The organism is Flavitalea sp. (assembly GCF_035489435.1).
In the GTDB taxonomy this organism is placed as follows: Bacteria; Bacteroidota; Bacteroidia; order Chitinophagales; family Chitinophagaceae; genus DATHKG01.
On sequence record NZ_DATHKG010000137.1, the window covers coordinates 1 to 48,011 of the forward strand.

Consider the following 48,011-nt stretch of genomic DNA (forward strand, 5'->3'; position numbering starts at 1 on the left):
GCTGCAACACATTTTCCGAACTCACCTTAAACTGCGCCATCGGCCCAAATCCGGTATTGATACCATAGATTAGCTTGTGATCAGAAAACCGACGCAAAAATGAATGGTTTTCTGAAACATTCTGTATAGCAGCTGCGTCCAGGGAAACACTTTTTTGATTGAAAAGGATATTGTCGAAATCGTTTAACGTAAGCTGTTTTCCGCCTATAATTACCATAGGGTTGAAAGAATTTATTTTGGTTAGACTTGTTTCGACCTGCTCTGTTAACAGACTCTGACAAAACATGCAAAAGTAATCGAAACAAATCAGATTAAACTAAGCAAGCGGAATGAACTGAGATATGTATCTGTTATTATGCGTGAATTACAACATCAATTGTGGACGGACTATTGAGGATACTGCCGCTTATCTATTATCGAGAAATCTGACAGCTTTGCGAACAGTTTCAGGTAATTGCATTTTCTGAATTTCTGTCGCCGTAATATAGGTAACATGAGGACTAACCCTTAAACGTGCCTGGAGATAAGCCCGGATCTTTCGATCCGTTTCTTCTGCCGCGTTAACCGGCAACACATGAATCAGCACTTCATCCATACCTATATCGTTCGAATATACTTCAACAACATAATCTATTATCTCTTCCATCTCATTAAGCAGATCAAACAATGCAGGTGGATACAGGGTGGTTCCCTTATACTTTATCATCTGTTTTTTTCTGCCCATCACCGAAGAGAGACGCATACCAGAACGACCGCACGCACAGGTATCATCAAAATACATACAAATATCACCCGTTTTGTAACGAACCAGGGGCATGCCCTCAATGCCAAGAGTCGTTACTGTTACTTCTCCCGGCTGACCAGCATCTACAGGTTCGTTATTCTCGTCAAGCAATTCTACTATCACAAGTTCGGGATGAAAATGTCCTCCCCTTCCATGGCCACATTCAGTAAAAGCTGTTTGCATTTCTGTAGATGCATAGGTAGAATAGAGACGGATGTTCCATTCATCTGTAATTCTCTTTCCAAGTATATTTAATGTAAAGTCGGTGTTGCGGATATTTTCCCCGATACAAACCGCTTTTTTTACAGAGGTCTGGTTGATGTCGATGTGGTGTTCTTTTGCGTATTGAATCAGCTTCACTATAAAAGAAGGTACGGCAACAATTGCAGTTGGCTTCAGACGCTGAATGGTTTCCCATTGCATAGAGGGGACCCCTGGACCGATCCGGATGATTCCAGCTCCCATTTTGCGTATACCTGAATAATAGGCGATACCGGCCATAAACTGCCGGTCCAGCGTAAGCATAAGTTGATAGATATCGCCCGGGGTACCGTCGGCACAAAGGAAAGACAGGTATTCATTGAACGATAAACGCTGCAGATCGGATTCAGTCAGTGCAACAGTAACTGGCTTACCAAGTGTACCGGAAGTAGAACTGAATTCAACAATTTTGCTTTTCGATACACAAAGAAAGTCATCATTGTATTGTTGCAGATCTTCCTTTGTGGTCGGAGGTATCAGGTTCAGATCTTCAATAGTCCTGATCTTTTCGGGATCAATGCCATTTTTTCTGAACAGATCCCTGTAAAAAGCTGACTGCTTGTTTACATAGTCAAGCAGTTCATGCAGTTTTTTTTCCTGCATCAGCCTGGTGGATTCTCTGGATTGATATGCGGCGCCTGGTGAATACATTTGAGATTATGTTTAGAACAACTATGTTATTCTACCACAACTACCGCTGAGGCGATTGATTTAAGATGTGATAAGGAAACATGAATCTTATTGATTCCCATTGACGCAAGTGTTTTTGCCGTTTCACCGAGCAGGTGAAGTTCCGGGCTACCCTCATCGTCATGCTGAATTTCAATTTCATTCAATGCTGTTCCATTTTTCCAGCCGGTGCCGATTGCTTTTAGAAAAGCTTCTTTGGCAGCAAATCTTGCGGCATAATGTTCGGCTTTGTTAGCTTTCGGCTCGCAATAGTTTATTTCTTTCTCTGAAAAAACCATCTCCCGAAATCCCGATTCTTTTCCAATTTTATTTGCAACTCTTGATACTTCGATCATGTCGATTCCAACCCCCTTCATGATTTGTAGTTTTGCTGTTGAATAGTAAGTCCCCGCTAGTTTTTTCTTTCAATATCGCGCAATTTAAATATAAACTATTGGAGTCCGATATTTTTTGGTTGAAAGAGCTTCTTTACTGAGACTAACGCCGGCATAGTTCTCAAATGGAAAGCTGGTGCAGCCTCAGTTTCTGTGGTCGCGATCCTCAATTTTTCTCAATTGTTCGTGAATATGATCTTCTTCCGCTTTTGTAGCAATCACTTTTGTGAGAGCAGTTTTATAATAAGCCCTCGCTTTTTCAAACTCGCCGTGAGCAAATGAGTAGTCCCCGGCAAGCACATAAGTATGATACAAATTAGGATTGCTTGCAACCAGGCTGTCAGTATTAACCAGGCCATCAGCTGCCACCAGTTGCCGAAGGTCCCGGTATTTTTCAAAGTCATGAAATGCACGGGTGGTTAAAAACGAATCAGCAGGGATAGTAAGATTGGCTTCCATGATTTCGTCATTGTTATTTTTCCCTTTCAATGCAAAAACCTTATTCAAATCATAGGCAATATATTGGCCAAGTTGCCAGGGAGAAGTACTCACCCAGACGATCAGTTTTTTCGGTTCAAAAACAATGGAATGATGAGCGATCAACTGGTTTATCGCTTTTTCGTTACCCATGCCGATATCAGCATTATTAATCCCCTTCCGATCCCTCAGGATATTAACCGTTTTCTCAACTGTATTTTTCCCATTGTTATCCAGGAGTTGCATCAGTCTTTTATAACGATATAGAGAAGCGCTTTCCTGTATTTGTTGTTCATTGGATTTAAGATGACCCAGCCCTTTGCTCTGGAAGTGATTGGCGCAGACAATATAATTTTTACCTGGATCGTATACATCCAGCGAGTCAGGTGTTTTTTCAATAACGACTGCTTTATTATCTGCAGCAGAGCCAACTAAAAATGATTCTGAAACAAACATTTTACGCTTGCGGGTGATGGCAATGGCCTCCTCAATGTTTTTGGCATATTGCAAAATTTCGCGGGCTACCAGTGAAACGGGTGTTGCAGAACCGGTTGGAAGATCTGTTTTTGCGGCATTGATAGTAATGGTTATACCCTTTTCGTTCATACCTGAAACAGCGCCAACAAATCCACCCCAGGTCACGGTCATCAGTTTATATCCATTTGCAGGATTATAAAACGCAACGATTTTGTCTTCTGCAAATTTATCACCCACATAAAAATCAAAGTTGCGGCCAATGATCATTGTGCTGTCTTCAGATTGATCGTTCCAGGTTCCGAACGAAGTACAACCAACCAGCGCCATGCTCTGCAAGGCATGACCAATATCATGGGCAGCATGATAATTCAGAATGCGCTGATATTTTGAACCTATATACTCATAGTTATCCGAAGCCGAGGCTGATACTCCATAGATCTCGTCTTTGTATTCTTCAGAAACATTTTTGTCAAGTTTACGATTGAACCAGCCAATAACATATTTAAGAAAATGCTGATAAAAATTGGAAGGAATCATTTTGTTGATCTGTTCAGTAAAATGATCTTCCTGCCGAACAACCAGCTCACGGGTAAGTTTGCCGTTGGTTACACCCATCTCATATGGGCTGCCTTCTACATAAAGCTCATAGAGACCTGTTTTGCTTTTCCTGAACCAGCTGTTGTTTAAAGTATATAAACCATCCCCGTGGTCCTTGCGTTTCAGGTCCAGGCTGCTCTGATCGGCAATCTTTGGAGGATCAACTTTAGAAATGACTACGAGATAGATAATACCTGTCAAAAGCAGGATTAATATTCCTCCCAAAAAGTACAATAATCCACGGAGGATCTTTCTACCTGCAGACCTGGGTTTCTTAATTTGCTTGTTGCTCAATGTTTGAATTTATGCATTTCTGATACGGTCGATAAGGCCCTCGGTACCTAAAATCGCATTGCAGGTTGAAACTGCACTCATTGCGGCTCCAAGGATCCCATGCATATTCAGATTCTGTCCTGTAAAATAAAAATTCGGCAATTTTGTTCGGGGAGAGATCATCGTTTTCAGCGGGTCCTGGAAATCTTTAACAATTCCGTACATAGTACCATCGGCATTTCCCATATAGTCCCGGTAACTGAGAGGAGTGGCGGTAAAATACTGATCTATACAAGCACGGAGAGTCGGGAATCTTTCAGTAGCAAGATCAATCAATCTTTCAGCACGATCCCTTTTAAAGGCTTCGTATTCCTGGCCGCGGCTTACTTCATCAGAAATAGTATTGAATGTGTCCGCCCATTGTGCAACCTCCTCATATTTCATATATGTAAGAAGACTCACCGCGCGTGCATAACGTATTTTTTTTGCTCCCGTTTCCAGGCCGGGTTCTGAAGAATGGCCGGACCTTTGATCTGAAAAACATGGCATAAAAAAGGCATAAACCAATGGCCATTCATCTCCGGAATAATTTGCCCCATCCCAGATCCTCCCTTCTTTTTGATAATAATAGTTACTGGCCAGTTCCGGGAAGCAGTCAGGCTTAAGTATAATATCAACCGAAAATGAAGATGCTGAATTTTTCAATAGCTTGACCCTGCTTCGAAAACTGTTCCTGATAACCGAAGATTCCATCATGTCCAGCGTTTGTGCCGGATGTGCATTTGAGATAAAAGAATCTGCCCAAAGTTTTGAACCATCTTTTAATTTCACATGGGTGACACGACCGTTTTCCTCGACAATTGATGATACCTCAGAATGAATTTTCACCATGCCCCCTAACTGATGGATATTTCTGCGTATAAGTTTTGAAATCTGCGAACCACCATCCATACATTTCCAGCTACTTTCAATATAACTATTAAGTATAAGCGCATGCACATAAAAAGGTGTCTTTTCCGGCTGGCCCGCGTAGAGCAAATTATTGCCCGCAAGTACGGCCTGGAGCTTTTTGTTATTTGTTATTGACTCAATATAAGTTTTGGCATCGAGACCCATTACCTCAGCTTTTTCTTCATAGGTTCCACCTGAGCGCAGGTTATATAAAGGGAACTTGTCGCAGATTTCTCTGAGCTTCTCACAATATGTTCTGATTGCTTTTTCCTCACCAGGGAAGTCAGCGCTCAGCACTTCAATAAATCTTTCATACCCCTGGGCCATTTTATATTCTTTCTCGTCACCACCAATGATGATGGCATCAAACACATCAGGCATCCTTTTAAGCTTGAGCTTTTCCAGGATACCGAGATACCTGAAAATCTGGTAGAGGTTCTGACCCTTGTCAAGACCGCCAAGATAGTGTACACCAGTATCAAATATCACCCGGTTCCGGACATAGACCTGCAAAGCACCACCAATCTGTTTGTTTTTTTCAAGAACACAGACTTTGTATCCTTCCATTACAAGAAGATTGGCAGCAATTAACCCACCGATCCCGGCGCCTATAATTATAACATCAAATTTTTCCATTTAGCACCAAAATCAGGTTAGCATATTATAATTCCTAAGATAAGAATTGTTTCAGACAATCATGTTTAGCTATGGTAGCCTTCCGAAGACAGTCTGTTTCCAGATAGTAATGTTTCTCATAGCTTCATTTATCGTTTTGTCAATACAAAAACAATATTTGAAGTGAGCTTTGTATTGTCGATTTCACGACAATCAAATCTATTGACTGATGCCATCTCCCTTATAAAGTCACCTGACAGAAAAGACAGTGCCTCGCCCGAAGTTTTATTAAACCCAATTAGTTTTGTAGAAAAAAATTCGCTCAGCTTTGTTCCTCTATGTCTGTCCTTAAGGTCCTTATTACCGTCGCGAATAATGATAATACCGCCCGGATTGGTATGAAGAAAACATTTTTCTATCAAGGCTTTTTGCTGCGCGGGTTGAAGATAATGTAACATATCCGCCAATATTATCGTATCATAATTTTGAAACGCGAAATCCATGGCATCAGTTGCATAAAATTGAAGCTTGTCTGTCCGCAGATAACAATTATTTGCCGTTGCAATCTTTTCTTCATCATAATCTATCCCCGTTATCACACGCGACGGCGATACAAAATGCAGCATATAGTCCATAAAGCCATAACCACAGCCAATATCAAGTATATTCCCCTGCCGCGGCACCAGTTCATCAAATAGCTCATAATTGTCCTCGAGTTTGGTTTTGATCCGCATATACCACTCCAGTACCGGGCCTTTATACAAGTAGTTATAGATTAATTGCTCCCTGAAATAAGCCGGTTTCTCTATTTCTGTCCTAAGCTCCTCATATTCATGGCGCATATATCTGCCAACCAGCTTTGCCTGCTCCACATAACCGTTCCCAAAAGATTTGTCACCAAATTTTATTCTCGGAAGATATTTTACTGTAGTAGGGGAATTTTTTAGCAACAGGTCCCTTTTTGTCAGTGTCATACTTGTTCCATGTAATAACACGGGCTGAATATCAAGGCCTAGCTTTTCGGCTAATAAAAATGCCCCTTTATGAAATCTCGTTATTACGCCATCGGGTCTTCGTGTTCCTTCAGGAAAAATAAAAATGGAATACCCCTCTTTGACCCTGTCTTTTAAAGTCTCCACACTTTCTTCACCACCTGATGAAACAGGATAATACCCGGCCATCCTCACCACCGGACCCATCAGCGGAGAATCAAATACGTCCTGTTTGATGAACATGATCAGTTTCGGATGAAGCATCGTTATTTCCAGTATATCCAGGAAAGACTGGTGATTGGCAATCAATACTGCCGGCGGAGTCAATCTCTCATTGCGTGGGTTTAAAATCCTTTTTTTGAAATTAAACATGATGTAAACAATCGACCTGTTGAACATCATTAATAATGAATGATAGAAGTAGCTGGACCGCCTCCCGGAAAATGGGTTTAATTTCAAAATAATAAATCCAGTTACCAGCACGATAAAACCGGCAACCATAAAATAAATAAAGGCAAAAACCGAGATCAGCAAAGACAATAAGGTCCAGGGTGCAAATCTTCGTTTAACTCTCCGCGTTATAAGGAAATCAAAAAGAAAGGGTATTAATACCTGCGAAATAACAGCTACCGAACTTATGCCTATGATCGAAACCAGGGCAATCGATCGCAGCGCGGGGTGCTTTGCAAATATCAGCACGCCAAGACCGGCGATCGTTGTTATAGCAGAAAGAACTATGGATGACTTAAATGAAGACAGGTTTTTCTTTCCCGTTTTATATTCCTGTACAAGCCCATCCATAATGAATAAACTATAGTCATCGCCAAGTCCAAAAATAAGTGCGGAGATAATTATGTTTATTATGTTGAAGTTAATACCTAGTAATGCCATCAGGCCAAGGATCCAGATCCAGGTGATCATCATCGGAATAAAAGAGACCAATGCCAGTTCAATACGGCCATAGGTAACCAGCAAAACCGAAAATACGAGCAGAGCACTCATCCAGGCGATCTTATTGAAATCGTCATTAATTATTCTTACAAAAGTGCCGGTAAGATGCTGCCGGTCAAGAACGGTTATTTCATCATTATTTTCAAAATGATTGTATAGCAGATTTTTTTTGCCGGGGTCCACCCTGGCGAGCGTAACAACTGTTACCTGGTTATTATTGACTGTTATAAAATCGTCCAGGAAATTTTGCCTGAAAGATCGCTGACTGGCAGTATCCAATGGCTGGAATTCCTGATTCAACATTAATCTGAACTGATCAAAAGCAGCTGGCCGGAACTTCTGCTTTGCACCTTCGGTTTCAAGAACTTTTAGCAACTGGCTCTTCCTGGCTGGTGTCCAGTAGTTGTTCCACCTGGAAATCCTTTCTGCCTGTGAAGAGTCGGAGAGTATCAACGATGAAACCCCGGCATACCGGGAGATGGTACCCGCATTTTTTAAACTTTCTATCTCTGTTGCCAGCCGCTCGTTTTTGCGCAAAGCTTCATCAAGGCTTTTAGCTTCCGTTACGAGATAAACAGATTGAAGCGCGTAAGCATTAACGTTATTTAATTTTTTTTCAGATTCCCTTAACTGATCAGACATGTAATTCATTTTGATCATGTCAGGTTCAAACTGAACATCCCCGGCGTAAATTGCAAAGATGATAGTGAGTACTGCTATCCCAATAATAACGGGCTTGTTTTTTTCGGGCCGGTAATCAGCGATCTTATCTATCCATGTTTGCTTATGTACAATCTTCTTTTTTTCGGTGACTATAAACTGTGGTAAAAAAAGCAAAGAACTGACTGAAGCGCCTATCAGGCTAAAAGCAGCAAAAAGGCCAAGATCTTTCAGCATTTCAGACTCAACAAATTGTAAGCATAAAAATCCGCCTATAGTTGTGAGACTTCCAATGGTGAGTGGCATAGCTAAATCTGCCAGCACCTTATTCATATCGGGGTTATGCCGGTAATGATTAAAGACATGGAGAGAATAGTTCACTGCTATGCCTAACACAATTGAACCGGTACCAAGAGCAATGACAGAAATCTTTCCCTGGATAAAAAAAATCATTGCCAGCGAGAAAGCCACCCCATAAATCACGGGTATCAAAATTATAAAGGGAGCAAGTTTTTTTCTAAAATAAAGCCCAAGGAAAACGACAATAAAAAGGATCGTGAATCCCTGTGTGTACAGCGAATCTTTTCTTAATTGAAGGGCATTACCAACCGATACCGCAGCTGCCCCGAAGTAGGTAGTTTCGAGGTTCTGATAAGAAGTTTTATGCAGGCTGTCAATTATACGATCAAGGCCCTCCAACATCTCAGCATTTTTGCCGGTGTTTGCCGGGAGAAATTTTGGAGTGATAAATAGTAACAGGTGGTGGTAGTCGCGGCTGACTACAAAGTTGTCATATAATTCGAAATTTTCATCGTACTGGAGCCCCTGCATTTTGGCCAGGCCAAGGGTATTGATTCCTACAGGGTCACGCGCGATCATGGTTTTTAGCGCCAGGCCCGCCGGTGAAGTTAATGTGCGGATATTTCTTTCAAGCGTTGTCCTGATCCGTCCTGGTGTAATAAGGCTATCGATGGTGCGATAGTCTTTCTCATCAAGGTAAAGCGGCAGGTGAGCGCTGACTGCATCTATTAACTGAAGCGTTTTCTCATCATCTACCTTATCCTGGAAACGACTGATATAGGGACTTAGTTTCCGCCTCACTTCGTCTGAGAACACCTGGGCAAATGCAACCATTGAATCAGGTGAGCCAACGTTATTGGTATCCTTTAGTGATATCGTTACAACAAGCCTGTCAGCAAATTTTGAATTGTTGAAGATCCTGGTGAGTTTCTCGGTTTTTTTATCTTTCGGCAGGATGCTGGATATGTCTTCTTCAAACCTGACCTTTGAAGCAAAAAAGCCGGATGTAGCCAACGAGCCAAGGAACAACAGGTAAAATATGACCGGGTTCTTCCTGAAATAATTATATATATAAGAAAAAATATGCTGCATTTAATTAAGCTATCAATGGCGACTTGAAAATCGTTTTAAGGGTCATTGTTTTTCCACCATTTGCCGGGATGGTGCCCGGCCCGCAATCTTCAATACAATCCAGGCAATCAGGCCCGTCAACAGTGCCGCAATAATAGCAAGAGTTATGCTTCCATAGATATATTGTTCAAGATTTGCCTTGATGGTTTCAAGGTTTATATTCCGGCTGAAAGACAAAGTCATAACCCTGTCGCCCATCCACCATGCGCCCATTTTATAGCTTAAAAATATAATGAGAGGAATCATTGGCGGGATACTGATATTAGCTGCTATAATAACCAGGGCTTTATTCAGCCTTAAAAGCATTGCCAAAAAAATCGCAGTCACCAGTTGAAACCCCCAGATCGGGATGATACCCATAAATACACCAAATGCTATTGAAAAAGCCTTGCGCGTATCCGACTGACCTGTATTAAAAAGCTGATTCCGAAGAACTTCTTTTAATTTTTTTTTTTGAAAAACCATTCGGAAAAAATCACGCGGTTTGATCCACAAAAAAGTGATAAAAACAAGGATTGTATTAAGTATACTTATACGTGTGAAATCCTTAAATGGCCTGAAATGTGACACACGTTCCTCTTTTGGGGCATAGTAAACTTTTACCGGAACAGAGCGGACTGGTATCCCATCCCATGACGAACGCACCATCACTTCTATTTCAAACTCATATTTCCGGGTGATCCATCTCATTTTACTCAAACGAAGAATGGGATACAAACGGTAGCCTGATTGAGTATCGCTCATCTTAATACCAGTTTCAACATGAAACCAGAAACTTGATATTTTATTTCCGGTGCTGCTTTTACCGGGAACCGAACCCTGGTCCATGTTCCTTGCCCCGATGATGATCGCATCTCCGTTGGTTTTAAGATCATTTATAAATAAAGTCAAATCTTCGGCATAATGTTGACCATCAGAATCAATGGTAATTGCATATTCATAACCTAAACTCAAAGCAAATTTAAACCCCTGTCTCACCGCCCAGCCTTTGCCACGGTTAGGAAAATAACTTAGCGACTTTACAAATTGAAAACCAGCTATTAATTCCGCAGTAGCATCAGTAGAACCGTCATTTACGATCAGGATACTCGTGGTATATCCGGATAAATCTTTAACAACCTGGCCAATGCTGCCTGCATTATTGTAGGTGGGTATAAGCACACAGATTTTGTACTTTTCAAAGTCTGCCTGCCAGGTAGCTGAATTACTCATTTCTTGGTTCCGATGTCCTTTTTAATTCCGCCTTTGTCCCGATTGAGAAACGGCAAGTGCAGAAGGACCCAAAGATAGCAACTCAACGCAGAAATTTGCCTTTAAGTGTTTTCACATAATCCCCAAGGATGATATGGAGTGAATCAGTTGCATTTTCGAAGAGGAAAACCCTGGTTCCATCTTCTCTGAACATGGGCATATTGAGTTTGCCTAGTTCGGTCACCTTTCCAAACTGTTTGAAGATGGGATTCTCCCGGGAATAATCATCGTCAACATAAAGCATGTGATCAAAATCAAGTTTTTCCGGTAGCCAAAGTAGAAATGAGGCATTAGTACTGTAGGCCTCGGGCAGACCTTGAGCGGGACCATAATAATTCAAAGCTCCGGCGAAAGCATAACTTGAACCAATCACTATAGTTCGCTGTTTTTTAGATTCCGGAATAGATGCATATGCCCGTGCTGTCATAGTTGTTAATTCTTTCCATCCGATCATATCTGCGAAATCCTGGGGCAAAGGATGCGCTTTAAGATCCTCCCATTTATAGTCGCCGGCTTTATATGAACCGATAGCTTCGTAATATTTCACCAGGTTATCGGGTTTGGCTACAGGCAGGAGTATAGGAATGGCAACCAGGCCTGTTGCTATAGCAAATACAAGCATGGCATACCGGGTCCATCGCCATGAAACAAGGGTTAGCTTTTCAAGCCAGGTAGCACCAAAAGCAAAAAGCAAAGGATAAATACCAAGTATATAATATCCTTTCCCTTTGAAGTAAATCATCAGGAACACAACAATAAAAAAGGCCCAACCATAAAACCGGAAAGGGCGTCCTTGTGGAGAAAAGATCAGGAAAATCAATCCTGCGAGCCAGACAAAAACAGCCGGTAAATTCATCATAAACTGGCTCGTAATGAACTCACTGTTTTGATTGTACTGTAGCTGGGTTTCTTTCAACTCGTTCATATGAGTGATCACCGGGAAGTTATGCTGGTATTGCCAGATAAAATTGGGCAGGAAGATGACCAGTGCAATTGCTGCTGCGCCATAGAAATGGGGGTTAAGAAACATTTTTCGCTGGCTTGTTAATAACAGGCCACCCAGCAATGAGATTGTATAAAAGGCGACGGTATACTTACTCATCATACCAAGACCCAGGCTGATTCCGAAAATATAAAGCCATTTGGTCTTTGATGTTGATATGAATCGAATCAGGCTATAACCTATTAGTGTCCAGAAAAAGATTTCAATAAAATTTGGCTGAAATAAATGAAACACGCGGAGATAAGCACCGAAAATGAATGGAAGAAAGCCCAGGAACAATGCAAATTTTTGTCCCTTGAAATCGAGAATGGTCTTCCCTACCAGCAGCCAGCAACATCCTCCGACCAGGTTTGGCCAGAACTTTATCCAGAACTCTCCTCCACCGGTTAAATGGATCAGCCAGGAAAAAACCGAAAGAACCGGCGGTACTTCCATATAACCCCAGTCGAGATGTTTCCCTTCGGCAAGATAGAGAAACTCATCACGATGTGGTTGGTAATAACTGTCCTGGATAAGAAAAGGCAGTATTATTTTGAGGACGAAAAAAAAGTAGAGAAGCGTTTTGTTAGAAATCAATGCCTTTGGGGAATCCGAACGATCACCAGCCGGCAGTGATCCTGTCGTGGAAAAGACCCCGGAGGCAGGAGTTATCAATGACATTGAGAATTATTAAATGGAATAATATTCAACAATTTAATAATTCATCCGTTCATTTTATTTTTTTTTAGCCAGGGGGCTTGTCCTTATTCGCTTATCAAACCAGTTCAAGTTTACTGATTTGCTTACCGATCAGGGTCATTTCATCTTCCGTCAACTTCAAATTAATTGCTTCAGCGTTCTGAACAGCTTGCGCCGCATCTCTTGCGCCGACCAGGGCTACCGTGATCCCAGGCTGCTCAATCGTCCAGCGGATAACGAGCTGTGATAATGTAACTTCCTTTTCAAGAGCAAGGGGTTCCAGCGTTTCAAGCAAATGATTGATAAGCTCAATATTTTCAGGTTTATAAAATTTTGTAGTCGGCCGATGATCCCCCGGCGCAAACTGGTGTCCGGGTTTTATTTTGCCTGTGAGAATCCCTCTTTGCAAAGGACTATAAGCTATAATCGACTTCTGGTTCTGTAAGCAATAAGGCAATAATTCATCTTCTATGCTTCTTTCAACCATACTGTAAGGAACCTGGTTCGAAGAGAGGTTGATGGTTTTTTCAGCCTCTTCCATCTGGGCTTTGCTGTAATTACAAACCCCAGCTGCACGAATTTTTCCATCCAGTAAAAGCTGGTTCAATGCTTCCATGGTTTCCGCGATTGGAGTAGTCGGATCCGCCCAATGTATCTGGTAAAGATCAATATAATCTGTACCAAGTCGTTTCAGGCTGGCCTCGCATTCATCGATAACACTTTGTTTACCCGAATAACGGTAAACCTCGATCGGCTTACCATTGTTGTCCTGGCTTTTGAATGCAAAGTCTCCTCGGGTATCATCCCACCGCATCCCAAACTTCGTCAGGATTTGAACCTTATCCCTTGGAATGCCCCTGATGGCTTCACCTACAAGTTCCTCGCTGTAACCCTGGCCATAAACCGGGGCAGTGTCGATAGTTGTAATACCTGCTTCATAAGATACCTTGATGGCTTCCAGGGCATCTTTTTTTACCGAACCACCCCACATCCATCCACCAATTGCCCAGGCACCAAATGTTATTGCCGATAGCTTTATTTCCGTCTGACCCAGTTGTCTGAATTCCATAATTGTTATCCCAGTGTTTTTGTAACCCCATGCCAGTATCCTACTGATTCTGCAATACCGGGGAATGGATCTTTCATATCCAATTCATATTCCAAACTGGCTTTTCCCTTGAAATTTATTTTTTTCAATGCCTTTATTACCGCAGGAATATCAATCACTCCTCTTCCCAGTTCGATACCTTTTGCATCTTTCGCATTACTGATAAGATCCTTGATATGAAGATCAAACAACCTAGGTGCATACTCAATCACCGCTTTAGCAGGATCAGTGCCGGCCCGCAGCGAATGGCCGATATCAAGGCAAAGCCCGATTCTTGAATCAAGCTTATTGATTTTTGAAAATGCATCAGCCGGGCTTGGGTATAATTTATCTTCTGGTCCATGATTGTGAACAGCAAGACGAATATTAAATTCTTTTACTTTCTGTTCAGTGTATGGCAATAATTCCACAGTTGGCACCCCAACAATTAAATCAACGCCAAGATGTTTCGCATAATTAAAAGCACGGTCCAGTTCCTCCTTTGTTTTAAAATAGATAACACCGGCAGCATAGATAGTTATACCTGCTGCATTAAATTTATCTTTAACCTCTTTGATTTTCTCAGGAGAGCTGTCAAGAGGAAGATGGAATTCTTTGATGGAAAGTTCTTTTACGCCTGTACGCTTCATCATTGCGATAGTCTGATCCACATCAAAATACCTGAATGTGTAACCCGCCATCCCCAGGCTGTAAGCGGTTTTAGTTTGATCAAATACAGGTGAAGCATTGGAAACAAATGAACTCAGACCAGTTGCGGTAACAGACATGGCTGTCATTTGTAAAAATTTTCTACGGGAAGACATGACTTGTAATTTTTTTTTATGAACAATCGATCAGAAACCAGGCGACCTGCTTTTATGGATACATAAATGTAAACATAACCGAAATAGCTCCCGTTTCAATAATAAACGCAAAATGAGAAAATTCATCGGTATTGCCATGGGAAACTCCTCAAACGTTACAGGAGATAATTACTGATGGCAACAAAACATAACATAAATTGGCGCATGCAGTATGCCATCTCACCAAAAATGAATAATATCAGGCATAATTAAAAAATGATTAATATCAGGCATAATTACTGAGATGTTTTTTGAATCAAAAACTTAATGATGAAAATACCCGTTCTTCTGTTCCTGATTTTTTCCGGTACAACTTCAATTGCCCAGGTCGTATCACTCGATTATTTTTTCAACAGGGAATTCAGGAAGGCGAAAACCGGTCAGGCTGAACGTTTTCACTATACCTGGGAAGACACAGCTCAGACAGGTTACTCGATATGGGGACATATATTCAGGCAACTTGGCGCTGATACCAAAAGCATGGATGCAGCACCCACAGCAACAAATCTTAAATCCACCGGTGTTTATATTATTGTTGATCCCGATACCGAAAAAGAAACAGGGCAACCAAATTATATAGGATCGAAACATATAAAAGTCATAACCAATTGGGTAAAAGATGGCGGAGTCCTGGTGCTTCTTGCAAACGACAGCGCGAATACTGAACTGAAACATCTTAATCAGCTCGCTAAAAAATTTGGTATCCGATTTAACAATGATCTGCGCAATAAGGTTAAGGGTGATGATTTTGATATGGCAGCGTTGATGGTACCGGAAGGAAATCCGATATTCAAGACAGCAAAAAAAATGTATATCAAAGATATCTGCTCACTAAGGCTGACCCGAAAAGCCAAATCAGCATTCACTGACAAGGGCGAAGTGATAATGGCAACAGTTAAGTTGGGTAAAGGTACTGTCTTCGCGGTGGGAGATCCGTGGTTTTACAATGAGTATTGTAATGGAAGGTTAACCCCGGGATTTGATAACGATAAGGCTGCGCGCGATCTTGCCGGTTGGTTACTAATGCAGGTTCCTAAATAAAGCGGGCCTGGATCTCAATCGATTCTCTTAATGGTTAAGCCATATCAACGGATTCCGGACCGGCAGGTTCCTGATTACCTCTTCATTTTGTGGCGAATGATCAAGCTTTTTCCAAACATTGAACCATTCTTCATTGTTGAATCTGACTGCCCCAAATACAAGGAAAGGCTGGGCAACAGGCCATTCTTCCCAATACATAACATCGGGTTTTAAGGGCCAGTCTTTTTTAGTTTTTATATAAGGGACCAGGTAAGAGATACCTTTTTTTACTGACCGACCTGCAGCCGTTTCATAAGCCCAGAGATCATCAGCGCCAGTAGAAAGAATCTGGCAGATCATGGCCATTGCATCCAGGTTAAAAATAGAATATCCATAGGGTTTTGTTCTTCTCAGCTCCTGCGGAAAACTCCCATCAACACCCATCTGACCAGGAAGCAATACTGATTTATATCTTTCACTGCAAAACTCCAGCATTTTAAGATTGCCTGTGAATTTTGAAAAGGCCGCAACCTGCATCACCCAGCAGGTCCCATGATTATTGGCTGCGTTCATTTCAGCTTTACCATAAGAATGCATTGTAAGCCAGTTGAGGTAAGCTTCAAACCATTGTTTACATCTTTCGATATCAGCTGTATTGGCAGCACGCGCTTTCTCAAACACGATTAAACCCTGGACCACCTCCATAAAATGTATTGTATCAATAATACCGATCCCGCGGCCGGTTGCCCTACCTTTTATTGCCTGTGCAAAAAGAAGGTTTGGATTCATGAGTGTCGCGGTATCGATAAACCAGGCGTGGCAGTGCAACATTGCATGGGTTGCATATTTCTTATCACCGGTAAGTATGTAGGCTGAGGCTAATGCCCCGACTACCCTACTAAACCTTATCATTGCCTTACGATGAGCCACAAAATTATCCGGGTTTGTAAGTCCATCCCGCTGTACATATGGACTGTCCGGATTGGCAGAATCCGGCCACCAATAATCACCCTCCGAAAAAAAATCATGTTTACCACCGGCACTCCTTGATGAAAAAGCAGGGGTGACTGTTTCTGGTTGCTGTGTAAGCGCCCATGCAGCTTCCTTCAGAATATGTTGCTTTAAAATCAGGGGAACACGATCAGCAATTCCTCGCTCAGATTGCTTAACCTGTGCACGGGATAAAACCGCAGGAAAGAGTAATATAGCGGTAATGAATAACCGAATTTTTGCAAACTGGATATTTTTTTTCATAACCTTGGTTTAGCTGATCGCTTACCTGATCCGAATTTTATAATGTTTTCCTTTTTGTGCCTGGAAGCTGATAGTGTAACGTTTCGGAACCACTGTAGAGGGAACGAAACCAGGTGCAACAACAAGTTCGGGTTTGGCGTCTTGTTTATAAGCTTCCATAGACAACTCCTGGAAATCCGAATTCAAAACCCTGATCGGTTGTTTATAACTCACAACACAAAGCCCATCTTGCGGGGATACAATCTCTGCCTCCTTTAACAGACTATCATTCCATTCGATATCCACAACAAAGTTCCCGCGGGCTTTTATTCCTTTGATAGAACCCTTTGGCCAGGCCGAAGGCAGTGCCGGCAATAAATCGATGTTACCTAAATGGCTCTGCATAAGCATTTCCGTCATTCCCGCCGTTGCGCCGAAATTCCCATCAATCTGGAAAGGGGGATGTGCGTCAAAAAGATTGGGATAAGTACCGCCCCCACTCATCGCAGGTTTTGTTTTATCCGGGTCGATAAATCGAAATGCATCTTTTAATATTTTATAAGCGTGGTTCCCATCGTATAACCTTGCCCACCAGTTTATCTTCCAGGCCATCGACCATCCTGTGCTTTCATCTCCCCTCTCAATTAAGGATTGTCTTGCTGCATCGCTAAGTTCGGGTGTTTGTATCGGATTGATCTGGTTGCCTGGAAAAAGTCCAAACAGATGAGAGATATGGCGGTGTTTATCGTTTTTATCATCCCAGTCTTTGAACCATTCCTGGATTTGCCCGCGTTTACCAATATGATAAGGATACAACTTCGAACTGGCCTTTATAAGCCTTGGACTGAAACCGTCATTTATTCCAAGGATCGAGTCAGCTTCAATTACTGCCTTAAATAATTCTTTAATTATAGACATATCCATAGTACTGGCCATACTAAGATCATATTCTTTACCATTGACTTTGACAGTATTTTCAGGTGAGGTGGATGGATTGGTTACCAGGTAGCCTGACTTCGGATCTTCGACAAGCCAGTTTAGCAAAAATGCAGCAGCCCCTTTCATCACCGGATAATATTGTTGCAGGAATTGACGGTCATTTGTAAACTGGTAATGTTCCCACAGATGTGAACTCAACCAGGCACCTGCCATTGGCCAGCAGCTCCAGCGTGGAGTTGAACGTGGGTCCCATTCAAAACCACCCGGGGGTGAAGTCTTTGCCCATAAGTCTGAATTATGATGTGCTGTCCAGCCCTCATTAATATTATAATTAACCCGCGCAGTCACCTGGCCATTGGCCGCGAGCTCCTTTAAAAAATTAAACAGGGGCTCATGGCACTCGCTGAGATTCGTATTTTCGGCCGGCCAGTAGTTCATCTCTGTGTTGATATTTGTCGTATAGTTGCTTCCCCATGGCGGCTGAATGTGATCGTTCCATATCCCCTGCAGGTTTGCAGGTCTTGAGCCCGGCCTTGAAGCTGCAATCATCAGGTATCGGCCGAACTGATAGTAAAGCACGGCCAACTGCTGATCGCCAGGTTTTGATGCAAACTGTTTCAGTCTTTGATCGGTAGGTAATTTCAATACCTCCGGCTCTGCCGGAAGCCCGAATTTTACCCGCCCGAACAGCTGATAGTAATCTTTTATATGCCGCTGTTTTAAAGCAGTATAGTTTTGTGAAACGGCTTTAGCCATATTATAGGAAGCTTCAACTGCGGGGTCTTTGCCGTCTTTACCAGGAGATTTATTAAAACCATTAAAGCTGGTTGCTTCTGTAAGATAAATGGTTGCCGATTTGCCGCCGTTTATTGTAATTGTTGAATCGTTTGTTGAAATCCGGCCTCCATCGGTTACTACTTTAACATGAACCTGGAAATTCATTCCTTCCCCGCCAGGATAATCTTCATATATGATCTGTGGCTTTTCAAAATCGCGGTTAGCTACATATTTCGGTGCCTTTCCCGAGAGTATTAAATAACCCCCAATGTTCTTCACTACTTTATATTTCAACTTACTATTGAGACGAAGACTGAAATTAAGACCTTCCCCAGCATCAGTCGTAAGCCTGGATACAAGTACCTGGTCAGGATGACTGATAAAAGTTTCACGCTGATACAACTTTCCGTTCTTACGGTATTGTACAACCGAAACTGCATTGTTCAGATCGAGCTCCCTTTTGTATGCAGTGACCATAGTATCACCCGGAAAATTAATCCTTAAGTCGGCCAATGGAAGATAGCGGGCAGAATAAGGTCCCTGCATCTTTTTCCAGATTTTTCCGGCCGAGTCAAAATCAGATTTAAAGATTTGCTCTCTTACGAGTGGAAGCAGGGCAGCTGCGCCGGGATTATTACCGGGTTCGGGATAACCGGACCAAAGGGTATTATCATTCAACTGATACCGTTCTTCTTTGACACCTCCAAAAATCATAGCACCTGTTTTGCCATTTCCAAGTGGTAAAGCTTCTTCCCAGGCAGAAGCAGGTGCCGAATACCACAGATTCAAATAACGATCAGGCCCAACCGACTGGCAATTGGCAGTTGTTGCAAATAATATTAAAACTGCCTGGAATAGTAGCTTGATAGAGTTCATTGGCAATACAATCTGCAAAGGGTAATAAATATGAGGAAAAAACCGTCCCGGACTTAGACAAAATCTGCACGCATGGGAGTGAAACAATCAATCAGCATCCCTGCTTCGAGACAAACACAGCTATGCAACACACCAGGAGGTACAAAAAAACCATCTCCTTTGCTGAGTATTTTTTTGTTGTTCCCTATTGTCAATTCGAATTGTCCTGATTCAACATAGGTAACCTGTGTATGTGGGTGTTGATGCATAGCGCCGATCCCACCTTTTTCGAATTTTACTTTGACCATCATTAGTTCGTCATTGTAGCCATAAACCTGACGCTCAATTTTTGGGTCAGCTTCCTGCCAGGGCAATTCTTGTTCTATTTGAAAATATCTCAAGAGAATTATGAATTATGAGTTATGAATTATGAAAACAGATGAAGAAATCATGAATTATGAGTTCTTATTGTGAAAGTTATAGGATTTTGGTTGGGATGAACCGGTCTGTGGGCAGATTTAAATAATTTAATCAGATTTCGGGGCTTGCGGTAAAGATTTTTTGAAAAATTATAGCTTAAGAGGAGTATAATCTAAGTTAAAAACAACTTAGGTGAGTACAACTTAAGCGATGACAACTTGAGAGATTGATGACTTAAGTGATAACAACTTAAGTGATTGATGACTTAAGAGATTGATGACTTAAAAGATTGATGACTTAAGTGATGACAACTTAAGTGATTGATGACTTAAGAGAATGATTACTTAAGAGAATGATTACTTAAGAGAATAGCAGGCAGTAGGAATGGCAATGGAAAGGGGTAATTTGGGAGTTAGGGTATCAGGAAAGGAGACGGACGGGGTGATGGGGAATTGGAAAGTCGTATGTAAGCAGGGAAATGAGAACTGGTAAGAAGTAAACTGGGGAATGAGCAACTGGGATCGGAGTTGAGTTCGATTTGAAAAATGTGAGATTAATTGGACTTGGGATCAGGCTAAAAAAAAAGAAGGGCCAGGATAGAAATCCAGCCCCGTTTTAAAATCCAATATCCTATGAAAAACCGTTATACTAACGGTATACTGTTATACTAATTGTTCAGACCCGGGAATATTTCTTTTTTTAGGGGGAATATCACATTTATTTAGAATGTTTGGGCCGGCTCCTTTAGAAACTTTGAGTCAGCTACTTTAGATTGTTTGAGTAACTATTTAGAATGCCTGAGTCAACTATTTTAGAAAGTTTGGGGCAACTATTTTAGAATGTTTGAGTCAACAACCCTGCGCAGATATTGCTTATCCCTGAAGATCCAGGTCACCTCGTAACTACCACGGTCCTCTTTATTAAGCATATAAACATATATAGTACGCTTATCTGCTGATAAATATACCGCATTGAAGGTTTTTGGAATCCCTCCACCGTCACGGTAAGCAAAAGTTGGACTATATAAATCGAATAAAGCAGCCTGGGGAACTGCAATCGTATCCTTATCTACAAAAAGTGTGACCGATGAAATAGTATACCTGGGTACGCTTCCATAATTTCCGAAATAAGGTTTCTTATCTATTTTTACAAGATACTTTTCAACAGAATCAAGCCGGTGTTTTGAAGGATCGAAAATTCCTGCGGTGATATTAACTTTTATATTTCCTTCTTCAAATAACAAATTACTGCCGCTGTAATTTCGTGCCGGAATATCTTTCAATGGTTTTTTCCCGATACGTTCTTCGATTCCTGCGATTGCAAAACTCGCCAGATCATTCCTGATATCCTTCTCCCTTACCTTGGTGAAATTGTCTTTTTTATTTCGGTAATCTGGCAGATCATCCTGGGCAAAAAGCTGGTTGCCTATCAACAATCCAAAAGTCAATAATCCAAAAGTCAACAATTTATAAGAAAATAACACGCTAACAAATCTGATATATTTAATCATATGGTATTTTTATAAGGCACAAACAAATGGCCGGTTACAGTAATATCTGTGCCGGCCATTGCAATGTTAGTAAATATTTTTAAGGTTTTATAGGACGCTGACTAATAACGGCACCTTTAAAAGAACGATCACTAAACAGTTTATTTTTACTGGAAACTTCAGCACTTATGCCTAAAGTTGAAGTAGTTGATAATGGAACAAAATTACCTGAAGCGATATAAGAAAGCACATTGGCAAGTGAAGCCTCCTGTATATTTCCCCAATCTTTATCAACACCATCCGCAGATTTGCTATCTAAAGCAATTCCATCGAAATAATTACCCTGGCCATCTTTGTTTGTACTTCTGAAAGAAACGGGGAATATATACCAATCACCCACACCGATAGGAAAATAACCAACCGGTTTACCATAAGTAGGTTTTGGTCCTACCAGTTTCACTTCTACATATGGCTTAAGATTATTGATTAGCAATTCGCTGGCTGATGCTGTATTATCACTTACGATGAAAAACACTCTTGAAGGATTGAGCGAACCAAGCTTTGAAAAGTTGATGCTTTCATTCCATTTTATGTAATTCTTATTAAATACTTCCTTCATCATCAACTGACCTGTCGCCGCCGGCTTAACGAGGTAATTTGCAAGTTTTTCCTGCATTGAAACATAACCACCACCATTATAGCGAAGATCCACAATCACATCCTTTACATTCTCAGAGACAAAGCGACCGAAAATTTGTTGGAAACTGTTATAAATCTGGTTCGAATCACCAAGGAAAGAATTAAAGACAAGGTACCCAACTTTGTTTGCCCCGGCCGTATAAACCGTATCAAGAAAAATCGGATTTTGTTGGTAGGAAGTGGCGGCAAGGGTAGAAGTTGTGCTGGTACCATCCGGCTTCTGAAATTCAAAAACGGTGCTGTTGCTATAAAAAACAGCATCTACAATAGCATTGGAATTAGTAGTAGTTATATTCGAGCTTCCATTGAGCTTAGTGATTCTCCAACCCCTTCTCACTCCCGCTTTTCCGGCAGGGGATTTCTTTTCGACAGACTTAACCCGCAAATCACCCTCGGCCCGGAAAACCACATCTATTCCAAAGTCGCCGGCAATGCCTGAACTCAAATCGTCCCACTCTGCCTTCTTCATGGCAAAACTCCACCTATCTACAGGCTTTGTAAATCCAGGCTCAACGCTGTATTCTCGTATAGCCGTCATAATTTTATTAGGGTCGGCATAAGTCCTTGGTTTAAAAGTGGATGGGATCTGTTCAAACCACAAATAAATATCCTGTGAGTACCCTAGCACGGTGTCCTTTATTTTGTCATTAACCGAACCATTACCGGTAGAATCAACCGGCGGCTGTTCATCTGAAGAAGTTTCCTTCTTACAGGATGACATCAATACAATCCCTGCCACACAAACGGCGAATAAAGAGCTTTTGAATATTTGCATAATCGGAGATGGAATTTGAGAGTAAAATACGTTCAAAGACCCTGAAAAGTTTGGTTTTCGTTAGCGAACCCAGCACTTTAACAAGACCTTAAAAACTAACATAAACGAAGATCATGCCGGGTTTCCAATGGAATGGTGCTTCCCGGAACCGGCTCCCACAGGTGGCTGAATTACCCTGAAGGTGATATTTAAACGTGGAATTGCTGGTCCTGATTGTTTGGGTACCCTATGTTCCCAGAAATGCTGGCTCTCACCGGCCATGATCAGTAGGCTCCCGTTTGAGAGATCCATGGAAATAATCTCCTTTTTTGTCAACCAATCCCTTAACTGAAAGGTCCGGGTGCCACCCAGACTCACTGAACCAATTACCGGGTTTTTGCCCAATGCTTTTTCATTATCTCGGTGCCAACCCATACTGTCCTTGCCGTCGCGGTAAAAGTTGAGAAGCGCGCCAGTGAATTTAACCCCGGCCAGTTGCTCAATCCGCGACCTGATCTCAGTTAATGGTTTTATCCATCGCAGGCCCTCCATTGTGATCCCGGAATAGCTGTAAGCAATGCCGGGGTCACTGTACCAGCAGGTAAGCCTGGGTTGCATGATATCTTTACCGAACATTTTTATTGGTTCCTGTTTCCAGGGTACTTTTTCGGTAAGCTCTTTGAAAAGGGCGTCTGCTTCCGGTATTGGAAAAAAGATGTCGTATAAATGGGCGATTCCATGATGCGGAATCAGGTTTGTTTTTTCCATATTAAATATTGTCTCTTCATACAATTTCCACAAGGGCGGTAACCAGCAGCAGTTGCTTCTTTTATCGATTTAAAAAATACCCGGTTAGCCACTTTCATTCTTTTCCCGGTTTTGCATCCGATCGTACCATAAATTTTCAGGCTGCTGTTGCCTGCGAAACAGATTTCACCAGCCCGGATTAAATTAAACAGCGATCTGCTTGCTAAAAAACCGGTTCCCAATGCTGCATGTGTAATCATAATTTAATTCAAAACACAAATTATTCCGCCATAATAGTGCACGAATAGTACATGAGGTCATAAATTCCAAGCTCATTTTTCTCATACGCTTACTATTTCTCCCAAAAATCCAGAAACTAATTCGCTCAAATCAAGAGGCTTTCTGCTCCAGTTGTGCAGCCTCCCAACCAATTATCGCGGCTTTGCGATTTGTCCCCCAATGATATCCGCCCATCTTTCCGGCAGCCTGAATAACACGGTGACAGGGGATCAGGTAGGCAACCGGGTTATCTCCAACCGCCGTTCCCACTGCCCGTGATGCCGATTCATTTTGAATCTGCCTGGCAATTCCTCCATAGGTATCGAGGTTGCCAAAAGGTATTCTCAGCAAGGTTTCCCAAACTTTCAGTTGAAATGGTGATCCCTTCAGATGCAGTTTGATCTTTTGCAATCCTTTCCAGTCCTGCCTGAAAATAAATAAAGCATTTTGTTGGTGCTCGTCAACAACCTGCCTGTAACTCGCATTGGGAAATTTATTTTTGAGCGACTCAAGCGCCTGGGCATCATGTGCTACAAAAGCCATATAGCAAATTCCTTTTGATGTAGATGCTACCAAAATCTGACCGAAGGGACTTTCTGCAAAGCTGTAATTGATAATCAAGTCCTGGCCACCGTTTTTATATTCACCCGGGGTCATGCCTTCAATACTCACAAATAAATCGTGCAACCTGCCAGTTCCGGAAAGACCAGTCTCAAAAGCTATATCAGCATTAGTAGCTTTATTCTGTCTTAGTATATTTTTTGCATGTTCCACAGTAAGGTATTGTAAAAATTTCTTCGGACTTACGCCAGCCCATTCTGAAAACATCTTTTGAAAATGGAATGGACTAAGATGTATTTCTGAGGCAACCTTGTCAAGGTCAGGTTGATCCTTAAAATTATTTCTGATAAAATCTATTGCTGTCGCAATACGTTCGTAGTTGATCTGTTGTGTATTCATAATAAAACAATTTCCTCAACAAATGTATTTCTCATCTGCTGGCTATTAAACCCGAATCTTGCGAACTTTTCCAGATATTTAATCGCTGAAAACTGAATTTAAGACTTAGCTATATGGATTCAATTACACATATTGCCATTGGTACCTGTATTGGCGAAATAATGCTTGGAAAACAACTTGGAAGAAAAGCCCTTTTATGGGGACTGGTTGCTGCAAGCCTTCCTGATATAGATGCAGTTGGAGGCTTGTTACTGTCTTTACCTGAGGAACTAATAGCACATCGTGGAATTACACATTCTTTATTATTTGCGGTACTGGTCCCATTTTTATTGGCATTTATATGTTCCAGGCTCTACCGCCGACAGAAAATTTCCTACGGTTATTATTATGTGTTCTTTTTTATTCAAATTGTGCTGCATGATTTGCTCGATAGCTGCAATTCATATGGCACAGGGTTCCTGGAACCTTTTTCATCTCAACGCTTTTCCCTGAACCTGCTTTATGTTGCGGATCCACTTTTTTCGATCTGGCCTGTCGTCGCGACTTTAATGATATTTGGTTATCGGGTCAATCACCTGCGACAAAAAAGAATTGCAGGAATGGCTTTATTGCTTTCATTTTTTTATCTGGGTTTAAGCACTCACAATAAAATTATTGCCGGAAAACATTTCGAACATTCATTATCCGGAATGGGCGTCCGGCCATCGGGATATTTTACAACCCCTACCCCTTTTAATAACCTCCTTTGGTATAGCGTAGCCAATGTAGATACAGGTTTTTATATCGGGCATCTGTCAGTTTTTGACGATAGTAACAAACCTGTTCCCTTTAATTATTTTAGTAAAAATGAACAGCAGCTGGACTCAGTGGAGAACCAGGATGAAGTTGCCTTGCTGAAGCAATTTGCAAACAAATATTATACAGTGGAAAGATGGAATGACACGCTGGTGTTTAATGTCCTTAGGTTCGGACAAATGATAGGATGGCAGGAACCTAAGGCTCATTTTGCCTTTCATTATTTCCTGAACCCATCTTATAATAACGACCTGGTGGTTCAACGCGGACGCTTTGAGGGATGGAACAAACAAACACTATCATTTATGTACAGACGAATCAAAGGCAGCGTTGAAGAGAAAGTCGAACAAAAAAATTAGATCCAGGTGGCTGATCCTGCTCCAAATGTTAGACCCTGATGCAAATGTTAGACCCTGATGCAAATGTTAGACCCTGATGCAAATGCTAGAACCTGGTGCAAATGCTAGAACCTGGTGCAAATGTTAGACCCTGATGCAAATGCTAGAACCTGCTGCAAATGTTAGACCCTGATGCAATGTCAGATCCTGATGCAAACCGTTATGGCAGCAATCACCAATATCGTATAGGCACAAACGAACCGATCAACGCTGACCGGTTCGCTTATAATCCATTCAAAATCCTTTCAAACCTTTATTTGACAGGAGATACTAACTGAACTTTAAGAGAGTCATCTTTCTTAGGCTTAGTTGTATCCTTTTTCTTTGGTGTAGTATCCTGGGTCAGATCACGGTATTCATAGCTTCCCGCATTTGTATCTGTGGTTGCCATTGCAAAAATGCACATACCGATTCCTGCTGCTAATAGTAGCTTTTTCATAACATTCAAGTTTTAAGTAAAAAAATGATTAAAAATTTGCTCTACGTTAGGGGAGTACAGTTGTATGGTAGGCTACGGAGTCACTTATTTAGAATATCCCGCGAGATAGTTAACTTATTCTCATTATACTAATAAAGAATCATGCCAGTTTTTCTACTGTTTCACTGGCAGCCCTGCGAAAGCCTTACAGCGACCGTGTTTTGTAGTTTTTTGGCACCTTGTTACTGTCAGGGAGAAATTAGGAATCAGCGATGAAAGCATAGATATCCTTCTGTTCGGTCCAGAACTTGTCAAGACCAATAAGCTCAAATTTGAGAAAAGAAATAATCGCAGGCCAGTCGGATTTAAAATAGACATTTACTTCGCGGCATTCCTGGAAAATTCTTGACACGATCCTGCCTTCTGTAATTTTTAATTGAGATTCTAACTTCCAGTTCGCATCTGTATAATCGATTAGTAAATCAATATCCCGTGTCAACTGATCAAATAGTTTTTTTTGCACCTCCAAATTTGCTTTTGAAAGTTCTATATAAATTCCTGCCTTTTTTTCATTCACTTCGAGCCGGAACTGAACCAGTTTAACACCGGTTTTATAATTTATCCAATTCACTTTGTCAGCTGACGCAGATGGATGTAATGCCATGTATTTTCCAAACGTGGTCCAGAATTCATCCTTTATCTTTTTATCAAACAAACTTAAGAGAATTATGAGTTATGGGTGATGAATTATGAAACGGAGTGATGAATTATAAATGGTTTCATAACTCATAACTCATAATTCATAATTCTGTTGAACTCTTTCCTGGAAATTTTAAGGACTGTGCCATGACGGAGGCCGGTTGGCACTCTTAGTTTATCTGAAATATCAGTCCAGTTTATCAGGTCCTTTGATTCGAGCAAACCATAACGGTGCAAGGTATATTTGTCAAAATACATAAGCCAGCCATCACCTTTGTTAACTACAGTAGGCCCTTCAGCCCAATAATTACCAGTTATTGGCGGCGATGGCTTCGAATATCCTCCGGTAAGCCTGGAACTGGTTGCCACACGTAGATTTTTCTGCGGCGGAAACCTGGTCTCATCTTTCAAAAACATAAAAAAAGTATTACCGTGTTTTCGGATAGATGCATCTATTACATTAAAACCCTGATCATACAAAAGCAAAGCATTTGTGAAAGTTTTGAAGTCTTTCGTGGTGACATAGTATATGCGATGATTGTATTTTTCATCGCCTGTAGAATCTGTAGCCGGAAACCTACCGGTAATGGTAGATGCCCAATAGATCATATAAATACCCTTGTCATAGATAATTTCAGGCGCCCAGCAATTGAGCACTGACGCTTCACCGGCCATCACCGGAACAAATTGTTGCCTACTCCAGGTGACCAGGTCATCCGAGCTTGCATAACCGATTCCTTTGTCGTTCCAACTAACGGTCCACACCATATGAAATTTGCCATCACCGCCGCGAATAATACATGGGTCGCGCATAAGTTTATCATTACTGACTGTTGGTCTGAGAAAAGAGCTATCAGCCCGCAGCGCTTTATAACTGAAGCCATCTTCGCTATATGCAAGATGCAATCCATCCTCACCATTATCTTTAAAATAGGCAAACAGAAATACAGAATCTGTTTGCGCATCAGCGCAGGCACTGAAAACGAAACTGAATAAAAAAAATGAAACGAATCTTTTCACCGATAAAAATTTACAGTTTCAACTGCTATGAATCCGGGGCAAATAAAAACCGGTTACGCTACTGGCGATAACCGGTTTTTTATTTAAAACCTGTTAGCAAGGCTTTCTTTAGAATTTCAATGTTTTTGGGAGATATTTGGCAACCAGCTCCGTATAATAAGGTTTGAGTTCTTCCCAAACTGGTGGAGTTGGATTTTTTGAATAAAGGTCGTAAGGATTGAAAAGTTTCACCCATTTTAGCATTTCCTTATCATGATCATCCAGCAAATGACTGTATTCACCTTCGCGGTGCCATGCATAGAAAGAATGGTAACGGAGCATGTATAAGCCTGGTTCAGGAATATAATCCTTCATCATCTGGTACACATATTCATCGTGACCCCAGGACATATGTACTTTCCGAAGGCCGCAACCTTCTTCATATACACCAAGCCTGGTGTTGTAGCGGGGATCGGAATAATCCGCATTATTTTCAAAAAACTCGGGATAAACAATCTTATCGGAATAAGCACAGCCTACAGGGAAGGTGTCGCCAACAACGGCCCACTGGGGTTCACCAAAAAGACAAAGTGTTTTTCCCATGTCATGCATTAGTCCTGTTAGCACCATCCAGTCTGGATGACCGTCTCTGCGGATGGCCTCGGATGTTTGAAGAAGATGTTGAAACTGATCGAGATCTGTATCAGGATCTGAATCATCAACAAGTTGATTCAGGAATTGGAAAGCATCCCAGACAGGCATTTCTTTCTTATCAAATTTGAGATAATCACCCTTTTTCTGTATCACAAAATCATAATTCTGATAAGTATGATTAAGCCTGTAGAATTCTCTGACCGTATCGCGACCCGGTTCTTCATAATTTCTGAACTCATCTTTCGCTTTGTCCTTAGCGATGGTATCAGGTTCCGGATAACGCTCGAGAACGGCGTCTTCCCATTCATCAAGACTGCGCAGAGGATTTATTTCTTCGGGAGTAAATGATTCGTTTTTTAGCGATGACATAGCTTGTCGTTTATTAATAGTTTAACCTAAATAGATTATCATACAAATTACAAAAATCGGCCGAGAATGCAAAAATCCTGGCTCCGGAACCCCCGGATTCGTTCAGGAAAATGTTTGCAAATCCCATGAAACGAATATATTGTGCAGCCAGAAACCCAATTAACGCTTAACGATTGATATGAAATGCCCATGTAAATTCCGACCAGAAAGGCGAATGTTGCCTGGGCGTTCTCCCGCTAAGGCGGGGCAAGCTATCCGACCCGCCTGCCAGAGCACAGCGGGCAGGCCAATAAAAAATAAAAATTAACGGATGAAACTAGCGATTGCCGATTACCTTGTAATCATTGTTTATTTTCTTTTTGTAATAGGTGTTGGATTTATCATCAAGAAAAAGATCAAATCCAGTAATGATTTTCTCTCCAGTTCCCGTAATATTCCACTCTGGATTACCAGCCTTGCGTTTATCTCTGCTAATCTTGGGGCACAGGAGGTTCTTGGTATGGTTGCCTCAGGTGCTAAATACGGCATAATGACCGTCCACTTTTATTGGGTCGGGGCGATTTTTGCCATGGTTTTCCTCGGTGTATTTATGATGCCATTTTATTATGGAAGCCGGGCGCGTAGTGTTCCCGAATATCTCAAACTGCGATTTGATGAAAAAACGAGGGGATTGAATGCCATATCCTTCGCCGTTATGACGGTTTTTTCTTCAGGGATCTCATTATATGCCCTGGCTAAATTGCTTGAAGTAATTCTTCATTGGGATTTTGATATCTCTATCTGGATCGCGGCCGGAATCGTGGCGACTTATACTTTCCTTGGAGGACTCACCAGCGCTGTATACAACGAGGTATTACAGTTTTTCCTGATCGTACTTGGATTGTCACCGCTTGTTATTGTTGGTCTCCAGGATGCGGGCGGATGGGAAAATATAAAATCCCAGCTTCAACCTGAAATGACCCATGCCTGGAAATATATGGGTGACGCTGATAGTAACCCAATGGGGCTGCATTTTATGTCATTGATTTTCGGGTTGGGCTTTGTAATGTCCTTCGGTTACTGGTGCACAGATTTCCTGGTTGTGCAGCGGGCAATGATTGCTAAAAATATGGGGGATGCACAACGTACTCCAATCGTAGCTGCGCTGCCTAAGATGCTGATGCCGATTATTGTTGTACTTCCTGGCATAATTGCGATAGCACTGATGCAACCTGCGCTTCAATCAAAAGGTTATAGTATACCATTGACAGATAACGGAGAACTGGATTATACTATGACACTCCCTTCCCTGGTTGCTCATTATTATCCAAGTGGATTACTCGGGGTGGGTATTACGGCATTAATAGCATCGTTTATGAGCGGTATGGCAGGTAACGTAACTGCATTTAATGCCGTCTTTACCTATGATATCTATCAACCCTATTTTGTAAAAAACAAATCCGATAAACATTACCTGCAGGTTGGAAAATTCATTACCGTGATCGGGATCCTTTTTTCAATCCTGACAGCATACATCGCTAAAGGTTTTAACAACATAAATGACTTCCTGCAACTGGTGTTTGGATTTGTAAACGGTCCCCTGTTCGCAACCTTCCTGCTTGGTATGTTCTGGAAAAGAACAACCGCGCATGGAGCTTTCTGGGGGCTGGTTGCGGGAACATTAGGTGCTGCTCTTACACATGGACTTACTGTTGCCGAAGGTAAAGGCGGATGGATTGCTGAGGTATGGGAAATCAAAAGCGGTATGGGTCAGGCCTTTATTGTAGCATCTGTATCGTGGGTGGTAAATTTTTTCACTACCATTATCGTAAGCCTGTTTACCAAACCAAAATCCGATGAAGAGCTGATAGGACTGGTTTATTCTCTCACTGAAAAACCAAAATATCACGAGGGTAAATGGTATCTGCGTGTGGTACCCCTGAGCATCATCCTGATTGTACTGACACTTATTTTAAACTTTGTTTTCTTTTAACTAACGCATATGTATAAGCGATTAAACGAACTCAGTTTTGTGATTGGTTTATTCTTTTTACTTGTTTCGGTCATACTAATGATCAATGGATTTATGAACGAGTCTGCAAAAAGCAATCTTACCTTTTATACTGCCGGTGGATTTCTCCTTTTCGGAATTTTTATGGTTCTCACAAAAAGCAAACCCGATTAAGACGATCTCCACATCCATCTGTATAGTTGGTGCAGGACCAGCCGGCTCAACAGTGGCACTTCAGCTGAATCGCCTGGGTATTGCATGCACAGTGATAGATAAAGCAAAGTTTCCCCGTGACAAAGTTTGTGGTGACGGCCTGAGTGGAAAAGTGATTACGATACTGGAAAAGATTGACCCGGAAATAGCTCAACGTTTCCGGGCTTTCGAAAACAAGCAACCAAGCTGGGGTGTCAGCTTTGTATCACCCGGACGTTACGCAATGCCTATTCCCTACAAAGCTGATTACAATAAGGCAGTTGATAAACCGATCGGTTTTGTTTGCAAACGGTTTCATTTCGATAATTTCCTGGTCGATGAATTGAAAAGAGCTACCGGAATTGATCTTATCGAAGGTATTGGTATCGACACTTATGAAAAGGTTGAAAATGGTTACCGTTTGTCGGATGCACAAGGAAAATTGGAGGTAACCTGTTCGTTGGTAATAATCGCAAACGGGGCACATTCTGCTTTCACAAAAAAACATGCTAAATTTTCATATACCCTTCACGAGTATTCTGCAGGTGTTCGTGGTTATTTCACGAATGTCAAAAATCTGCATAGTGATCAATTCATCGAGCTGCATTTTTTAAATCAATGTCTTCCCGGATATCTCTGGATCTTTCCTTTACCTGGTGGTGAAGCAAATGTTGGCCTGGATATGCTAAGCAGCGACGTTAGCAGGAAAAAAATAAACCTTCGAAAATTACTCATAGAGACAATTGCAACAGATCAGGCTCTGAAAGAAAGATTTTCTGAAGCAACACTTAACGGTAAGGTTGAAGGTTATGGCCTGCCACTGGCAGCCAGAGAGAGAAAGATTTCAGGTGATAATTATATGCTCGTGGGTGATGCAGCCTTTATGATTGATCCGCTTACAGGCGAGGGTATTGGTAACGCTATGTATGCGGGAAGAATTGCGGCTATACATGCAGCGAAATGTGTAAATACAAAAGACTACTCATCTGAATCACTGTCAACTTATGACCTGGAGTTATACAGGGTACTCGGACCAGAGTTTAAGTTAAGTAAACGGTTGCAGAAACTTGCAGCCTATCCGCGTCTGTTTAACTGGCTGATGAAAAGAGGTAGTATTTCGAGGGCGTTGCAAACCCTGATTTCAGGTATGCTTTATGATGTTAAACTAAGAAAACAGCTTGCTTCTCCCAGGTTTTATATTCGCCTGCTAATGCAAAAATTCTATAAATAAAAAAAGCAGCCAGCAATTTGTTGCCAAACGCCGACTGCCCGCAGGCCGACCATCAGCCCACTTTTTTTCATCCGAAGTAAATGAGCATTGCTGCTTTACTGACCTCAGCATTGCTCAACAAAACAAATCCCTGATCTTATCTTAAATGGACAAGTAGATTGGTTTGTGAATGGATATTGAATTTTTCAACGGGGCGTTTCATCAGGTTCACAGCATCATGCAGCTACTACAGTATTACAGTAATGCATAAATGATTCCGACGATTCATAGCTTTCTATATGTACAGACTCATTTTCAATGGCTGTATTTTCAAAGGGCCAGGGATTATCCTTTATGTTTCATAAGGAACGAAGTTCCATTGGGTGGGTTATTTAAGCAGCCGATGATTCATAGGGTACATGATTCATAAAACACATTAATCATAGGGCAGATTAATTATAGGGCTGATGACTCAAAGGGCGGATACCTGGAATGTCCGATGCTTCAAAGGGTGTATACGTTAATAGCACCTACTGTCTATTATTGAAAATAAACAAGCAGCCACAGTTTCATATACAATCGGTAAAGTTGGCGGAGATAATAGTAGTGTAAAAACCCGATCAGTTAAAATGGAAGATATTAGAGAGATTTCGTCAACTCCTGTCCTCATTATCCATGGCATTTAATGCCCTACTATTCAGTTCCAGCCGCAAAATTACGAAAATGTAACATGCGTTTCTTACTTTAAATTCTCTCTTATCATAACATTAACGATTGTCATTAAAAAACCGTCTAAGCCAGCAGGGATGCAGCTTAAGGTTTACACACCAGGAATTTATGCTTAACAAATTCAGGCAGAACAAGATAAAGCAGATACCGTGTTTACCAGCTGCTGTTGTCTCTGCGCCTAAACCTTTTTTATATCCGGAACATTGCCAGCGGTTTACACCTACATCTGTCTAAGTGCAGATTCCGACTTGATTTTTCCGGTCCGGATTATTTATCTAACAATAATACAATGCAAAAATGATGATAACAGCCTCGAATAACCGCAAATGCACTGTTCAAAATTATGCGGATTTGTACTTGATAGTAGAGTAAAAACGTCAGTTAAATGTTAAGTAAATATGAATTTGAAGCAATTTTTATTGAATAATTGGATTGAATTATCGGCTGGACATCATATTAATTTATTTACCAAATGCTTGACAAGCAAGGGTTTCATAAGATGTTTCCAGGGTTTAGCATACGGAAAACAGCTTGATGTTGATTTTAGGACCGGAAAAACCCGGCGTATGTTTGCATTACGAAAGACGAACAGGCGAATACGAAACGCCGAAAAGTCACAAGCTCCAACTTTTGCCAGCCGCACGATTGCTACATTGAACAAACCGTATTTCCGGTTTTATAAATTAAGATTTCAATTAACAATCAATATTCAACTAACAATTTTTTATTATAACATTTTAATCTAAAACTCTAAAAACTCAATTATCATGAAAAAAGTACTAGTAACATTCGCACTGTCTTTATTTTTTGTTTTATCTCTTAACCTTACTGCATCCGCTACGGACGAGAAAAAACCTTCTTCTATCGAAGTTAAATTGATCAGCTCAGTTGACGAAGCTCCGGTTTTCCAACTTGATCTCAACAACAAAGAAGTTGAGGAATTTTATATAACAATCAAGGACAACCTTGGTAATACTTTGTATGCTGATAAAGTTAAAGGAAGCTACATCTCAAAGAAATTCAAGTTGAATCCAGATGGTATGATCGATGAGAATATCCGTATCGAAGTTAAATCTAAGAAGACTAACAAATCTGAAGTTTATACTATCAACAGAAGTTCTAAATATGTATCTGAAACTGTTGTAAATAAATTATAAGGTTATCTGAACCCTCTAATAAAAGCCCTGGTCTTTGACCGGGGTTTTTTATTGTCCTTACATGTCACAGATTTCTGAGTAAATTTGGGCTATGAAGGACTACAAAAAATACTATTTACTTTCAGGCAAACCGGAGGAAGTCTATATTGCGCTTACGAACCCGGCAACCATTCAGTTGTGGTCCGGCGAACCTGCCGAAATGAGTACAGAACCGGGTTCAGAATTCGCGCTTTGGGATGAAACTATCAGCGGTAAAAATCTCGAGTTTATTCCAGGCAAAAAGATAGTGCAGGAGTGGTATTTCGGGGATCAGGAGGAAAAATCGATTGTAACTATCATAATTCATGATCATAAAAACGGAAGTTCCGTAGAGTTGAGGCAAACCAACATTCCCGATGAAGATTTTGATAACATAGTTGAAGGCTGGAATGTTAACTATTTTGGTTCCCTGGATGAATTTTTTGATTGATGTTGCATTTATAACTGTTGCATAGCTTTTACGATATCCTTTGCAGGTGCCTGTTCACGGAACATTTTCGCAAGCTTTCCGGATTTATTATAAAGTACAACAAAAGGAAATGTCCTGATATTATAATGTTTCTGAACAACAAGTGTCATCCCTTCGGTACCAACTTTTATATTTGGATAATTCTGAATAGAAAGATCGTTCGCAAACTTTTTAACTTCTGAAATCGGAAAATAGGTAACCATTATCAGTTGTTTGGTCCCAAATGTTTTTGCGCTTTTTAATATCTCTGTGGTCAGTTCTTTGCAATGATCACAGTCAGGGGAAAAATACATCAGCATAACCGGCTCATTTTTCTTTAACTCAAATGCCCTGAGATTTTTATTATTGATAAGGGTTATATCGAAGGGGGCCAGCGGCTTTGATTCAGTATTCTGCCCGCTAACTGATAGGAAACTAAAAACGACAAATACAAATAAAACGATATTTCTTCCCATATATACTTGTTTAGCAATCCCCAAAAATAATTATAAATTGTCTTCGCCGGAATAATTAATTCACAAAACAATTTCGTGTTATGAAGTTTCATGACGCCGTTTCACTTATCAATCATCCGGGAATCATGTCTAACGACAATACAACCTGGGCTGATCTCGGTTGCGGAAACGGACTTTTCTCAAAAGCGCTGGCTTCATTGCTTAGACCTTCAAGCACAGTTTATGCAATAGATAAAACACCAGGGATCAAAGACAGCAAAACTGAAAACGCTGTTAATATCATAGCCAGGAAAAATGACTTTACTGAAGATGAACTTGATTTACCGACCCTGGATGGTATACTGATGGCCAATTCGCTGCACTATGTTGAAGACAAATTCACATTTATCAATCAGATTAGTGAGAAACTTAAGCCTGGGGGCATGTTTATCATTGTAGAATACAACAGTGATCGCCCGAACCGTTGGGTTCCATATCCCTTGCCATTTTCAGCGGTTTCAACATTATTCACCCAGGCGGGATTTAACAGCATAGAACTGATTAGCACGATTCCTTCTGTTTACAGGGATGCCGATATATTCGGATGTATAATGTTCCTGCAATAAAGCATCCGTCTTAAGATGCTGTGAATATTAGATTATAAGACGCCAGTAATTAAGCCCCTGTAAGTAATAGTTTATAAGACGCCAATAATAATACCAGTGCAAGCACATATTTAAGGATCTGTTGGTTGAATTTCAGGGCTCCGAAATACGCGCCGAATAAACCACCGCTGAACGCGACAACAACATAAGCAATCATGTCGGGGCCGAAACTAATACCAGTACTTAGCTGGCCGGCAAGTCCGGAAATTGAGTTCACAAAAATAAACAAAGCGCTGATTGCTGCGGTTTGCTTCTGATCTGTCCATTTTAGCATCAACAGGATGGGACTAAGTATGATGCCACCTCCTATACCGATCAGGCCTGATAAAAAGCCAATTGCAGCACCGATAATTACAGAGATAACCAGGTTCGATTTCCTAAGTTCATCTACCGGGATGTTCGGAAAAAACAAAAACCGGCAGACCGGGATCAACAGGAAGGCACCGAGTACTTTTTTATAGATATTACCATCCAATGTAAGGAGGCCTCCGGCGAAAGCAAGCGGGACTGAAGCTATGGCCAGTGGCAGAAATATTTTCCATTTAAAATGTTTACCGCGGTAAAACTGGATAAAGGAAGTAAGAGAAACAAAGAGGTTTAATAGCAGTGCGGTAGGCTTCATAACAGCCGGCGAAACTGCAAACAATGCCATCAATGCCAGGTAGCCGCTTGCACCACCATGTCCGACAGAAGCGTATAAAAACGCCACTATAAAAAGTAAACTATAAAACAGTAAGACCTGGTCCATGCAATTATGTTACGGAAGCATAATATATAATTACGGAAGCAAATGTATATTTACAGTGGCATCTCCTGCAAGTGATGTAATTTCTTCATCAATGACAAGCAAACAATTCGCATTCGCGAATGAACTCAGGCGAAATGATTCCTGAGCATTCAGAAATCTTACAAGGCCATTATCATAAGCTGCTTTCATGAAATGCGTCAGGCCGGCTGGTTTTGTAACAGGCTGCTGTAACTTTGCGGGCTGCTCTTTTAAAACAAAAGGGAGCAGGCTTAATCGTTCAAGGGCGGGCAACACATATTCATAATAACAGGTAAGTACTGACGAAGGGTTACCCGGCAAACCAAATACCGGAACTTTATTTTTCATGCCAAAAAATAAAGGCTTACCTGGTTTTTGCTTCACCTTATGAAACCCGGTTTCAACTCCGCATTCTTTCGCTGCAGATACCACAAAATCGTATTCACCAACACTTACTCCCCCGGTTATTAAAACGAGATCGCTTTCAGTCAAAGCAGTTTTCAACATTTCAGAAGTTGCTTTCAGTGAATCATTCACATAAAAGATATTCACCTTGTTAATGCCTATACTATTCAGGGCTGCCTTCAGGCCAATACTGTTTGACTCAAAAACAAGACCGTATCCAGGTGGATTTCCCCGGGGTTGGAATTCATTTCCTGTAATTATGACTGAAACTACCGGTAATGGATAAACGCTCACTTCTGTGATACCCGTGGCTGCCAGGTAACTTACTGAAGGTGGATTCAAATAATGCCCCCCGGGCAGTAATTGCGCGGATTGCCTGATCTCGGCCCCGACATTTCTTACAAACTGGCCTTTTATTATTTCCTGCCCGGCTACCATTAGCAGGTCTTTCTGCCTGGTTGTTTTCTCCTGCATCACCACCGTGTCTGCTCCTTCAGGCAAAGCAGCACCTGTGAAAATCCGGCAGGCTTCACCAGGTTCCAATATGAAATTTCTGGCATCACCAGTTGGAGGCCCTGCCGCGCGTTCGCCGGATATCTTCATTGGAGAACCGGCAGTATAATGATCAAAGGCGAAGGCATAGCCATCCATGGAAGACTGAACAAAACCGGGAATGTCATATGGAGCAAGTACTTCAGCCGCCAACGCATGTCCTGCAGCATTTTCCAGCATTGATCTTACCGGCGAAAGCGGTTTGCAGGATTCCCTTATTATCTCTTTTGCCTGGCCGACAGAAATCATCTTAAATATTTAGCCACCTATGGTAATCATGGAGCGGTTATCAATATCTTCCGGATGCAAATCGCGAAACAGGTGATCAAACTGACCGCCCAGCTCTTTCGCTTTTTCACCAATGCATTGATGGATCAAAGGCAGGATATCAATACCTGATCGAAGTGGCGTGAGAAGATCAGTTTCTGTTTTTGAAAACAGGCAGTTTTTCAGCTTGCCATCCGCTGTAAGGCGCATCCGGTTACAGCCGCTGCAAAACGGTTCACTCATTGTGCTTATCACAGCAAAGCTACCTGCATGACCCGGAACTGTGTATTTCTTTGCAGTATCATGAATCTCGTTGCGCATTGCCTGTATCTCATACTGTGTTCCAATCTCCATAAGTATTTCCTGCAGGGTCACTACCTTGTTGCTCGTCCATCGGTTGCCGGTAAACGGCATGAATTCAATGAACCTCACTTCAACAGGAATATCTTTTGTCCAGGCAATAAAATCGTTGATTTCATTATCATTGAGTCTCTTCATTACTACGCAGTTCACTTTCACTTTAACGCCGCGTGCCAACAAAAGATGAATATTAGACATCACCGTGTCGAATTGGTTCCTTCTCGTAATCAGGTTGAATTTATCTGCCTGCAGGGTGTCAAGACTTACATTTAAGGATTTGATGCCTGCACCTGCGATCACATCGATCAGGTCATGAACACGTGTGGCATTGGTTGTCATCGTCAACTCGACCGGCATTGCTGCCAGTTTGTTGATGATACTGGCCGCATCTTTGCGGACAAGTGGCTCGCCCCCGGTTAATCTTATCTTATTAACTCCTTCCGAAACAAAAACCCCGGTAATCTTTTCTATTTCTTCCGGCTGCATTAGCCTGGAAGCGGGGGTAAATGCATAATCCTCATCGGGCATGCAATAGAAACACCTTAGATTACAATTATCGGTGAGTGATATTCTAAGATAGCTATGAACCCTGTTAAATTTGTCGATAATCATTATATGCTCCTGCCTGTTTTAATTTGTTGTATCACAGGCAAAGTTCGTTCCCTGCAGCAACATTTGCTTAGCGGGTTTTTAATGCAAAGGCTTCCGCCTGAGCGTTCAATTCTGCAGGCGATAACGCTTTGGATGCCTGATCCACAATTATCCGATAACGAAAGGTAACAGATTCTCCTTTTTTAAGGTGAAGATTTTTTGAAGATTTTCCATTTGTAAATACATTTTCCCCGAGTGGATTGGCAGCAAACAATCCATAACCCCTTGCATGCCAGAAAGTGGGATAGTTTATATTCTGCGGATGATCGATGATTGCAATGCTGATTGAGTCATTTCCTATCTTTCCATACAGGTTCACCCATTTTGCCCTGCTACTCCAGACACTGTCTCCCATCTTACCTTCACTACTCAAATAATTACCATTTGCAATCGCATTTGCCTTTACCACCGTTGCGTTTCCTTTATCGTCTGTAAAACTTTTTTCTTCTTTTGTTGGAATCTGGAGCTCTTTTGCCACACGGATAGCCAACAGGGCATCCTTTGCATCTTTAAACAAAGCATCCTGGGCCGCTGTCAATACAGTGGTGCGATCTATGATCCGGCGGTTCCCGGTACCACTGAACTCAAGCCGGGTGGATTCTTCCACAATCAAATCGTTTTTCTGATTTGTCCAGTTAGCATGATAAGCGAGTATTCCTGTATTACCGTCCTTCGTTTCCGTGATCTTATCTGTTTTGATCCAACCATAAGCAACCTTTTTATCTGCCTTTATTGCATATGAATTATTCCAGAAATCCAGCCCGTTCAAATTCTCATAATTAAACCAGATTCCCATATGATGCGGATGATCATCCGGTTCTCCCGGTTTGGGCATAAGCGGAAACCCTCTTGTAACCATAGTTCCTCCGGCGCTGTACACGGGATAAAGAATAGGCTTTTCAAGCGTATCGGGATACCTGAAACTTGTAAATAATTTCTGACCGATCATCACATCAATCTGATTGCCCTCTTTCTTAACCAGTTTTACCGGTAATGGCTTCTGTGCTATGGTGACTGAAATCATACAGGAAAAAACTATTACAGGGAGGCCCTTTGAAAAAAACTTCATGTTTAATTATTTATTGATCCCGGTAGATAATTAGTATTTAAACACTTTATTGCCCGCCATAACTTCCTGGCTTTTCTCATCGAATGTTGCCTTAAGCCCGGTATGAGAAGCCGCAGTTGTCATAATGTTTGCGATGGAATGACTATATCCTGCTTCAACCGGCGCATTAGGTTCTTTGCGGCTGATTACACATTCCATCCAGTTCCTTACATGGTTTGAAGTTAACCTGTCACCACCCGTGTTTGCCGAAGCCACAACCTGCTCTGTATTTCTCAAGCTCATTTCTTCCAGGAGGTTTGGCTTCATTTTCATAGCCTCTGCATGATTTTTTCGCAGACCGCCTTTTGGTGAAACCTTATTTGTATTCAGATTTAATTCTCCGCCATTTGAATAATATATTTCAGCAGGATTTTCATCGCCATTATGCATACGGGATCCGAAAGTTACCTGGAAACCGCTGTTAGGATCATTTTGAGGTCCATAATCAAACACGGCGGTGAGTGTATCCCAGTTGCGACGACCATCTTTCCAGACATATATACCGCCATTTGCAACTACAGACCTCGGATGTTTAAGCCCGGTGAACCAATGCACGGTATCGATCTGGTGACTCATCCACTGGCCGGGAAGGCCGGATGAGTATGGCCAGAACAGACGAAATTCAAGATAAATACGCGGATCAAATTTTTCAAATGGGCGATTCATCAGGAACCTCTTCCAGTCTGTATCTTTCTCCTGCAGTTGCTCCACAGTTGCAACACGGCGCCAACGTCCCGGCTGGTTTACATTCCATGTAAGCTCAACCATCGTAATATCGCCGAACTTGCCGGATTTAATAAATTCGTTTGCGGCATGATAATTATCGCCGCTTCTTCTCTGGGATCCGATCTGTACGATCTTCTTTGATTCTTTCACGGCCTTCATTGCAGCTTTGTTGTCGTCCATTGTTTCTGCGAATGGCTTTTCAACATATGCATCACAACCTGCTTTCACAGCTTCAATGGTATGCCCCGCATGCTGGAAGTCAGCGGTACTGATAAATACAGCATCAACTATTTTTTTGCTGTATAACTCCTCATTGTTCCGGCAAGCCACAATATCATGTCCCATTTTTTGTTTCCATACAGCTGAACCTTCCTCTCTCCTTTTGTTCCAGATGTCTGAAACAGCTGTTACATCAAAGTTCAGTTCTTTATAGTGTTCCATGAACGATGGAATATGTGAAGATCTGTGCCTGTCAGAAAATCCAACCACTCCAACTCTTACCCTGTCATTTGCACCGATGATCCTTCTATAGCTCTGTGCACTGAAACCGGCATTTGCGGCCAACACACCCGCACCCGCGAGTGCAGACTGCCTGATAAAAAAACGACGTGAATTTTTCATATGTTTTAAAATAAATATTAATGCAATCGGGATATTATATAATCAATCAGTTCTTTGTTTCCACGCTCCTTACACCAGTATTTCCACCACCCGCGAGAGTTAGCGTTATAGGCTTATTTGTTTTCCAGGCGCCACGGGTATAATCAGGGATATCAATCGTTCTTGACTTGTTTGCTACTGAACGCTCACTGAAAACGCCGACGGCACTCCAGGCTGCGGCATCATATACATCCTGGTCCAGTGGTAATCCATTTCTTAGACAATCGATTAATCTCCAATCCATAATAAAATCCATTCCGCCATGCCCGCCGATTTTCTTAGCTATTTCGCCAACATGCTTAACAATTTCCGGGGTAAATTTTTCCTGGATAGATTTCATCTGGTCTTCTTTAAGCCACTCGTGCCCGAAAGCAATTCTCTCCGGGGCCGGGTATTTACTGGCCATTCCTTTAGTTCCACTGATCAGGTGAATCCTCGAATAAGGCCTGGGTGAAGTTACATCATGTTGAATCATCATGGTCTTGCCTTTTGCCGTCTTAACCATGGTAGTATTCATATTGCCCCTGAATTTTGCATTACTGAATTCCTTGAAAAAATTATCCTTTGCTGCAAGATCCTTTGCCATTGCAGCCATCATAAAATCATTACTTGACATGGAAACCAGGTGTTCCATCCTGTCACCGCGGTTTATATCAAGGCATTGCGCAATTGGCCCAAGACCATGCGTTGGATAAAGGTTCCCATTACGTTTTGCATTTTCACGGAGGCGCCACATGTCGGAATACCCGTTTTTGTTAAAATTCAGGTCGCGCAGATCATGAATGTATGCCCCTTCTGCATGAACCAGTTCCCCAAACATTCCATTACGGGTCATATTCAGGGTCAGGAGTTCAAAAAAGTCATAACAACAGTTTTCAAGCATCATACAATGCTTTTTTGTTCTCTCCGAAGTTTCAACGAGGTCCCAGCATTCTTTTTCTGTTAGTGCAGCTGGTACTTCGGTAGCAACATGTTTGCCCTGGTTCATTGCATACAGGGCGATAGGAGTATGCAGGGACCAGGGAGTGCAACTGTAAACAAGATCAATATCATTAGATGCTGCCATTGCCTTCCAACCATCGTTACCGGTATATTCTTTTGCTTTGGGCAATCCGGCTTTTGTAAGAATTTCCTGGGCGGCTGTGATTTGTTCAGGTCTTTTATCACACAGAGCTGCAATCTCAACGCCCTCTATATACGACATCCGTTTAACCGCGCCGGGGCCGCGATTACCTAATCCAACGAAACCAATTCTCACCTTATTTAATTTGGGTGCAGCATAACCACACATATTGAATTGCTGAGATCCTGAGACCGGAATTATCTCCTGGTCATTTTCTTTAGCTTCTGCAATTGTAGAAACGCCGGTAGCAAGTGTGCCCATTCCTAACGTTATGTTCCTGATAAATCTTCGTCTGTTTGAACTCATTATAATTTGTTTGAGTATGATTTGTTGGAAGGCTAATGTAGGAATTATTACGGATTGAAAGACGTTAGAGTTAGAAACTCCGTTGCGTCATAATCACCCTGTTTTCAATATTGTGGATGATTGGGTCAGAAATACCGATACTAATCAAAGCGAAAAGGTTTTCGTAGAAATTTGTATGATTATTTCAACTCAGTGTTTACCCCGCTATTCGGGATAATCCGGTCTTTGGTTAAATCCTCTGGCAATTATACTTGCTATTACGAGCTGTGCAGCATGATAAATCATCAGTGGTAACAATATAACGCCCAGCAATGGTGAAGCACTGAATAAAACCTTCGACATAACAGTACCATGAACAAGCGACTTTTTTGATCCGCAAAAAACCGCTGTAATCGTATCCTCCTTGTTGAAGCCCAGCAAGCCACAAACATACCTGATGATAAAGTAAACAATGAAAAAAAGACCGATCATAGAAGCAGTCAGCACCACCAGTGTCAATAAATTAAAATTCTCAAATCTTTTGTTGAGAAATGATTCTGCAAAGGATGTATAGACAATGAGAAGAATGATGAACTGATCAAAGTATTTAAAATACTTTTTATGTTTTTCCGCAAAGGCTCCCCAATGTTTATTTAATAGCAAGCCTGCTATAACGGGTATGAGTACCTGTATAACGAGCTTTATAATCGTATCCCCGGTTCCTGTACCAATGTTGTCAGCATCAAGTACAAGATTCAGCCATAATGGTGTGATAAAAATACCTATCAGGCTTGAAATACTTGCATTGAAAATGGCAGCCACTAAATTTCCGCGGGCAATCGACACCATCACTACGGATGAAGAAACAGTGGACGGGAGTGCAGCCAGGAAGAACACCGCCAGCCAGATATCCCCGTAATTGGCTTTGTCGAATATCCACCGGGTGCATAAAATGATTACCGGGAATAAAAGAAAGGTTGATAGTTGAACTACCATATGCAATTTCCAATGCCTTAGTCCCGCTTTGAGTTTAACCTGGTCCAGTTTCAGACCGTAAAAAAAGAAAATGAGTGAAACACCATATCCCGCAAATTGTGAAAGTGAAAATCCATTGTATTCCATTGATCCCTGTGGCCATAGCCAGCCAACTACAATCATCAGGAGTAAGGCAATGACAAAACCATCAAGTCCCCCTTTTTTTAACACAGTAATAAAACCTGAACCATTGGGCATCGTTTTCTATTAGTATATTATTGCTTCTATTATTGCTTCCCTGATCTTATGATCGTGTCCGAGCAAAAATATACAAATAAGGCCAGAGCCAGGTATAAGGCTAAAAGCAAGATTACACGAAGAGCAAAAAAAATCTGCAAAATTCAATGTCTGCTCCTTCACAAACAGCATTGAATTTGCAGAATCTTTAGAAATACGTTAGTATCTCAGACTTCAAAGGGTAAATCATACTCCTTGCTTACGGGCCTGGAGCTTCGGGTTTTAACGACAACTTTTGCTTTCAGCGGGCTACCTGTAACCAGGTAATTTCTTATATATTGATCTTCATGGACGGCCCATGATTTATCTTCAAGGAAGTATTCGGACTCACCTGTTTTACCAGCTTTGTAAGCCCATTGTTCAACAATATTTGGTTCATAATTAATGATTATACCCATTGCATGAACCTGGAGTCCCGGGAGTGCAGCATTACCCAGCTCGCTGAATTTCAACACATGTACACGAAGCGATGAGCCATCTTCAAGATCTTTAACAGACCATTCGTCAATAACCGTAACCTGATTTGCCATTTCTTTATTGTTTAAACAAATCTACAACCGTAGATAACCCTGGTAATCCTTTACTGAGCCACCCGCAAATTTATTGAGTAGATAACCGGATAGATGAGAAAATAGTAAAGCAGATCAGAAAGCAAGTCGTTTTGTCGGCTTTACTAATGGAGTGGCAGTAAGTTTATCGGTTATCGCTTTTACTTTTGTTTCATCGCCGGCTGCTTTATAAAGTTTAAGTAAGCCTTCATATACCCGGGGTATATATGGATTCAGGGCCAATGCATTTTCATATTGCTTTGTAGCTTCGGTATTATTTTTTGATATCTCTGCTATATAACCTTTGGTATAGCTGAGTTGAGAAAGATAGAAGTCATCTCCTTTTGCTTCCACTTTTTTTGACAGGCTATCTGCCTCAGGAAGATATCCTGCAGTTGCTAATAAGCGAATATAACGGAGTTGATCTGTCCCTGCTTTCATCTTACCCGAAAGAAATGGTTTTATATAAACAGAAACAGAATCTGTATTTCCAATGGCCTGGTAGTTTTCTGCAATCTTGAGATAGTAATCGGATCTTGCACTACCTGAAGCGGCAAGTATACGCTGCGCTTCAAGTATCGTATTGATCGCTGCCTCATACATTGCATGTGCCGTTAAAGCATCAGCATATAGGTTCCTGTATTCAAAGTTCTGCGGTTTCTGTTCAACAAATTTTTTCAAACTCTCCACGGTTTCAGGATCGCCCAATATTGCCCGCACTGAAGCTGCATAAGCAAGCGCATCATCCCGCCTGTCCCGGAGATAAGTAGAAATAACGGAGCCTGATTTTCCATAGGCTTCGGCAACTTCAATTGATTCATTCATCATGCCATTGCGACGATACATTTCACGGAACTGCATATTTAATCCGGCGATCTCCTGGAAATCTGTTTCCAATTCTAATGCCTTTTGATAAAGTGCTGCCTGTTCAATAACTGCGTCCTTTGTATTCAACAAACCGGCTCCCTGCTTTGCATTTATTAAACGTGCATCTGCGCTGTAAACAGGCGCATAATTGGAATCTATTTTACCTGCTTTGTCCAGCCACTCTATTGCCGCGGAAAAATCTTTTGCATCTGACTTCAATTGCGCATAAGCAATAAACGCCGGCAAATATTTAGAATCATACTGAAGAGCTGTATCGAGATACCTCGCTGCTAATCCTGCTTCGCTGTTTCTTGCCCGGGCCGACATATTTACATAGATCTGTGACCAGTTACTGGCCATAGAGCTGGTATTGCCCGCCAGGTAAGCTTTTTCTTTTTTCACAAGTTTATCAAGGAAAGCATACATACCGGGATCCTTTGTTCTAAGATCGTTGGTAGTATTCATAGACTTGAAATCAAGTGGATGAACTTTCACCGGTTCAAAATAGGCAGGATAAGTCTGCGCGAAATATTCACTTTCATTATTCTGGGAATAATAATCGAGTGTACGCTTTTCTTTCATCGCGGTATAATAATGAGTGCGGATCTCCCTGTTTTCCTGGTCAGTTAGCACCCGGCCATGGAAAAGGTGAACGTATTCATGTAATATTACATTCCTTTCAAGAAATGCACCCCGTTCCACATATTCAATGGCAGCTGCACCACTTCCAACACCACGTATATCCATCCATTGCCTGTTATCAAATGTGGTCATATACCTGAATGATTGTTGGCCCATCGCAACAGCAAGGTCTATATGTAAAGGTGGTATCCGAAAACTATTTTGTTGTTTTGTACTTTTTCGTCGTCTGCAGTTGCATAATCAGCATAGGTCAGATTGGTGTGCCCATTGCCCCAATGCCAATGAGTTTGAAAATGCAACGGATTCACTGCCAGCGCAATTTCCCATTGCGCGGCCATTGCATTGAGCTGTGTAGCATCAATCCTGCGCCAGATCGCATACCCGTAGCTAAATCGCGCATCTGCATTGAAAGGATCCAACTCGAGTGATTTTTTCAACGGGGCTTCTGCTTTGTCAGGTTCCTGGTTCCAGAAAAAAACATCGGCCTCCAGCTGAAATGCGGAAGCATTGCGGATATTTTTTTTCTGCAGATTTTTTGCTATCGCCAGGGCTTGCGGATACCGCTTCTGAAGCAACAATGTACGGCCGAGCATCAACATTGCCCTATCGGATGAGGGGTATTTTTCAAGAAATGTAAGACAGGTTTTTTCAGCTTTTTGAAGTTCCCAGGCCTGTATTTCAAGGTATGCTTTTAACAAAACCGCCTTTTCGTTTACCGGCTGTTTCGACAGGACCCCGGTCACCAGTTTTTCACTTTTGTCAAATTCGTTTTGCAGGATATAAAAATCGGCCCGTAACAATTTTCTTTGATAATTATCAGGCATAACCTTCAACGCTGTCTCTGCTTCCCTCCACATGCCGAGCTCCAACATCTTAGAAACGGATTCGGGATCATTTTTAGAGGTCAGATTTCTGCGCACCTCGTCAAGCAATTTCATTGCACTGGCGGTGCTATCAGGACTAATGGTCTGACCCTGCAGTGAAAACATAATAAAGCTGCCGGCAATAACCGGCAGCCATGACTTTGAATATAACAATGGCATTAAATTTTAGCGCAGATTACCTGATTTCAAACTGATAATTTCCTGCCATAAGGTTGAAGCTTGTTTCGGCATTCAGCGTCTTTTCTAAGTTAAGGGACATTGTCGTATTGTTTGTTACAATTTTCCCGTTTTCAAAAAGTTTTTTTCCATTTGGCAACTGCAGTTTCAAGGTAGCAGTCGAGTTTGCGGGTATACTGATATCATATATGATACGGCCACCCGATTTTTTCCATGAAGAAATTATTTTACCATAAGGACCTGTATGAGTTGCTTCAAAAGCATTGAGGCCGTTTACAAAATTCGGTTGCAATAATACGTTCCTGAAGCCTGGATTTTTCTCATCAGGTTTAATACCACCAGGACCCTTAAATAACCATGCACCGATTTCGCCAAACATAATATGGTTTCTTGAGATATCTGACTTGGCATCGATGGGCCAGTTCTCATAAAGAGTGGTAGCACCATTAACAATCCACCATCCCCAGGAAGGAAAGGTTTCCTGCGAAGCAATTTTATATGCAACATCAGCATAACCATTTTCACTAAGTGCATTTAATATGGCTTTAGTGCCTAGTAAACCAACGTCGAGATGAAAGGCATCCTGCTCAACACGTTTGGCAAGGTTCGCTGCCACTTTTGCTTTAAGCGAATCCGGAACAACACCCCACATTAAAGGAACACTTAGCTCTGTTTGTATTCCTGAACCATAGATCCCGGTTTTTGCATCGAGGTATTTTTTATTGATCGCGTTTCTGATGCGTTTTGCCAATGCATTGTATTTTATTGCATCAGATTTTTTGCCCAGCAGAGAAGCAGTCTTCGCAAGAATATTTGCATCTGCATAATAATAAACCGATGATGTCAGTTCAACAGGAGCCTTGGATTTTACAGGCACCCAGTCACCGAGGCCCCAGGTAGTAAGACCATCCGGC

General features: G+C 41.5%; 42 protein-coding genes. 8 read left to right on the forward strand and 34 right to left on the reverse strand.

Going from position 1 to position 48,011, the window contains the following annotated elements; translation table 11 throughout:
• The 10 genes from VK664_RS21495 to VK664_RS21540 all read right to left on the reverse strand — a co-directional run.
• Positions 1-217 (reverse strand): aromatic amino acid lyase (locus VK664_RS21495; RefSeq protein WP_461400761.1); only part of this gene is annotated, 217 nt, incomplete at its 3' end.
• Between the two features lie 189 nt (positions 218-406).
• Complete coding sequence (locus VK664_RS21500) at positions 407-1,696, reverse strand: phenylacetate--CoA ligase family protein (protein WP_461400762.1); 1,290 nt, start codon at positions 1,694-1,696, stop codon at positions 407-409.
• Between the two features lie 26 nt (positions 1,697-1,722).
• Complete coding sequence (gene acpS, locus VK664_RS21505) at positions 1,723-2,091, reverse strand: holo-ACP synthase (protein ID WP_461400763.1); 369 nt, start codon at positions 2,089-2,091, stop codon at positions 1,723-1,725.
• Between the two features lie 162 nt (positions 2,092-2,253).
• On the reverse strand, positions 2,254-3,954 hold the full coding sequence (locus VK664_RS21510) for a C45 family autoproteolytic acyltransferase/hydolase (RefSeq protein WP_461400764.1): 1,701 nt from the start codon (positions 3,952-3,954) through the stop codon (positions 2,254-2,256).
• Positions 3,955-3,963: 9 nt separating this feature from the next.
• Positions 3,964-5,520, reverse strand: a complete 1,557-nt coding sequence (locus VK664_RS21515) for a phytoene desaturase family protein (RefSeq protein WP_461400765.1) — start codon at positions 5,518-5,520, stop codon at positions 3,964-3,966.
• A gap of 128 nt (positions 5,521-5,648) precedes the next feature.
• A complete protein-coding gene (locus VK664_RS21520) occupies positions 5,649-9,494 on the reverse strand; it encodes a 1-acyl-sn-glycerol-3-phosphate acyltransferase (protein ID WP_461400766.1) in 3,846 nt (1,281 codons plus the stop codon).
• 42 nt (positions 9,495-9,536) lie between these two features.
• Positions 9,537-10,745: a DUF2062 domain-containing protein gene (locus VK664_RS21525; RefSeq protein ID WP_461400767.1), complete on the reverse strand. Its 1,209-nt coding sequence runs from the start codon at positions 10,743-10,745 to the stop codon at positions 9,537-9,539.
• Between the two features lie 82 nt (positions 10,746-10,827).
• Positions 10,828-12,447 carry a glycosyltransferase family 39 protein gene (locus VK664_RS21530; protein WP_461400768.1) on the reverse strand — a complete coding sequence of 540 codons (1,620 nt, stop codon included), beginning with the start codon at positions 12,445-12,447 and terminating at the stop codon, positions 10,828-10,830.
• 94 nt (positions 12,448-12,541) lie between these two features.
• Positions 12,542-13,534, reverse strand: coding sequence for an aldo/keto reductase (locus VK664_RS21535; RefSeq protein ID WP_461400769.1), 993 nt, complete (start codon positions 13,532-13,534; stop codon positions 12,542-12,544).
• Positions 13,535-13,539: 5 nt separating this feature from the next.
• Complete coding sequence (locus VK664_RS21540; protein ID WP_461400770.1) at positions 13,540-14,376, reverse strand: sugar phosphate isomerase/epimerase family protein; 837 nt, start codon at positions 14,374-14,376, stop codon at positions 13,540-13,542.
• Positions 14,377-14,682: 306 nt separating this feature from the next.
• Between VK664_RS21540 and VK664_RS21545 the strand changes: the two genes are divergently transcribed.
• Positions 14,683-15,456, forward strand: coding sequence for a DUF4350 domain-containing protein (locus tag VK664_RS21545; protein WP_461400771.1), 774 nt, complete (start codon positions 14,683-14,685; stop codon positions 15,454-15,456).
• A gap of 27 nt (positions 15,457-15,483) precedes the next feature.
• Here the strand turns inward: VK664_RS21545 and VK664_RS21550 are convergent, their stop codons facing one another.
• The 8 genes from VK664_RS21550 to VK664_RS21585 all read right to left on the reverse strand — a co-directional run bounded on the left by VK664_RS21550 (position 15,484) and on the right by VK664_RS21585 (position 24,587).
• Positions 15,484-16,689 (reverse strand): alginate lyase family protein, encoded by a 1,206-nt coding sequence (locus VK664_RS21550; protein WP_461400772.1) that lies wholly within the window; start codon positions 16,687-16,689, stop codon positions 15,484-15,486.
• A 21-nt stretch (positions 16,690-16,710) separates the two neighbouring features.
• The gene (locus tag VK664_RS21555) at positions 16,711-19,260 is read right to left on the reverse strand and encodes a glycoside hydrolase family 95 protein (RefSeq protein WP_461400773.1); all 2,550 of its coding nucleotides are present in this window, start codon (positions 19,258-19,260) and stop codon (positions 16,711-16,713) included.
• Positions 19,261-19,313: 53 nt separating this feature from the next.
• Entirely contained in the window at positions 19,314-19,640 is a 327-nt protein-coding gene (locus VK664_RS21560; protein ID WP_461400774.1) for a cupin domain-containing protein, read from the reverse strand.
• Positions 19,641-20,488: 848 nt separating this feature from the next.
• Positions 20,489-21,169, reverse strand: coding sequence for a hypothetical protein (locus VK664_RS21565; RefSeq protein ID WP_461400775.1), 681 nt, complete (start codon positions 21,167-21,169; stop codon positions 20,489-20,491).
• 79 nt (positions 21,170-21,248) lie between these two features.
• Positions 21,249-22,622 (reverse strand): S41 family peptidase, encoded by a 1,374-nt coding sequence (locus VK664_RS21570; RefSeq protein ID WP_461400776.1) that lies wholly within the window; start codon positions 22,620-22,622, stop codon positions 21,249-21,251.
• 111 nt (positions 22,623-22,733) lie between these two features.
• Positions 22,734-23,369, reverse strand: a complete 636-nt coding sequence (locus VK664_RS21575) for an alpha-ketoglutarate-dependent dioxygenase AlkB family protein (protein WP_461400777.1) — start codon at positions 23,367-23,369, stop codon at positions 22,734-22,736.
• The gene (locus VK664_RS21580) at positions 23,351-23,608 is read right to left on the reverse strand and encodes an Ada metal-binding domain-containing protein (protein ID WP_461400778.1); all 258 of its coding nucleotides are present in this window, start codon (positions 23,606-23,608) and stop codon (positions 23,351-23,353) included. The genes VK664_RS21575 and VK664_RS21580 overlap by 19 nt, the downstream gene beginning before the upstream one ends.
• A gap of 130 nt (positions 23,609-23,738) precedes the next feature.
• Complete coding sequence (locus VK664_RS21585; RefSeq protein WP_461400779.1) at positions 23,739-24,587, reverse strand: bifunctional helix-turn-helix domain-containing protein/methylated-DNA--[protein]-cysteine S-methyltransferase; 849 nt, start codon at positions 24,585-24,587, stop codon at positions 23,739-23,741.
• A gap of 113 nt (positions 24,588-24,700) precedes the next feature.
• Here VK664_RS21585 and VK664_RS21590 point away from each other — a divergent pair, with 113 nt between their 5' ends.
• On the forward strand, positions 24,701-25,741 hold the full coding sequence (locus VK664_RS21590; protein ID WP_461400780.1) for a metal-dependent hydrolase: 1,041 nt from the start codon (positions 24,701-24,703) through the stop codon (positions 25,739-25,741).
• 292 nt (positions 25,742-26,033) lie between these two features.
• Here VK664_RS21590 and VK664_RS21595 read toward each other — a convergent pair whose 3' ends face one another.
• The 4 genes from VK664_RS21595 to VK664_RS21610 all read right to left on the reverse strand — a co-directional run bounded on the left by VK664_RS21595 (position 26,034) and on the right by VK664_RS21610 (position 28,919).
• The gene (locus tag VK664_RS21595) at positions 26,034-26,219 is read right to left on the reverse strand and encodes a hypothetical protein (RefSeq protein WP_461400781.1); all 186 of its coding nucleotides are present in this window, start codon (positions 26,217-26,219) and stop codon (positions 26,034-26,036) included.
• Positions 26,220-26,457: 238 nt separating this feature from the next.
• Complete coding sequence (locus tag VK664_RS21600; RefSeq protein WP_461400782.1) at positions 26,458-26,913, reverse strand: DUF4268 domain-containing protein; 456 nt, start codon at positions 26,911-26,913, stop codon at positions 26,458-26,460.
• A gap of 71 nt (positions 26,914-26,984) precedes the next feature.
• Positions 26,985-27,917, reverse strand: a complete 933-nt coding sequence (locus VK664_RS21605) for a glycoside hydrolase family 43 protein (protein ID WP_461400783.1) — start codon at positions 27,915-27,917, stop codon at positions 26,985-26,987.
• Positions 27,918-28,025: 108 nt separating this feature from the next.
• Positions 28,026-28,919 carry an inositol oxygenase family protein gene (locus VK664_RS21610; protein WP_461400784.1) on the reverse strand — a complete coding sequence of 298 codons (894 nt, stop codon included), beginning with the start codon at positions 28,917-28,919 and terminating at the stop codon, positions 28,026-28,028.
• 310 nt (positions 28,920-29,229) lie between these two features.
• Between VK664_RS21610 and VK664_RS21615 the strand changes: the two genes are divergently transcribed.
• The 5 genes from VK664_RS21615 (at position 29,230) to VK664_RS21635 (ending at position 34,666) form a co-directional block, all read left to right on the forward strand.
• Positions 29,230-30,891, forward strand: coding sequence for a sodium:solute symporter family protein (locus VK664_RS21615; protein WP_461400785.1), 1,662 nt, complete (start codon positions 29,230-29,232; stop codon positions 30,889-30,891).
• 9 nt (positions 30,892-30,900) lie between these two features.
• Entirely contained in the window at positions 30,901-31,083 is a 183-nt protein-coding gene (locus VK664_RS21620; protein WP_461400786.1) for a hypothetical protein, read from the forward strand.
• The gene (locus tag VK664_RS21625; RefSeq protein WP_461400787.1) at positions 31,028-32,332 is read left to right on the forward strand and encodes an NAD(P)/FAD-dependent oxidoreductase; all 1,305 of its coding nucleotides are present in this window, start codon (positions 31,028-31,030) and stop codon (positions 32,330-32,332) included. Before VK664_RS21620 ends, VK664_RS21625 begins: the two co-directional genes overlap by 56 nt.
• Positions 32,333-33,807: 1,475 nt before the next feature.
• Positions 33,808-34,197 carry a hypothetical protein gene (locus tag VK664_RS21630; RefSeq protein ID WP_461400788.1) on the forward strand — a complete coding sequence of 130 codons (390 nt, stop codon included), beginning with the start codon at positions 33,808-33,810 and terminating at the stop codon, positions 34,195-34,197.
• Between the two features lie 91 nt (positions 34,198-34,288).
• Positions 34,289-34,666, forward strand: a complete 378-nt coding sequence (locus VK664_RS21635) for an SRPBCC domain-containing protein (RefSeq protein WP_461400789.1) — start codon at positions 34,289-34,291, stop codon at positions 34,664-34,666.
• Between the two features lie 8 nt (positions 34,667-34,674).
• On the opposite strand, the gene VK664_RS21640 is transcribed toward VK664_RS21635, so the two are convergent.
• Positions 34,675-35,160 (reverse strand): thioredoxin domain-containing protein, encoded by a 486-nt coding sequence (locus VK664_RS21640; protein WP_461400790.1) that lies wholly within the window; start codon positions 35,158-35,160, stop codon positions 34,675-34,677.
• A gap of 80 nt (positions 35,161-35,240) precedes the next feature.
• Here VK664_RS21640 and VK664_RS21645 point away from each other — a divergent pair, with 80 nt between their 5' ends.
• Positions 35,241-35,765 carry a class I SAM-dependent methyltransferase gene (locus VK664_RS21645; RefSeq protein ID WP_461400791.1) on the forward strand — a complete coding sequence of 175 codons (525 nt, stop codon included), beginning with the start codon at positions 35,241-35,243 and terminating at the stop codon, positions 35,763-35,765.
• Between the two features lie 49 nt (positions 35,766-35,814).
• Here VK664_RS21645 and VK664_RS21650 read toward each other — a convergent pair whose 3' ends face one another.
• The 11 genes from VK664_RS21650 to VK664_RS21700 all read right to left on the reverse strand — a co-directional run.
• Entirely contained in the window at positions 35,815-36,552 is a 738-nt protein-coding gene (locus tag VK664_RS21650) for a sulfite exporter TauE/SafE family protein (protein WP_461400792.1), read from the reverse strand.
• 30 nt (positions 36,553-36,582) lie between these two features.
• The gene (locus VK664_RS21655) at positions 36,583-37,776 is read right to left on the reverse strand and encodes a molybdopterin molybdotransferase MoeA (protein ID WP_461400793.1); all 1,194 of its coding nucleotides are present in this window, start codon (positions 37,774-37,776) and stop codon (positions 36,583-36,585) included.
• A gap of 9 nt (positions 37,777-37,785) precedes the next feature.
• A complete protein-coding gene (moaA, locus tag VK664_RS21660; RefSeq protein ID WP_461400794.1) occupies positions 37,786-38,766 on the reverse strand; it encodes a GTP 3',8-cyclase MoaA in 981 nt (326 codons plus the stop codon).
• A 67-nt stretch (positions 38,767-38,833) separates the two neighbouring features.
• A complete protein-coding gene (locus tag VK664_RS21665; protein WP_461400795.1) occupies positions 38,834-39,874 on the reverse strand; it encodes a DUF6807 domain-containing protein in 1,041 nt (346 codons plus the stop codon).
• Between the two features lie 30 nt (positions 39,875-39,904).
• Complete coding sequence (locus tag VK664_RS21670) at positions 39,905-41,260, reverse strand: Gfo/Idh/MocA family protein (RefSeq protein ID WP_461400796.1); 1,356 nt, start codon at positions 41,258-41,260, stop codon at positions 39,905-39,907.
• A gap of 46 nt (positions 41,261-41,306) precedes the next feature.
• A complete protein-coding gene (locus VK664_RS21675) occupies positions 41,307-42,728 on the reverse strand; it encodes a Gfo/Idh/MocA family protein (RefSeq protein WP_461400797.1) in 1,422 nt (473 codons plus the stop codon).
• Between the two features lie 204 nt (positions 42,729-42,932).
• Positions 42,933-43,940: a bile acid:sodium symporter family protein gene (locus tag VK664_RS21680; protein ID WP_461400798.1), complete on the reverse strand. Its 1,008-nt coding sequence runs from the start codon at positions 43,938-43,940 to the stop codon at positions 42,933-42,935.
• Positions 43,941-44,146: 206 nt separating this feature from the next.
• On the reverse strand, positions 44,147-44,509 hold the full coding sequence (locus VK664_RS21685; protein ID WP_461400799.1) for a hypothetical protein: 363 nt from the start codon (positions 44,507-44,509) through the stop codon (positions 44,147-44,149).
• A 114-nt stretch (positions 44,510-44,623) separates the two neighbouring features.
• Positions 44,624-46,168: a tetratricopeptide repeat protein gene (locus VK664_RS21690; protein WP_461400800.1), complete on the reverse strand. Its 1,545-nt coding sequence runs from the start codon at positions 46,166-46,168 to the stop codon at positions 44,624-44,626.
• A 38-nt stretch (positions 46,169-46,206) separates the two neighbouring features.
• Positions 46,207-47,073 carry a tetratricopeptide repeat protein gene (locus VK664_RS21695; protein ID WP_461400801.1) on the reverse strand — a complete coding sequence of 289 codons (867 nt, stop codon included), beginning with the start codon at positions 47,071-47,073 and terminating at the stop codon, positions 46,207-46,209.
• Between the two features lie 22 nt (positions 47,074-47,095).
• The coding region (locus tag VK664_RS21700) for an alpha-L-rhamnosidase-related protein (protein WP_461400802.1) at positions 47,096-48,011 on the reverse strand (916 nt) is incomplete at its 5' end.

Bases quoted from the DNA above. Each gene is read 5' to 3' on its own strand.
- VK664_RS21565 (WP_461400775.1), bottom strand. From the start codon at position 21,169: ATGATTAAATATATCAGATTTGTTAGCGTGTTATTTTCTTATAAATTG.
- VK664_RS21690 (WP_461400800.1), bottom strand. From the start codon at position 46,168: ATGACCACATTTGATAACAGGCAATGGATGGATATACGTGGTGTTGGA.
- VK664_RS21535 (WP_461400769.1), bottom strand. From the start codon at position 13,534: ATGGAATTCAGACAACTGGGTCAGACGGAAATAAAGCTATCGGCAATA.
- VK664_RS21525 (WP_461400767.1), bottom strand. From the start codon at position 10,745: ATGAGTAATTCAGCTACCTGGCAGGCAGACTTTGAAAAGTACAAAATC.
- VK664_RS21670 (WP_461400796.1), bottom strand. From the start codon at position 41,260: ATGAAAAATTCACGTCGTTTTTTTATCAGGCAGTCTGCACTCGCGGGT.
- VK664_RS21615 (WP_461400785.1), top strand. From the start codon at position 29,230: ATGAAACTAGCGATTGCCGATTACCTTGTAATCATTGTTTATTTTCTT.
- VK664_RS21620 (WP_461400786.1), top strand. From the start codon at position 30,901: ATGTATAAGCGATTAAACGAACTCAGTTTTGTGATTGGTTTATTCTTT.
- VK664_RS21545 (WP_461400771.1), top strand. From the start codon at position 14,683: ATGATGAAAATACCCGTTCTTCTGTTCCTGATTTTTTCCGGTACAACT.
- VK664_RS21520 (WP_461400766.1), bottom strand. From the start codon at position 9,494: ATGCAGCATATTTTTTCTTATATATATAATTATTTCAGGAAGAACCCG.
- moaA (WP_461400794.1), bottom strand. From the start codon at position 38,766: ATGATTATCGACAAATTTAACAGGGTTCATAGCTATCTTAGAATATCA.
- VK664_RS21645 (WP_461400791.1), top strand. From the start codon at position 35,241: ATGAAGTTTCATGACGCCGTTTCACTTATCAATCATCCGGGAATCATG.
- VK664_RS21590 (WP_461400780.1), top strand. From the start codon at position 24,701: ATGGATTCAATTACACATATTGCCATTGGTACCTGTATTGGCGAAATA.
- VK664_RS21540 (WP_461400770.1), bottom strand. From the start codon at position 14,376: ATGTCTTCCCGTAGAAAATTTTTACAAATGACAGCCATGTCTGTTACC.
- VK664_RS21680 (WP_461400798.1), bottom strand. From the start codon at position 43,940: ATGCCCAATGGTTCAGGTTTTATTACTGTGTTAAAAAAAGGGGGACTT.
- VK664_RS21685 (WP_461400799.1), bottom strand. From the start codon at position 44,509: ATGGCAAATCAGGTTACGGTTATTGACGAATGGTCTGTTAAAGATCTT.
- VK664_RS21635 (WP_461400789.1), top strand. From the start codon at position 34,289: ATGAAGGACTACAAAAAATACTATTTACTTTCAGGCAAACCGGAGGAA.
- VK664_RS21655 (WP_461400793.1), bottom strand. From the start codon at position 37,776: ATGATTTCTGTCGGCCAGGCAAAAGAGATAATAAGGGAATCCTGCAAA.
- VK664_RS21650 (WP_461400792.1), bottom strand. From the start codon at position 36,552: ATGGACCAGGTCTTACTGTTTTATAGTTTACTTTTTATAGTGGCGTTT.
- VK664_RS21530 (WP_461400768.1), bottom strand. From the start codon at position 12,447: ATGTCATTGATAACTCCTGCCTCCGGGGTCTTTTCCACGACAGGATCA.
- acpS (WP_461400763.1), bottom strand. From the start codon at position 2,091: ATGAAGGGGGTTGGAATCGACATGATCGAAGTATCAAGAGTTGCAAAT.
- VK664_RS21665 (WP_461400795.1), bottom strand. From the start codon at position 39,874: ATGAAGTTTTTTTCAAAGGGCCTCCCTGTAATAGTTTTTTCCTGTATG.
- VK664_RS21610 (WP_461400784.1), bottom strand. From the start codon at position 28,919: ATGTCATCGCTAAAAAACGAATCATTTACTCCCGAAGAAATAAATCCT.
- VK664_RS21630 (WP_461400788.1), top strand. From the start codon at position 33,808: ATGAAAAAAGTACTAGTAACATTCGCACTGTCTTTATTTTTTGTTTTA.
- VK664_RS21575 (WP_461400777.1), bottom strand. From the start codon at position 23,369: ATGGAAAAAACAAACCTGATTCCGCATCATGGAATCGCCCATTTATAC.
- VK664_RS21585 (WP_461400779.1), bottom strand. From the start codon at position 24,587: ATGAATACACAACAGATCAACTACGAACGTATTGCGACAGCAATAGAT.
- VK664_RS21570 (WP_461400776.1), bottom strand. From the start codon at position 22,622: ATGCAAATATTCAAAAGCTCTTTATTCGCCGTTTGTGTGGCAGGGATT.
- VK664_RS21580 (WP_461400778.1), bottom strand. From the start codon at position 23,608: ATGATTACACATGCAGCATTGGGAACCGGTTTTTTAGCAAGCAGATCG.
- VK664_RS21550 (WP_461400772.1), bottom strand. From the start codon at position 16,689: ATGAAAAAAAATATCCAGTTTGCAAAAATTCGGTTATTCATTACCGCT.
- VK664_RS21500 (WP_461400762.1), bottom strand. From the start codon at position 1,696: ATGTATTCACCAGGCGCCGCATATCAATCCAGAGAATCCACCAGGCTG.
- VK664_RS21555 (WP_461400773.1), bottom strand. From the start codon at position 19,260: ATGAACTCTATCAAGCTACTATTCCAGGCAGTTTTAATATTATTTGCA.
- VK664_RS21640 (WP_461400790.1), bottom strand. From the start codon at position 35,160: ATGGGAAGAAATATCGTTTTATTTGTATTTGTCGTTTTTAGTTTCCTA.
- VK664_RS21515 (WP_461400765.1), bottom strand. From the start codon at position 5,520: ATGGAAAAATTTGATGTTATAATTATAGGCGCCGGGATCGGTGGGTTA.
- VK664_RS21675 (WP_461400797.1), bottom strand. From the start codon at position 42,728: ATGAGTTCAAACAGACGAAGATTTATCAGGAACATAACGTTAGGAATG.
- VK664_RS21595 (WP_461400781.1), bottom strand. From the start codon at position 26,219: ATGAAAAAGCTACTATTAGCAGCAGGAATCGGTATGTGCATTTTTGCA.